Here is a 54,607-nt window from a genome sequence, read left to right on the forward strand (position 1 = left end):
AGAGGATTTTACATGGATCAACTGGACAGAGCCGTGAGGCAGTTTTGAATCCCAAAGGAAATCTCTGCAAAAGATTTCCTTTGGGATTGAAGAATGCGGGATTGGGTACGGAAGCGGAACGGAGCAGAAGGGAAAGGGAACGTCATGTTTTGCGGAACAGTTCGTCTTTTTTGAGCGTGTCCATGAACAGGAGCGCATCAGGAACGACGATGCTGCCGCCGCTCCAAGCGGGTCGATGTTTCGGACTGAAATCCAAGATATCGAGCTTCGGGCCACAAACCGGTGTGCGGTATCTCTTCGAGGCTTTTGAAAAACCACCGTGGCTGTGGTACTCACCTCCTGCCGAGTAGTACTCACTGCGCGGCACGTCGAGTAGATATTCTTCGAGGGCGTAAGGATAAACGCGTGTACCTTGATGCGGGCGATCCACAACCGGCGCAAGTCGCGCTTGCGGTTGCGGCGGTCGCGGAAGGCATACTGCCCGGCGTGCATCCAGGCTTCGTGGGATTTCTTCCACAGAAGCTTGCGCGAGCCGTAGTAGCCAGCGTTGGCCTTCAATAATTTCTTGCGACGGCGGCGAGTCACAAACCCGCCCTTTACACGAGCCATTGTTTCTCCTTTGCGTTCCCCTGCCGCCCGCGAGATTGCATTCGCGCGTTCACGCGGCAGACGATTGCGACAGCGTCCCAGACTTCCGAAGTTTTGGAAACTTCGGAAGTCTGAGTCTCTTACGACGATGGGTTAAGTTTGTGGCGGCGCAGATAGGGCGCGAGCCGCTTGACGCGCTTGATGATGCTGGGGGCTTTCACTTCAATGGTCTCGGCCAGCAGGGCTTTGGTGCGCTTGGATGTGTTCCGGCGCAAGTGGCCCTTGCCGCCTTTCGTCCGCATCAGTTTGCCGGAGCCGGTCATCTTGAAACGTTTGGCCGTGGCCCGGTGGGTCTTCAACTTGTATTTGCCTTTTGGCGCTTTGCGGGGCATTGATTTCTCCTTACTTCATTTCATGAGACCTGTGAGGTCCGCTTCGCGAAACATCACTGGTCGTGAATTTTGCAGGGCGATATTAGACTTCCGCCTCGTCATCATCGTCGTCCGGGTCTGGCGGCGTAGGGCCGACAGGTTCGGGCGGTCGTTCCTTTTCCGGCTTGCCCGGCTTTTCACCCGGTTTGGCCGCCGGCTTTTTACCCGGGGCCAAAATCATGAGCATCGTCCGGCCTTCCATGTCGGGCGCAACTTCCACCACAGCCACGTCGGCCAACTCGGTGGCTACCTCACGCAACTCCTCGCGCGCAATTTGCGGGTAGGTGATCTCACGCCCGCGGAAGCGGATGCGCACTTTCACCTTCATCCCCTCCATCAGCCAGCGCCGGGCGTCGCGCACTTTGAAGGAACGGTGGTGATCGGTCGTCTTGGGGCGCAATCGAATTTCCTTGACCTCGATGGTCTTCTGCGCCTTCTTGGCTTCCTTTTCCTTCTTGGCCTTTTCGTACAGGAACTTGCCGTAGTCGAGAATACGGCAAACCGGCGGACTGGCATTGGGGCTGACTTCGACCAGGTCTTTCTCAGCCTCGCGGGCGACCCGGAGCGCCTCTTGCACGGTAATGACACCCAGGTTTTCGCCGTTCGGCCCAATGACCCGGAGTTCGGGGACGCCGCGGATACCTTCGGTGATACGATAGTCTGATGCGCTGATATGGCCTTCCTTTTTCTAAGCCGTGAGTGAATACAAAAAGATAGCCGCCCCGAATTGCCGGACGGCTGATTACTGGCGGGCAGATGATAACATGACTTGCTGGAAATCGTCAAACACGACAGACACCAAGTGTCTCGCCCTCTCCGCCTCGCTCCGGGTCGCCCGCGAGGACGCGGGCTATGAGCTTATTTCCGATAAGGTCTATTAAACATCCTCGCTGCCGCGCCGGGTGTCGTACAGGCGCTCCAGGTCGAGGCGCAACCGGCGAGCCAGCGTCTCACGCTGGGCGTCAGGAACCGGGAAGTGTTTAAGCAAATCGGCGGCGACCCCGGCCACGTCCGAGCGCGAACGGTTGTTGTTGATCAAAGCGTCCATCTTGCGCCCGGCCAGCTTGAGGTAGTTCTGCGTCCACTTGAGGCTCTCTTTATTCGTCGGCTTGCCGCGGCCGGGCACAATGGTTTTGGCCGGGAACCTCGCCTTGCGGAGTTCATTCAGACTCTCCAGCCACTGGCCGATATCGGCGTTGCCGAGATGCAGGTGCGTCTCGGTCACTACCGCGTCGCCGGTGAAGACGACGCCTGCTTTGGGAATCATTACCCACACCGCGCCCGGCGCCGAGCCGGGCATGTGGCGCAAGACAATTTCGTGATCGCCCTTGAGCAAAACCAGCTCGTGGGAAAAGGTGATCTGCGGCGGCAGGACGCGTACCCCGGCAAACTCCCGGGCCATTTCAAAATCCATCACCGCGTCCGGCATGTTGCCCTTGAGAATTTCGGGATATAGCCGCAGGCGTTCGCCGGTGAAATGGTGGGCGATGACGGGCGCATCGAACCACTGATTGCCCAGCACCCGGTCGCGATGATGATCAGTGTTGATCACGTACAAGATGGGTTTAGACGAAAGCTGACTCAATTTCGTCCGCCACTTCTGGGCGTCCGCCGGGTGGCTGGGAGTGTCCACGCAAATGAGGCCCTGCCTGGTGACGATGACGCCGACGGTGACGCCGGGAAACGACGAGTCGACGTAGATGTTGGAGGGAAGTTTGTGCATGAGAGTAAAACGTCAAACGTGGACCGTCAAACGTAAAGGTTACGTTTGACGTTTGTCGTTCGCGCTCTTTTCGCGGGTTGTGCCTTACCTTTTGAACAATTCACTTTCTGCTTGCCTGAGCGCGCTTTCAATTTGCGCCGCGTCGGCGCTTACGCCGCCGCCCTGGGCCAGTTTGGCATTTCCGCCGCCGCGCCCGCCAAACATCGCCAGCGCCGTTTTGAGGGCGGCGTTCATGTCGCCCGGCGCATCCTCGGCACGGGCAAACACCAAATGCGCCTTCGCGCCCGCCGTGCCCAGCAAGGCCACCGTGCCCGGCAGAGCGGCCAATTGCACCGCCAGACCGCGAACCTCGTTGGGATCGCGATCGGCCCACGCCTGGCGGATCACTCGCCGGCCGTTCAGCGCCGGGGAGGCCGCCGCCAGTCCGTCTGCTTCGCGCGCCAACAGAGTCTCTCGCGCCGCTTTCAGTTCTTTGTGATATGACTGCGCCTCAGCCCGGAGTTTGGCGACCGACTGAGTCACTTCGCTAATGCCGCAGGTGAAGTCGGCGGCCAGTTGATTGACGAGGGTGTTCTTGAGACGGTAGTCGGCCAGGGCGCGCGCGCCGCACCGGAACTCAACTCGCGTCGCCTTCTTCTCGCGCTCGACCTTCAGAATTTTGATCAGCCCCACTTCGCCAGTGTGGGCCACGTGCGTGCCGCCGCAGGCGTTGGTGTCAAACTCGCCGATGGCCACCACCCGCAACGGCCCGTCAACGTCCGGCGTTTTGCGGAGCGGGAGACTCGCCAATTCGTCGGGCGCTGGGAACCAGGCCCGCACCGGCAGGTTGGCCGTCACGGCCTCGTTGGCAATCGTCTCAGCCGCCTCCAGCGCCGGGGCCGAAAGTTTTTCGGCGTTCAAATCAATCGTCACCGATTCCAGGCCGAGATGAAAGCTCACGGTTTCGGCGTTCGCGGCGCGCAGAAAAGCCTGCGAGAGAATGTGCTGGCCGGTATGCTGTTGCATGTGGTCGAAGCGGCGAGGCCAGTCAATCTCGCCCGTCACCTCGTCGCCCTCAACCGGTTGACTCAGCCAGTGGAGAACGGCTTTGTCGGACTCCCGGATTGCCACGTCCACGACGGGTGACCCGTGGAGGCGGCCCGTGTCGAAGGGTTGGCCGCCGGAGGCCGGGTAGAACAGGGTTCTATCAAGAACGAGGGCAGGGCGATCTTCAAAAGTCAATCGCTCCAGCACATGCGCGGTGAATTGCCGGGCGTAGGAGTCGGAATAATAGAGGCGATCAGTCATTTACTCTTTTACCGGCAGGGTGAAGCTGAAGACCGCGCCCTGCACCGGGGCGGCGTCTACCCAAATTTTGCCCTGGTGGGCCTCGACCGCCAGTTTGCAAAAAGCCAGCCCCAGGCCAATGCCTTTGACCGAGCCGGAGCGTTGCAGGCGGGTGAACTTGTCGAAGATGCGGGAGTGTTCGGCTTCGGGGATACCCAGGCCGGTGTCGGCGATGCTGACGACAATATGGCCGCCATCCACGCGGGCGGCGGCGGTGATGGTTCCTTCGCCGGGCATGTACTTCACGGCGTTCTCCAGCAGGTTAATGATCACCCGCCGGATCATATCGGCGTCCACGCTCGCGGTAGGCAAACGCAGGGGCAGGTCGAAGCGCAGGGTGATGCCCTTGCCTTCGGCCAGCGGGTGAACGTGCTCGGCAGATTCGAGAATGAGGGCCGAGATGGAAATGTCGGTCTTGTGCAAAGTGGCCTGCCCGGACTCGAGGCGGCGAAGGTCGAGCAGAGAGTCCACCAGGCGCGAGAGGTGCTGGCTGGAGCGAACGGCTATGCCCAGAATGGACTGATGCGCGTCGTCGCCTTTGGGGAACGACGATTGAAGCAGGGTGAGGCTGGAGATGACGTTGCCCAGCGGCGAGCGCAGGTCGTGGAAGATCATCGAGATCAGGTCTTCGCGCATTTCTTCCATATGCAGGCGCTCGGAAATGTCGCGCTCGATCCATTGGATGAACTCGTCGTCGCCGGTGGAAATGCGCTTGGCATGAACTTCCACCGGGATGTCGTGCCCGCCTCTGGTGGTCACGTGATTCTCAAAAGCCATCTCAATGCCGCGCGCCAGTTCCGAAAATTTCTTCTCGTTCAACGGCCCCAGGCCCAAAGTGTGAATCTGGTGAATGGACATGCCCATCATTTCGGCGCGGGTGTAGCCGAGGGTGATGGCCGCCTTGTGATTCACGTCGGTGATTGTGCCTTTGAGGTCGGTGATGATGATCGGGTCGAAGCTGTCTTCAAAGAGGCCCGCGTAGCGTTCTTTGACCGTTTCGGTGAAGGTGAATTGCTGGGCGTGAGCGATGGCGTTGCCGGCCAGGCTGGCGATGCCGGTGAGCAAAGGCAGGGTGTTGCGGTCGAAGGTTCCCGGCGCCGGGTTGAGACCTTCGACAATGCCGATGGTATAGCCTTCAAACTTGATCGGGGCGCACAGCACGGCGCGGGTGTTGAAGCCGGTTTGCTGATCGATCTGCGAATAGAAGCGCGGGTCGCCATGCGCTTCAGGCACAATGATGGGCTGGCCGGTTTGAGCCACCCAGCCGGCGATGCCCTGCCCCAGCTTGAGTCTCAGCCCCACCATTTTTGCCGCCGAGGCCCCCGCCGCCACCTGAAAAACCAGCTCCTGATTCTCCATGTCCGTCAGCGCAATTGAGGCGGCTTCCAGACTCAGCAGGCGCACCGTTTCCTGCAGGAGCAACTGCAACAGCTTGTCGGGGTCGAGGGTGGAGCTAAGAACTTGAGCCACTTCCACCAGGCTTCGCAGGTTTTGCGTCTGGCGGCGGCTTTCGCGAAGCAGGCGAGCGTTTTCCACCGCCACCGCCGCCTGCTCGGCAATGGCCCGGATGAGGTGCTGGTGGTCGTCGGTGAAATAGTTGGGCTGAGGGTGAACCAGGGTGAGGACACCCAGCACGCGACCGACAAAAATGAGCGGCGCGGCCAGGGCCGATTTGGAGATTGTGACTTCCGGGTTTCCGGCGGGCTGCCAGCGTGTGTCGAGGGCGGTGTCTGGCAACACGACCACCTGGCGCTGGCGCATGGCCCAGCCGGCCAGGCCCCGTTCGAGTTGGGGGCCAAGCTGGGCTTCGGTGTCGGGAACGAGCGCCCCGTCAATGATCAGGGCGGCGTCGTAAACGACGCCCTCGTCGGAGACCAGAATGAGACTGCCGTTTTCGGCGTTGAGGCTTTCAGAGGTTAAGCGCAGAATGCGCTCGATCAGCTCACGCAAATCAAGCCGGCTGCTCAACTCGCGGCTAATGTGGTAGAGCAGTTCAAGATGACTGCTCTTAATCTGCGTTTTTGTGGAAATCATTTAAAAGACGGCGCTTCTCCAGCAAACCCAGGCCAGTAGCTTGGAGGCGGATTATAGCACCCCGTTACTTTTTTGCCGCCAGTCCCTTTCTACCACTCAATCTGTTCCTGCTTTGCCCAGGCAATCAGCGTCTCGTCGGTCAGGGCCAACAGGGTTTCGGCCTGCCGGGCGCGCTCGGCAAACTGCCCGCCGCTGGCCTTGCCGGTGGCCTGTCTGAACTTCAACCACGGCTCCGGCGTCTCCTTCAGGTCGCGGACGCTGGCCGCCATCGTATGCTCCATCAGCCATAAGGTGTTGAGGGCATGACCTTCGGCGATGAGGGCGCGAAAGCCGCGTTCGTAATAGCCGCGCTTGAGCGGCTGAATAGCCGGGCCGGCGGCCCCGCGCTGGTTGGCCGCCTTGTACAGAGCCAGCCAGTCGGCCAAAAATGATTCGATCTGATTTGGATCGAGATCGGCAACTCCAAGCGCGGCCAGGAATTGAGAATAGAGTTCGGGATTCAAACGGCGGGCCGCCGCCTCGAACCGGACCATCAACTTCCGCCCGCCCACGGCCTCCGGTTGACCCGTCAACAAAATGGGCGACAGGGCGGCCAGATAAAGCGCCTGATGAAAGTTGAGCAAATCGTTAATCGCCACATCGGCTGGCGAACTGTCTTCAAGGAACGGTGTCAGACTGGCAAAGGATTGGAGGGCGGCGTTGTGGGCCGAGCGAGCGCGGGCATAAATGTGATCAGGCCGGTTGTAGGGCGCGCGAATAGCGGCTTGCAAAAGATCAAAATAGTGGCGCGGGTCGTGTAGAGGCAGGGCATCGTTGAGCGCCGGCGCGAGGAGGTGGTGTGTGCGCGCGGCCTTGCGATCGGCAAAATCGGCGGTTCGAGCGTAGGCGGCGTCAATGAAAACAAACTCCGAAAGCCGGACGGTTTCAGTCGGCGGGTCGGGGATAAAGTCGTCAATCAGCAAAATGTCGAGGTCAACCGCGTCGCCCAGCGCCGGTTCGCCGCGCGCCACCGAGCCGGTGAGCAGGACGGCTTTGAGCGAAGGCCGTTCGGCGGCCTTGCGGGTTGCGTAGTCGCGGGCCAGACGGAGGAGTGTTTGCTGTTCGAGCATGTGGGCAGATTATACAGGCATGTTAGAATGAATCCCGATGCTGATCACCAGTCTGCAAAACCCCAAAGTCAAACACGCCCTCAAATTGCGCGAGCGCCGCCAGCGCAAGCGCGACGGGTTGATGCTGATTGAAGGCTATGACGAGCTGAGGCTGGCGTTGGCCAGCAATGTCCGTTTGCAAACCTTGTTCTTCTGCCCGGCTTTTTTTGGCGCGGTGGAGGAAGCCGCTCTTTTGGACCCGGCCCGACAAACCGAGGCCGAGATGCTTGAAGTGAGCCGGGACGTTTTCGAGAAGATGGCTTATCGCGAGAACCCGGACGGTTGGCTGGGCGTTGCGCCCGCCGCGAACAACACACTGGCCGACTTGAGCCTGAGCGCCAACCCGTTGCTGGTGGTGGCTGAAGCGGTGGAGAAGCCTGGCAACCTGGGCGCTATTTTGCGCTCGGCAGATGCGGCGGGCGTGGAGGCTGTGATTCTTTGCGATCCGACAGTTGACATCGGAAACCCGAATGTCATCCGGTCGAGCCGGGGAACGGTCTTTAGTGTGCCGGTTGTTGAGGTGACCAGCGCCGAAGCCCTGGCCTGGCTGGGCGAACGTGGAATCAAAGTGGTGGCCGCCACCCCGGAGGCGGCTTCACCGTTTACCGAAGTGGACTTCACCGGGCCAATTGCCATCGTCGTCGGAACGGAGCGCGAGGGTCTGAGTCCAATCTGGCGAGAGCAGGTGGCGGTGAAAGCTCACATTCCAATGCTGGGCAAAGTCAACTCTTTGAATGTGGCAACAGCGACAACGTTGTTCATTTATGAAGTTCTTCGTCAACGGAAGTTTGTGTAAAAACTTTTCCCATGTCTCTCCCGAATCAATATTATTCGTATTCGTAGTAGGGGCTTGGGATATGTGGAGAGACTTGGAGCGGCCTCAAAACAACCCTAGATTTCGGGTCGCGCGCCAGCTCAAACCCACCCCTGCCGCTTTCTTGCCAATAATTTTTCCCCAGGCTTGCTGTGGATAAATTGGGATAACCTGGGAAAGCGAATTTGGCAGACAGAGAACCCCGCCAGATGCATCCACTTATGGCATAAAGAGGTATATATATCCGATATTTGGGGGTACTGCTTTTTTTTCAAAATATAGTTGGCTGAAGTTGTCCCCAAAAGGGGGTGCTTATCCACAGTTTCCCGCCACTTATCCACAGAACCCGGAAATTTATGACAACTTGTTTGCTAAAACAGAGCCAATTTAACAAAAAAACAGGCTGGTCTTCTGTGGAAAACCCTGCCTGTTGCTTCCTGGCCAGACACCAAATGTCTTTAGACCATCACGCCATGATCCGAATATAGCTGTTCACGAATGGAGAGGAATTGGCGGCGGATGCTGTCGTCGGTTTCGATGAGGTTGCTGATTTTGTCGCAACCGTGAATGATGGTGGTGTGGTCGCGCCCGCCCAGAATTTGCCCGATCTCAGGCAAAGAGGCGTCGGTCTCTTCGCGGACAAGGTACATCGCCATCTGCCGGGGAACCATGACTTCTTTGCTCCGGTCGCGGCCAATCAAATCCTCCACGCTCACAGTGTAGAAACTGGCTACGGTGTTCAATATTTGCTCCGAGGTGAGGGTGTGGCGGCGCGGGAGCAAATCGGCGATGGCCTGAGCGGCAGTTTCCACGTTGAGCGGCTGGCCGAGCACGTCGGCGTAAGCGCACACCCGGTTGAGCGCGCCCTCCAACTCGCGAATGTTGCTCTGAACGCGGCGGGCGATGATCTCCAGAACGTCGTGCGGCACCGGGCGGCGCATCAGTTCGGCCTTGGCTTTGAGGATGGCCGTCCGGGTTTCAAAGTCCGGCGGCTGGATGTCGGCAGTAAGGCCCCATTCGAAGCGCGAGCGCAGGCGATCTTCCAGCGTCACCAGCGACTTGGGCGGCCGGTCGGACGAGATCACCACCTGCTTGCTCTGGCCGTGCAGAGCGTTGAAGGTATGGAAGAATTCTTCCTGGGTCGCTTCCTTGCCGGCGATAAATTGAATGTCGTCAATCAACAGCACGTCAATCGTCCGGTACTTGTCGCGGAACGATTCGGTCACGTGTGAGCGGATGGAATTGATGAGGTCGTTGGTGAACTGCTCGGCCGACACATACAACACGCTCAGGCCGCGGCCCACGCAAGAGTTGCCGACTGCTTGAAGCAGGTGGGTCTTACCCAGCCCCACGCCGCCGTACAAGAAGAGAGGGTTGTAAGCGCGAGCCGGATTCTCGGCGGCGGCCAGCGCCGCCGCGTGCGCCAGCCGGTTGCTTGGCCCGACGACGAACGAGTTGAAGATGTACTTGGGATTCAGATTGTGCGACGGCGTGTGATTGTTATTAGAAGAAGTGGATGTTTCCATTTTAACTTTAACGGGGATGGCCGGGGCAACCGCCTCGGGCGCAGGAGGCGGCATCACCGGTTCGGCCTCCGCCGGCTCGTTATTCCAGACCACGAAGCGAATCTCAACAGCCCGGCCGGCGATCCCGGTCAACGTCCGCTTGATCGTAGACATCAACCGGTTATCGAGCCAGTCTTTGGCATAAGCATTTTCGACGCCGACGATAAACGTGCCGTCTTCATGCGAAAGCAAAGACGTGTCGCGCAACCAAGTGTCAAATGTTGATTTGGTGAGTTGCAGTTGCAGTTCGCCGAGCGTGGCTTGCCAAACTTGATCGGGTCGCATAATCCTCTTCCCCCTCTTGCGACAACCTGGCGAGAGCGCGGGACAAAAAGCCAGCCGCGTCCTGGCTGGCCGTGCTCTCAAAATCCGGTTGTGATGTGTGCAAAGAAGGTTATTGTTGTTAGAAGGTTGGACGTGAGAGATGTCCAGTTCGATCTTGTCGATCTAAGTTCTTCTCAACAGCACTAGCATTCTAACAAGAAAGCGAAACTCTTACAATACCAAAACCCGGTCTCTGTGTAAAAAGATTCGATGTTTTAAGGATGCTTAACCTTAACCTCAACACCAACCTCTGGCCGCACCGCTTCGATGATCGCCTGTCTGAGCCTGGCATTGGCTAACGATGAATTTGCCCAAGATGTGCCAGTTCGACATGAGGTCAGGCCTGTATATGGGACTGCGTTGTGATAAACGATGCTTCCTCTACGCGAACTTTAAAACGGCGGAAGAGAAAAGAATCTTCTTCAGTATCATTCGAAGGGCGAGTCACAAGGCTTCAAAATAAAACAGCAAATTTTGTTGACAGCCTGTGGATAAGTCTAAGGTTTTCTGTGGATAAGCCGGGTAAAATGTGGATAACATCTGGGGATAACGGTATGAAAAACCGGCCTGAAGTTGGGGATAACGAGTGGATAAAAAATGATCTCTCGCGTTGACCTGCACGCGCATTCAACCGCCTCCGACGGGCGATTGTCTCCGACCGAAGTTGCGCGGTTGGCCGCCTCTCGCGGGGTGCGTTTGCTGGCCCTCACCGATCACGACACCACCGCCGGTTGCGCTGAAGCGCAGAGGCAAGCGCAGGCGTCGGGCATCCGACTGATTGCCGGAGTCGAAATCAACACTGACTCTGAGTTGGGTGAAGCGCATTTGCTCGGCTACTTCGCCGGTCTCGATCATTCCGAGTTGCAGGCCGCCCTGACCAGGATTCAGATCGAGCGCGCGAAACGCGCCCAGGCTATTGTCGAAAAGCTCAACACGCTTGGCGTGGCGATCACAATGGAACAAGTTCAAGCCCAGGCGAACCACACCGTCATTGGTCGTCCGCACATCGCGCGGGCGTTGGTTGCCGGCGGCTGGGTCGGCAGTCCGTCGGCGGCGTTTGAGCTTTACATTGGCCAGGGGCGGCGTGCTTACATCCCGCGCTATGTCTTTTCGCCGCAGGAGGCGATTGGCCTGATTCGCAACGCCGGTGGCGTGGCCGCGCTGGCTCACCCGGTTCGTTCCGGCAATGAGCAACACATTTCCCAATTAGTTGAGTTTGGCCTCAACGCGCTTGAAGTTTACTACTTCGATCACGCGCCGGACGATGTGGCCCGCTTGCGAGAACTGGCGAAACGCCATGGCTTGCTTGTCACCGGCGGCTCGGATTTTCACGATCTGCCCAAAGGAGGCGGCGATGGCCGACGCGGGCTTGGCTCGGTTTGGGTTCCTGAGGAAGACGGGGAACGTTTGTGGGAGAGGGTCAACGGATTGAACTGATTGAACAGATTTCCAATCCGATAAATCCGTTCAATCCGTTGACGAGACTTTCGGCAAATCCAACAACAACACTTCCAGCGCCAGCCTGGCATTTGCATTTCGGGTCATCATCGCCAGAGTCCGTTGAATGGCCTCGACGGCTTTGGCGGCAGAGTCCAGGCCAGTTTTTTGCGCGGCGCGGCGGAGCGACTCCATTTGGTCAATGTTGATCGGCTGCGTCGTCGCCTCAGAAGCGACGAGCAGAACATCACGCCACCAGCCCAGCCACAGTTCGAGCGTCTCGCGCAAGGCTTCGCGGTCGCGGGCCAGGCCGTCGGCGTACGCAAAGCGCGCCGCCCGCGAAGCTGAAAGCAGAGTCCGCAGTTCGTTCAAGCGCCCTTCGCGCCGTTCCAGCGCTTCGTCGTCGTTCGCCGCCTTCACCGCCCAGCCCAGCCGCCCGCCGGCCAGGTGCGCCAACAACTCCGCTTTTTCACTGGAGACGCTCCATCGTTCGATCAACGCACTTTGAATAACAATCGTCGGCAGTGGGCGCAGGTGGATCGGTTCGCAACGTGAGATGATGGTGGGCAGGAGCGCCTCGGTCTGGTCGGTAGTGAGGATGAGAATGGCCTCGCCGGGCGGCTCCTCCAGCGTTTTGAGGAAAGCGTTGGCGGCCTCTTCGTTGGCCGTCTCAAAGTTGGTGACCAGGGCAATGCGGCGCGTTGCTTCCACCGGCTTGAGCGAGAGGGTCTTAATCAATTCGCGGATTCGATCAATCGTGATCTTCTCGGTCTTGATGATCTTGCCGCTCACGACCGGCGCGACGCCGATCACGTCCGGGTGAGTGCCGTGCGCTACCAGCTTGCAAGCGCGACATTCGCCGCACGGCGCGTTCGCCTGCCGGCACAACAACGCTTGAACGAAGGCCGTCGCCAGCGCCCGCTTGCCCACCCCGGCCGGCCCGGCGATGAGATAGGCGTGGCGCAGTCGTCCGGTGACAATGTCACGCGCCAGCGACGTGACCGCCCACTCGTGGCCTACAAGACCCCAATTATTTACGGTCATACCTGCAATAATCCGTTCAATCCGTTGACCCTTCCACCTTATTTTGCATCAATGACAATCGCGCGATCCGCCGCCCGTCCAGGGCTTCGACCTTGAGGCGGACGCTGTCGGCGTCTACAGTGTCGCCGACGTTCGCCAGGCGGCCCAGCCGCCCCAGCACAAACCCGGCGATGGTGTCGTAGTTCTCATCCTTCAACTTCAAATTGAAGTGGTCGTTGAAATCCTCGATCAGCATCAGACCATCCACCAGCGCCGTGCCGTCGGGCAGGCGTTGCACTTCGGGCATGGACTTGTCGAACGAATCGCTCACCTCGCCCACGATGCGCGAGATCAGATCGTCCAGCGTCACCAGCCCGGCCGTGCCGCCGTACTCGTCAAGCACAATCGCCAGATGTTGCTTCTTCATCCGGAACTGTTGGAGCAAGGCGTCGAGGCGGATGGTGTCGGGCACAAACAGCGCTTCACGCATCAGGCCCCGGAGGGCGGCCGCCCGCCGTTCGTCGTGCTGGACTCGCACCAAATCCTTCACGTGAGCAATGCCGACGATGTGATCAATGTCGCCCTCGAACACCGGGATTTTGGACAGGGGATGTTTGATCGCCAGATGAATCAGGGCCTCGAGCGGCTCGTCGGCCTCTACAGCCACCATCTCGGTGCGGGGAACCATCACCTCCCTCGCCGTCGACTCGCCAAAGTCGAACACGGCGTGAATCATCTCGCGTTCGGTGTCCTGCAACACGCCGCTTTCTTCCGAAGCCTCCACCAGCATCTTCAACTCCTGCACCGAATGCACCAATGGGTGGCCGCCGGCGCTCACCCCGATGAGCCGGAGCAGAAAGTTTCCGGTCCCGTTCAACGCCCAGATCGCGGGTTTGAAAACAAGCAGGGCCAACAGGGTAGGCTGAGCCACAAACAGCGAAGTCTTTTCGGGGTTTTGCAGGGCCATGGACTTGGGCATGAGTTCGCCGACGACGACGTGCAAAAAAGTGATGGCGGCAAAGGCGATGGCCGCCGAGATCGAATGGCTGGCCAGGCCCACCCAGGCCTCGGGCAACAAATCCAACACCGGCTCGATGAAGTGAGTAAGCGCCGGTTCACCCACCCAGCCCAGTCCCAGGCTGGCAATGGTGATGCCAAGCTGGGTGGCGGCGATGAAACGATCCGGGTCTTCCAGCGCCTTCTTCACAAAGCGGGCGCCGAGGTTGCCTTGTTGCAGAAGTTCGTCCACGCGGGTGCGGCGCACGCTCACCAGGGCAAACTCGGCGGCCACAAAGAAACCGTTGGCGAACACCAGCACCACCACACCGAGCAGGCGGAGAATGTCAAGTGTGGTTTCAGGATTCATCAGTGTGTCGCTGCTGGTTGGACGTTGTAGGTTCAACGTCTTTCCAAATGACGGCGGCCCCGTAGCCCACCACCGAGTCGTAGTCATGAGTCACATCGCCTGAGGTGGCGTGTTTGAGGACGCGGGCGTTCGTCGCCCCAAGTTCGCGCGCCGCCCACAGCGTGGCGGCGATGGCTCCGTGCCCGCAGGCAAAGCCGCGCCCGGCCGCTTCGGCCTTGAGCACACCATCCGGGTCAAAAGCCTCAATCTGCCTCAGCATCTCGGCGTCGAGTTGCCGAGCGACGGCTTGCGAGTAGAAGTGCGAGAGATCGGAGCTGCCGACGATGAAGGCCCGGCGGCCCGCCGACTTGAGCACGTTGGCCAGCGCCAGGCCGAGCGCGTGCGTCACGCGCCGCGTTTGATCACGAAGCATGATGGGCACGAGCGCAAAGCCTTTGGGCAGGGCGCGTTGTAGAAACGGCAGTTCAATTTCAATCGCATGTTCGCGGTCGCGTTTGATGGCGACGAGCGTTTCCGATTCCGGCGAGTGAAGCGCCGCCGCCAGCTCAGCCCGCAACCGGTCAACGGCTTCGCGATCCACCGGCGTCTCGCCGAGCGGCGTAGCGTAAGCGTCGTGGCCGCTGGTGAGCAGGGGCGCATCGTCGTGAAAGTGGCTGGGGCATAGAATGATGATCAACTCCAGATCGCGGCCCTGGATGATTTTGAAGGCATGGGCGGCTACCGCTCCAGAATAACGGTGACCGGCGTGCGGGGCCACCACTGCCACCGGGCCGCCCGGCACGGTTGGGGCGACGGCCTCTTGCAAATAACCATCCACAGTTGCCGAAAGTTGAGCCGGGTTGCCGGGATACCACTGGCCGGCGATGGGTGAAGGGCGAACGTCGAACATGTCTGCTCCCTTAAAATTAGAATAGACTTGGGCCAACGTAGAGCGATTTGCCAAATCGCTCTACAATTTGCTCACGACTCGGCAAACTGCCTCGTCGGTTTCTGGGGAAATGCGTAAGCCCAATTAGATTCTAGCACGGAGGGGCAAACTATTTTTTCAGGGCGGCGGTCACGGCAGTGACCGCGCCGAGGGCCAACGACACGGCAAACACGGCCAACCAATGCTGAAGGCCAAAACGGTTCCGGTCGGCGATGACGGGTTGACCGGTGGAGTCGGCTTCGACGCCGAAGATGGGGCCGATGAGCCAGGCGAGCGTTGCCCCGCCCAGCAGGCCGCCGACGTGTCCCCAGTTATCAATGCCCGGCGAGAGGCCAATGACCAGATTGATCCCGGCCAGAGTGAGAATCTCCAGCAACCGGCGGCGGCCCATGTCGCCAAAGGCCTGGCGGTGACGAAACAAATAGATCAACAACGAGCCGACCAGGCCAAAGATTGCGCCCGAAGCGCCGACCGAGGGTTGCGGGCTGAGGGCGAAGCTCAACACCGCCCCGCTCACGCCGGAGAGCAGGTAGATGAAAAAGAAGCGACGGTAACCAAAGACGGCTTCCACCTGCGGGCCGAAGATGTAGAGGGCGTACGAGTTGAACGCGAGGTGAACGAGATTCGCATGAAGGAACATGGGCGTGATCAGCCGCCACCATTCGCCGGCCACGATGAACTCGTTGATCTTTGCGCCGAAGAAGAACCAGGCCTCTGCGTTCGTAACCGTTTGCAACAGGAAGACGACGATGTTGATGGCGAGGAAGACGAACGTGAACCGGGGCCGGACGGTGGGGATGGGCAGGTAGCGGGGCCGGGACGCGTCGTTTGGGCCGGAGGGCGGCGGCGCGCCGTTCACAGCGTCACCACGCGGGGTTTGACGCGATTATGTTCGGCCTCAATGATGGCCAGAATGGAGTCAACGGCGGCGTCGAGGTGGAATTCCGGGTTGATGACGCAATAGTCAAAGTCGGCAATGCGTTTCATTTCGCGGCGGGCGGTGGCAATACGCAGTTTGAGGCCTTCGGGCGTCTCGGTCTTGCGGGCCGTCAGGCGTTGCACCAGTTCTTCTTCCGACTCGGTGGTGACAAAGATGAGGAGCGCGTCGGGGCACAGTTTGCGAATGGTGGCCGCGCCCTGCACGTCAATCCGCAAAATCACGTCGTGGCCGCTTTCCAGCGCCTCGCGCACCTGTTGTTTGGGAATTCCTTTGTAGTCATTGTAGACGATGGCATGTTCCAGTAGTTCGTTTTGCTCGATCATCTCGGCGAACTGATCGTTGGAATAAAAGAAATAATCCACCCCGTTTTTCTCGCCGGGTCGGGGAGCGCGGGTGGTGGCCGTCACCACAAAGTGCATGGGCACACCGCGCTCGCGCATGCGCTGGAGCACCGTGTCTTTGCCCACGCCCGACGGGCCGGAGATGACGATGAGGAGAGGTTGGCGCTGACGTTGGAAGAGAAATTCACTCATGGCAGTATTATAGCAAACCGAAGTTGCAGAGCAGTGTGCTAAAATTTGGCAAACGTCAAACGTGAAGCGCAACTCATCGTCGCTCAATGTCGTTTGACGTTTGACGCTTCACGTTTGGGAGGTAGCTATGCCAGTCTACGAATACCGTTGTCAATCCTGCCAGCAAAAAGTTGGCATTCGCCTGTCGTACGCCGAGTACGACACGGCCAAACCCAAGTGTCCGCTGTGCGGCAGTGCGGACCTCAAGCGCGTTATCGGGCGGGTGCGCATTGCCAAATCCGAAGAGGCCCGCATGGAATCCATGGCCGACCCCTCCAACTTCGGCGACGTGGACGAGAACGATCCCAAATCGGTGGCCCGCTTTATGCGCAAGATGGGATCCGAGGCGGGTGAAGAGCTTGGTCCGGAGTTTGGCGAAGTGGTGGATCGGTTGGAGTCTGGCGAGTCGCCCGATTCCATTGAACAGTCCATGCCCGACATGGGCGGGGCGATGCCCGGCATGCCGGACTTGGGAGATGGGTGATGTCTCGTAATTCAATCATCGTCGTTTCCATTGTTGGCCTGTTGCTTTGCTGTTGTATCGTCGCCCTTTGTGTGGGCGGCTTTCTTGTCTTCCAGGTTGTTTCAGTGCAGGGCACGCTCTTCGCCCAGATCGCGACCGAGATTGCCGTCACGCCGCTTTCAATCAGCACGCCTACCCCGGCGCCCGTCATCGTCACCACGCCCGTGCCCACGCCTTTGCCCGGCGCGCAGGACACGTTGCAAACGCTGGAAGAAGAACTTGCGCCGGAGAACAACTTGCGCGAGTTGACGACGCGACTGCTTGGCGTTCAAGACATCCCCGAAACGGTGAGCGACACGCCTGCCGACCACGCGCTCGGAACCGAACTGGTCTTCAACGCCTCCAACGCCGACACCCACGACAATTTCACCGTCACCGCCGAGCTGGTTTACAAGACCGACAACGTTTATTTCTTTGTCCAAAAGGGCGTGGACGTGGATCAGGGCGCGGTGGAAAAGATGGTGGACAATTTTCAGAACGAGACTTATCCCACCGACCGCGAATTTTTTGGCAGTGAGTGGAATCCCGGGGTTGACGGCGACCCGCGCCTCTACATCCTTTTCGCGCGCGGCCTCGGTGCGACCACCGGCGGCTATTACACCTCTTACGACGAATACTCGCGGCTGGCCCGCGAAGAGTCCAACGAAAAGGAAATGTTCTATATCAACGCCGACGGCACCTTCCCCGGCGACCCGTATCTCGACAGCGCCCTGGCCCACGAGTTCCAGCACATGATCCACTGGTATCACGATCACAACGAAGAGTCGTGGATCAACGAAGGCTCGTCGGTGCTGGCCGAATTTCTCAACGGCTACGGCTCCACCGGCGTCGAGTTCGCCTACGTCAACAACCCCGACTTACAGTTGAACACCTGGACGGAAGGCACGGCAGGCGAGAACACCGCTCACTACGGGGCCGGGTTTCTGTTCATGGCATACTTCCTCGACCGCTTTGGCGAAGAAGCCACTCAGGCGCTGGTGGCCGACCCGGCCAACGGCCTGCGTTCGGTGGAGGATGTGCTGACCGAGCAGAACCTCAGCGATCCGCTCACCGGCGGGCCGATCACAATGGTAGACGTGTTTGCCGACTGGGTCATCGCCAACTACCTGGGCGACCCCGACGTGGCCGATGGCCGTTACGAATACAACAACTACCCGGACTCGCCCACCATCAGCGCCCCCACCGATTCGTTTTTCAGTTGCCCCGTCGCCAACACTTCGGCCACCGTGCGCCAGTTCGGCGCGGACTACTACGAGATCAATTGCGACGGCCAGATCACCCTCAACTTCACCGGCTCGCAACAGGTGAGTGTTGTGCCCTCGGAGCCGCACAGCGGGCGCTACGCTTTTTGGGGAGGCCGCACCGACCAGAGCGACACGACCCTCACCCGCGAGTTCGACCTCACCGGCCTGACCAGCGCCACGCTCAACTACTGGGCTTTGTGGACGATTGAAGAGGATTTTGATTACGCCTACGTGCTGGCTTCAGCCGACAACGGCGAGACTTGGGAGATGCTCGAAACGCCGGGCGGCACCGACGCCGACCCGAACCTGAGCAACTTTGGCTGGGGTTACACCGACAACTCGGGCGGGGGCGAGACTCCGGTTTGGGTGGAAGAGACGGTTGACCTGTCGAAATACGCCGGGAAGAAGATCACCATCCGCTTTGAGTACGTCACCGATCCCAACACCAACCGCGCCGGTTTCATGGTGGACGACGTCTCGATCCCGGAACTGAACTACAGCGCCGACTTTGAAACCGACGACGGCGGCTGGGACGGCGCGGGCTTTGTGCGCATTGACAACATTCTGCCGCAGAATTTCGTGGTGCAGGTCATCAAGCAGAGCGGGGACAGTTCTGAGACAACGGTGGAGCGCCTGGCGCTGGATGCGGCCAACAGTGGCTCGCTCACTCTCAACCTTGGCAAAGGCGAAAAGGCGGTGCTGGTGGTGTCGGGCGCGACCCAGTTCACGACCGAAGTGGCGAGCTATCAGTTTGAGATCAAATGACTCAACCCAAACGTTTTTGAGCATCTGTATCGTCCTTGACCGCAAGATGCTGGCCGACCTGGCCGCGCGCGACGCCAACGCCTTTGCCAAAGTGGTGCAGGCGGCGAAGGGGTCAACGGATTGAACTGATTGAACGGCTGGATATAAAGGATGTCTGCTCACCTGCGTTGATACTGAAAATCGATATAGTTCGACATCGCAATCCGGGTATTTGTCGATGGAACATACAGGGAAATTTGAAATTGCGCGTCATGTTTGCCTTTAGCCAAATGCAGTTCGTTGTAAGGCATAAATAATCGGAAGTCACTAAAGGCTGTGCTCACATAATTAGGCACGAATTCTTCACCGACAGCGACTTGACCATCGCCAGCTCGGTATGAATTGTTACTGTCATACAACTTCTGACCCGAACGAAAACGAAAGTAGGCGGCCGCGCGACAAATTGCATCTTTCAAATTACGCACATTAAACTTGATGTGAATGGTCATGCCTTTTTTCTGACCTGAGTGGACATTGTGTTCTACCCAAACTTGTTCAACCTCTCCCTGTGGCTTTGAAGTGCGAACGCTGGAGGTGGCAGGCGGGGGCAACAACAGCCGAGTCGGTGGCGGGTTGAGTAGTCTATCGGTCTGGATATAAATGCCTATGAAAGCTTCTCCGAGAGGGCGAAACACCGGTCGGTATCCGATCACGACGAGAACTTTATCGAGATTGTCGAACAAAGGCCACATTGGCTGAAGATACCGAGACAGCGCAGGATCATGCTCGTGCTTACTTATTGCCTTTTTCGTTCTTTCGAGATTTTTTATGATGGCTCGCGTGGGTTCCTTGTAGTCAAGGAGTGAGATGCCGACTCTTTCAGCATGCTCAATATACTTTTCCCACATTGAGCTCAATCGGGTAAGATCTCGTGCCACTTTGTCTAACGGCTCGTCCGAAGCCTCTTCTAATAGAATCTCACTCTTTTCTTGCAGTGTGTACATCCACCTTAGAAACTGGTTTGCGTCCTTAGCATTTGGAGGCATAATATTCCTATCCATCAACTAGACGGATCATCCTTTTACCTGCCAAGTATAAACCGCACCGGCTAAAGCGCAACCACAAAAGGCCGCCGGCCTCAAGGGAATCCGTCACGAGCGCGCGGTTGCCAGCTTGAGTTTCAGCAAGACCCAGGGCGCAAGAAAAATCACGCTCCACACCAGCAAGGCGTATCTCCCGAAACGGAAGATTAGCCGGATCGCTTCCGGCTCGCGCGGGGCGAGGGCGCGCAGGCCAAACCATAGTGTTCCACCGATGAGGCCGCCGGCGATCAACCGGACGACCCGCGCCCGCAGTGGCCCGCCGGACTGGAATCGCGCCCAGCGCGAGGCCATGGCCAGGCCGATGCCCAGCCCGAAGAATGCTCCAGCGTCAACGGTGATCGAGTCCAGCCGCCGCGCCCCGGCGGCGAAACTGGCCCACGAGTCAGGGTCGGGGATTCCGGCGACGGCCCAACGCAGGAGAAGGCTCATCACGATGATGCCCGCCGCCACCGCAGTGACGGCCATCACCTGCCCCCGGAATCCGATCCCCCAGAGCCACCGAGTCGCTCTCGGTTCGATCCGCAGGAAGGCGAACAGGAACAGGCCGCCGAATATCCAGCCGCCCACTACGTCGGTGATGAAATGCACGCCGAGATACACACGCGAGAGGGAGATGAGGAAGACGATGAGGCCGGCGGCGGCCCAGCCCCATTTCTTTTGCAAGGCGCTGGCGAGGAAGAACCAGACGCCCGTCGCATTCTGAGCGTGGCCGGACGGCAGGCCGTAGTCGGCGCTGGAGTGAAAGGGTTGCACCCGCGAGTCGATCCAGTAAGGGCGCGGCGCGTGGAAGGCGATCTTGAGCGCCCAGTTGAAGGAGTCGTTGAGGAGCAGAACCAGCGCCAGCCGCGCGCCCGTGTTTGCGTCGAGGCCGAGGTAGAGGATGGGAATCAGGACGATGAAAAATTCCTCGAAGCCGAGTTGCGAAAGCCAGTCCATCGGCGTCCTCAAAAACGCCAATCGTTGAAAGGCAACGATGAACGGGATTTGAAGTTGAAGCAGGGCGTCCATCAGGAGCGCGACTCGGCCAGGTTGACTTTTAGAAACAGCCAGGGCGCGAGGAAGACCACCCACCAGGTGGCAAGCGTGTAGCGAACAAAACGAAAGAAGAGCGCAACCGCTTCCGGCTCTTGAGGGAAGATCGCTTTTAGTCCGGCCCAGAAGATCAACACGCCGATGAGGCCGATGACGAAGCGGGTGGCGCGTTTGCCCAACGGCCCGCCGGCGTTGAACTTCGCCCAGCGGTTCGTCATCGCCAGCCCGACGCCCACGCCAAAGATTGACCCGGCGCCGGTGAAGAGTCCGTCCAGCGCTCTGGCTCCGGCGGCGAAGGAAGCCCAACTGACAGGATCGGGCGATGAGGCGACGAAACCCCGCACGACCAGGCCGATGACGATGACCAAAGCCGCCACTCCAGTGGCGGCGACCACTTGTCCTCCCAGCCCGATCTTGTTGAGCCACTGAGTCGCTTTCGGCTCCAACCAGAAGAACGCCGCCAAGAACAATCCACCCACCAGCCAGCCGCCGATCACGTCCACCGGAAAGTGCACGCCGAGGTAGAGGCGCGAGAATGAGATGAGGGCAATGACGACGAGGGCGGCGACCCAGGCCCACTGTTTTTTGATTGCGCCGGCGAGGAAGAACCAGACGCCGGTTGCATTCTGGGCGTGGCCGGAGGGCAGGCCGTAGCTGCCTTCGGCGGCGAGCGCCTGCACGCGCGCGTCGAACCAGTACGGGCGCGGCAAGTGGAAGGCGAGCTTGAGCATCCAGTTGAGCGAAGCGCTGGACAGAAGCACCAGCGCCAGCCGCGCGCCCAGGCCGGCGTCAATGCCGAGATAGATGAGCGGAAAGAGAATCAGAAAGAACTCTTCACTACCGAAGAAGCTGAAGAGGGCCATTGGCGCTTTGAGCGCGGCGAGTTGTTGCAGGGTGAGGATGAAGGGGATTTGGGATTGAAGGAAGGCGTCCATGTTATTGATGACAAAGCGATTGCATGTAGACCTGGTGTCTTTGTGGCTTCGTGCTGAAATTAGGCCACATGCTTATTAATGAAGGCGGCGGCGCGCTCGAAGAGAATGTGCCGCTCCAAATCTTCGGTGACGATGTGGCCGCTCTGTTCGAGCCAGAGCATCTCTTTGTCCTTCGAGCCAATGTGTTCGTAGATGTAAGGCAGGTTATGAGGCAGAATGAAAGTGTCGCCTTTGGAATGAATAAGCAGGGCCGGGGCGGCCACGCGCGGCAAAGCCTCGTCGGTGACGCGCAAGTAATTTGCGAATTGCTTGAGGGCCGTCGTCGTCCACGCCGCGTAACTTACGTGCTCGACGAGCCTCGCCAGTTCGGCGGGGTCGGCTGGCTCCTTTTTGATGTAAGGCTGAAAAAGCGCGATCAAGTTGGCGAAGTTCATGCGCCAGTCGGTTTGAACCTTGAGCGGCGTGCTCATGGTGACAATGCCCGCCACCTGCTCTGGGTATTGCGCCGCCAGATTGATGGCCGTCATGCCGCCCATCGAAAGCCCCAGCACAAACACCTGTTTACACTGATCGCGCAACAACTTCAAGCCGTCCACCGCCGAGCCAAGCCAGTCGCGCCAGTGCAGACGGCGCAAATCGTCGGGCGTGGTTCCGTGCCCGGCCAGCCGCGCCCCCAGCACGGTGTGCCCTTGCCCGGCCAGATATTCGCCAAGCCGGAACACCTCGCGCGGCGCGCCGGTGAATCCGTGAAGAAGTAAACATCCGATTGGCCCGCCGCGAAAGAAAAACGGCTCGCCGCCGGGCATGTAAGAAAATTTGTGGTTTTGAGTCATTGATACATGTTGCGTATTGCGTAGTCCGTATTCCGTATCGTGTTACGCAATACGCGCTACGCAATACTTTCAATCCAATCTCGTAAACTCTCGCGGCAACGTCGTCATCGTCTCCGCGCCGGTCTCGGTGATCACCATGTCGTCTTCAATCCGCGCCCCGCTCTTGCCGGGGATGTAAACGCCCGGCTCGACGGTGAAGGTCATGCCCGGCTCCAGTTGCATCGTCTCGCTCTCTTTCATGTCCGGCTCCTCATGGCCTTCGAGGCCCAGGCCGTGGCCGGTGCGATGGGTGAAGTATTGACCAAAGCCGGCTTCGACGATGACGGCCCGCGCCGCGCGATCCACGGCCTGGCCGGTGGTTTTCGGTTTGGCCGCCTCGGCCCGTCCGGCTTCGTTCGCCAGTCTCACCGCCTCGTAAGCCCGGCGCAGTTCTTCGCTCACTTCGCCAATCGCGAAAGTTCGAGTGAGATCGGAGAAGTAGCCGTCGGCTGACGCGCCCCAGTCAATCGTAATCAAATCGCCGGGCCGCACCTTGCGGTCGGTGATGAAGGCGTGAGGCAGTGAGCCGTTCTCGCCCGAGGCGATGATCGGCTGAAACGGCAGTTCGCCCGACCCGGCCCGCAGAGTCTGCACCATCAACTCGGCGGCGATCTCACGCTCGCTCACCCCGGCTTTGACGAAGGGCAAGGTTGTCTTGAGAGCGCGTTGGGCGATGTCAATCGCCTTCTTCATTGCCGCCAGTTCGCCAGCGTCCTTTCGCATTCGCAGTTGGGCGATGAGCGGCTCGGCCATTTCGTATTTGATCCCGCTTGCGAACTCGTCGAAGTAGTGCGTTTCGAGCACGCGCATCCGCCGCCCTTCAACGCCCAGCAAAGCGCCCTTCAGCTTGAGAGCGGCGCACGCCTGTTGAAACGCTCCCGCCGGGCCGCGCTCGTCGGTGTAAGTAAACTTCTGCATCGGGAACGGGGCGTGGTCGGGCTTGTCGGCTTCGAGCGCGGGCAGGATGATGGCCGGTGTCTGGCCGGGAGCGAAGATGGCGACAGTAGGCCGTTCGCTCAAATGAAATTGCAGGCCAGTGAAATAGATCATGTTCGGGCCGGGGACGAGGGCAACGGCGGCCAGCCCTTGTGAGGCGGCGTGGGATTGAAGTTTTTGGATTCGGGCGAGGGTCATGGAGTCTCCGTGAAATGACAAACGTCAAGCGACAATGACGTTTCACGTTTGTCGTTTGACGATTATACTATCCTCATGCGACTACAAGACAAAGTGGCTCTTATCACCGGTGGCACGTCCGGCATTGGCGAAGCGACGGCGCGGCTGTTTGCCGCCGAGGGCGCAAGGGTGGCTTTCACCGGACGGCGCGTCGAACTCGGCCTCAATCTCCAACCCCTAATCTCCAATTCTCATTTCATCGTTGCCGATCATCGCAAGCTGGAAGACTGTGAACGCTCGGTGGCCGAAACGATGGCGGCCTTCGGGCGGATTGATATTCTGTTCAACAACGCCGGCATCGTGCCCGGCGGCACGGCGGAAGAAACGTCTGAGGAAGTTTGGGCCGAGACAATGTCTCTGAACGTCACCGGCGTCTGGCGAATGAGCAAGCTGGCCGTCCCGATCATGCGGGCGCAGGGCGGCGGCGTCATCGTCAACAACGCCTCAGACTGGGGGCTGGTGGGCGGGCCGAAGGCGGCGGCCTACGCCACCTCGAAGGGCGCGGTGGTGCAGTTGACGCGCTCGATGGCGCTTGATTATGCGCGCGAGAACATTCGCATCAACGCCGTCTGCCCCGGTGACACGTTTGTGGCGCGTTGGACAGAGAAGGACTACTTCCGCAATGCCGGCAACATGGAAGAGGCACTGGCCGAGATGGGCGACGACCTGCCGATGGGCCGGGTGGGCCAGGCTGACGAGATCGCCCGCGCCGTGCTCTTCCTTGCTTCTGATGATTCTAGTTTTATGACCGGCGTGGCCCTGCCGGTGGATGGCGGGAATACGGCGCAGTGAGGACAACGGATTTGGCGAATTGATCGGATTCTGATCCGCTAAATTCCACACATCCGTTGTTCTTGACTATTGACACATCTGTTCTACAATCATCCTCGATGGACACCGAGACCAAGTTCCAACTCGTCTCATCGGAGATGCAATTTGAACCGGCAGAAGAAACGCCTCTGACCGGCAATCCCGGATCGCAAATCCAAAATCCGCAATCGAAAGGCCCCTGCGGCGTCTCCCCCGCCGACTGGCAGAAACTCACTCGCGGCCAAAAGGTCTTCGCCCCCATTCACATGGCGGCCATGCCCGGCGGCCAACGCCTGCCCATGCTCAAGACCATGCTCACCACGGCCTGCGAGCGCGACTGCTTCTATTGCCCGTTCCGCGCCGGTCGTTCGTCAATGCGCCGCGCCACCCTCAAGCCCGACGAGATGGCGAAGACCTACGCCGAACTTAATCGTGGCGGCGTGGCTCAGGGCATCTTTCTCAGTTCCGGCATCATCAAAGGCGGCGTCAGCACGCAGGACAAGCTGATTGACACGATTGAGATTCTGCGGCGCAAGCACAATTATGGCGGCTACGTTCATCTCAAGATCATGCCCGGCGCGGAAAAGGATCAGGTCTTTCGAGCCATGCAGTTGGCTGACCGCATCTCGGTGAACCTCGAAGCGCCCAACGAGAAGCGCCTGCCCGCTCTGGCCCCGCCCAAAATTTTCTTCGACGAACTGCTCCAGCGTTTGCAATGGGCAAACGAAATACGCAATACGCAACACGCCTCGCTCGGCTGGAAAGGCCGCTGGCCCTCCCTCGTCACCCAGTTCGTCGTCGGCGCGGCGGGCGAGTCCGATCTGGAAATTCTTTCGACCACCGCTTACCTTACCAAACAGTTGCGCCTCGCCCGCGCCTACTACTCGGCCTTCCACCCGGTGCGCGACACGCCGCTCGAAAACACGCCGCCCGAAGACCCCTGGCGCGAGCACCGCCTCTATCAATCTTCGTTCCTGCTTCGCGATTACGGTTTTGATCTCGAAGACATGCCCTTCACCCAGACCGGCAACCTGCCGCTGGATGTTGACCCCAAGCTGGCCTGGGCCAGCCAGCATTTGGCCGACTCGCCGGTGGAAGTGAATCGCGCCGACCGCCGTTCTCTCCTCCGCATCCCCGGCATCGGCCCCAAAACCGCCGACTCGATCCTCGCCGCCCGCCGCCGGGGCGCACTCCGCGATTTGCGCGACCTCAAAGCCATCGGCGCTCTCGCTAATCGCGCCGCACCGTTTGTGTTGTTGGATGGCAAGAGGCCGGCGTTGCAGATGAGTTTGTTTTAGAGAAGCCACTCAGCCGGGAAGGAACGAATTCGTTATATCCTTGAATTCGTTGTAGTGTGGAACGAGCCTGAGCAGTTGCGTTGAGGTGGGGCGCTCTAATCCGCCCACAACCCCTGGTTCTAAGTTGCCCTTGATTCTGCCGGGGCGCTTCCCCTACAGAACCAAAGGTAGTGTTTTGAACAACGCTGCCCAGCGGATTAGAGAACTCAACCCGGCCTCAACCTTAGCTTTCAAAGCAGTTTGCCCCCTCCAACATTTCGAGTATGATCACTTCATGCCCCACCTCCTCACCCCGCGCATCCTCCACGACCTGCCGCTCGACCAGCCGGACGACGTGGCCGAGTTCAACTTCCACGAATACACCAACACCTTCGCCCGCCTGATTGCCGACCCGGCCACGCGCACGCCGCTGGTCATTGGCGTGAGCGGCAAGTGGGGCAGTGGCAAGACGACGCTCCTGCGTACCTTGCAAGCCAAGCTGGACGAGACTCAGGCCCTCAAAGAAAATCTGTCGAAGCTCTCGTTTGCCAACGACGACGACGAGAACAAAAACTTCCGCCGATGCCGCACGGTCTGGTTCAACGCCTGGAAATACGCCGACGAGGACGAACTGCTGGTGGCGCTGGTGCGCGTGATCGTGCAGACCATGTCGGAAGATAGTATCGTCTCTCAAGTTTTGAGCAAATTGAACGACCCGGCCTATCCTCGCCGCGACGTGGTCGCCACCGTGCTCAGTTGGTTCGCCATCAAACTGCCCGGCGATGTCGAAGTTGGCCTGAACACCGGCACGCCCAAAGAAACGCCCTTCGCTCAAAAGACGGCCCTGCTCGATTTGTTCATGGAAACGTTCGATCACTTGTTGGCGGTTTGGGTGAGCGGCAACCTGTTCGAGAAAAAGATTGACCCGAAGCGCAGTGTGGTAGCCGTGTTCATTGACGACCTTGACCGTTGCCTGCCCGACAAAGCGGTGCAGGTGCTGGAAGCCATCAAGCTCTTCCTCGACCGGCCCGGCGTGGCCTTTGTGCTGGCCGCCGACGAAGACGCAGTGCAGGCCGCGATTGAAGCGCACTATCAAACACAGAAGATAACCGGTCAGCGCGCCGCCGACTATCTCGAAAAGATTTTTCAGGTTCGCTTCGGCTTGCCGCCGCTTTCTTCCTCGCAGGCCGCCGGTTATCTTGCCACGAACCTGGGCAAGCTGGACGATCAACTTACGCAGAACCTGGACTTGATCATTGCCGGGGCTGAAGCCAACCCCAGACTGCTCAAAACCTTCGTCAACGACCTCAACGTCAACTGGGCAATCCTGCAAAACGCCGGGCTGGCCGAGGGCACTTCGCAAGCCGACTTTATGCGCTGGCTGGCCCTCAACCGGGTCAGCCCGGCCTTTGGCCTGAAAGTCCGCGAATTGCACAAGGACTCGCGGCTCGACTTCATTCGCGACGCGGCCAAGTGGGTGGACGACCGGAGCCACAAGACCGGCGAGTTTAGCGAGTGGGAAGGCTACGAGCACCGCCGCCTGCGCGACGTGCTAAAACGGATTGCGTTTTCGGCAACCGTGACGCCGGATGTTTTGGATCGGTTTATCTTCTGGGGCGCGCCAGTTGTACAAACACTAGTGGAAAAGGAGGGAGCAATCTCGGCTGGGGTCGGGTTGAGCGGCGAAGTGTCAGTGACTCGCGCCGAGGCCGAAGTGAGACGCACTGTAGAACTTGCCCGCATTGCCGCCGACCCCTCCCTGCCCGATTATTGGATTCCAATTCCCGCCGGCAAATTTGTGATGGGTAGCCGAGACGACAACAAACAGGCGCGAGATGACGAGCGCCCACAGCACACAGTTGAGATTCCTTATACTTATCGCATCGCCCGCTATCCAGTCACCAACGCCGAGTTTGCCGAGTTTGTTCAAGCGGCAGGTTACAAATCCGATGCAGTGAAAGCCGACTTGCCCGATCATCCCGTCGTCAACGTCTCCTGGCGCGACGCGCAGGCTTACTGCAAATGGTTGACTGAGAAGCTTCGCGCTGAGGGAATAATGGGCGCAAAAGAGATTGCCCGCTTGCCGACCGAGGCCGAGTGGGAGAAAGCGGCACGTGGTGAATATGGCAAGGAGTGGCCGTGGGGCGACGAGTGGGATGCAAGCAAATGCAACTCCCGCGAAGGCGGGCCGGGAACGACAACACCCGTTGGAAAGTATTCCCCTCAAGGCGACAGCCCTTACGGCGTGGCCGACATGGCTGGCAATGTGTGGGAGTGGTGCCAATCGAAATATGCACCGTATCCTTACAAGGTAGACGATGGCCGAGAAGATTTAGCTGGCGACGAACGCCGGGTGTTGCGGGGCGGTTCCTTCTTCGGCTACGTTGGGGGCGCCCGCTGTGCTTTCCGCTACGGGCACTACCCGTACAGCAGGTTCAGGAACCACGGTTTTCGGGTGGCGGCGTCCCCGTTCCAACTCTGAACTCTGGCTACTCTGAACTCTGGGGACTCTGGGCCGCTGGTCTCTGAGGGGGTGGGGTCTGGGGCGGGGGTGTCCCCCGCCCCAGCGGTGAAGATGATTTGAAGTAGTAAGGAGTGGGTAGCTGGCCCCTACCCCGGCCCTCCCCCGCTGGAACTGCACCAGCAGGGGAGGGAGTTGACTCCCCTCCCCTGTCCCGCGTGATGTTCGCGGGACGGGGGAGGGGCTGGGGGTGGGGGCAGTACGCGGTAAATCAACTATGCCCAATCAACCTCCCAAACGCATGCGCGCCCCTCGTGTGATCCAGGAACGCGCCCGGCAACTGCGCCGCGAAATGACGCCCGCCGAAAAGAAATTGTGGGCGCGGCTCCGTTTCGACCAGCTTGACGGCTTTCAGTTCCGGCGGCAACACGCCGTCGGCAACTTCATCCTCGATTTCTTCTGCGCGAAGGCCAAGCTGGTGGTGGAGTTGGATGGCGACTCACATGCCGATCAGGTTGAGTATGACGAAGAGCGAACGAAGTGGTTGAACGAGCAGAAGCACTACCGAGTCATCCGGTTTACAAATCGTGAAGTGAATGAGAATATTGAGGCAGTGGTGGAAAAGATAAGAGAAGAGTTGAAGGGGTAAGGCAACAGCCCCCACCCCGGCCCTCCCCCGCTGGAAGAACGCCAGCAGGGGAGGGAGCGGACTCCCCTCCCCTGCGACGTGTTCCTCGTCGCGGGGGAGGGGCTGGGGGTGGGGGCCGAGTCGCGGAGACCAACAGTTATGATCGCCCTCATCGGCGGCAACGAATTTAGAGAGAACTGTCGCGAGATGGATCGAGCGCTCTTAGCTCGACTCGGCACGAGCGCGCGGGTGCTGGTGATTCCAACAGCCGCCGCCAACGAGTCGCCGCGGCAGGCGGCCAACAACGGCGTGGCCCACCTCAAACGGCTGGGCGCGAAAGCCGAGCCGCTCTACGTCATTCAGCGCGACCACGCCCAAGCGGACGAGATGGTTGCCGCTATTCGAGAGGCGAAGGGCGTGTACTTCAGCGGCGGCGACCCCGTGCATCTGTTGGAAACTCTGCGCGGCACGAAAGTGTGGCGGGCCGTCGTCGAGTTGAGCGAGCGCGGCGGACTGGTGGCCGGGTCGAGCGCGGGGGCGATGGTGATGGGCGGCCAGATGTGGACGCCGGGGGCGGGAGCCGGTTGGCGCGAGGGGTTGGGCCTGGTTCCAGGGCTGGCCGTCATTCCCCACCATGCCACCGTAGCAACCCGCTGGAACGCGGCCAAAATGCGAGAGTCGCTCGCCCCCGAAGTCACGCTGGTCGGCATTGACGAAGCGACGGCGGTCTTGTTCCCCGATCATTTGGTGCTGGGCGAAGGTGAAGTGACGGTCTACACGTCCGAGCCGAAAACTTATGCCTCAGGAAAGTTAGTTGCGGAGAAGTTGGATTGATGCGAATCTCTAATCCGCCCCTTGACCGGATTCTTTCATTGCCTTTGGTCAACACCGTGTAAAGAACCCCCAACTACCTAACCACCCAACAATCCACTTCCTACCACCTCCGCCGCTTTTTGGCTATACTTAACCGCATGACAGCACTCGACCCGGCGCGTGAAAACGCGGATCTCAAAGCTCAAGTTGCCCTGCTGGCCCGCCTGGTCGAAGTCAGCGTGACTCTTAGTTCGACTCTGGATCAGCAACAACTCATCACCTACATCATCAGCGCCGCCGCCGAACTCCTCAACTCCGAGACGGCTTCCATTCTGCTCTACGACTCCAAACTCAACGAATTGCGCTTCGCCGCCGCCACCGGCACCGACCCCAAAGAGCTGGCCAAGATTCCGGTGCCGCTCGACGGCAGTATCGCCGGCTCGATCTTCCGCGAGAACAGGCCGGTGATCATCAACGACGTGAGCAAAGACACCCGCCACTTCCGGCAAGTGGGCGACAAAGTTAACTTTCAATCGAAGTCGCTGGTGGGCGTGCCGATGCGGATCAAGGATCGGGTGACGGGCGTGCTGGAGGCCCTGAACAAGAAAGACGGCCGGACCTTCACCGAAGCCGACTCGCGAGTGCTGGCCATTCTCGCCTCCCAGGCCGCCGTCGCCATTGAAAATGCGCGGCTGATTGACGCTCTGCAAAAAGCCTACAACGATCTCGGCAAGCTCGACAAGATGAAGGGCGACTTCATCGCCATCGCCTCACACGAACTGCGGACGCCGCTCGGCGTGATTCTGGGCTACGCCACGTTTTTGCGCGAAGAGGCCAAAGGTGAAGCGGGCGAGTACGCCAAAGCCGTGCTCGACTCGGCCATTCACATGCGCAAGCTCATCGAAGACATGACCAACCTGCGCTTCCTCGAAGTGGGGCAAATGTCGCTCCGCCGCGAGCCGGTGGACATGCGCCGCTTGATGACCGAAGCCCGCAACGAAATGCTCTCCCTGGCCGACGCCAAGAATCAAACCATCCTCGTCCAGAACGGGCAAGGGCCGCTCATCGTCCACGCCGATCGCTCCAAGCTGGCGGCGGTGATGTCCAACCTGCTCACCAACGCCATCCGTTACACACAGGAAGGCGGAAAGATCGAAATGAGCGGGTTCATGAAAGGCAACGAAGCCTGGGTGGCGGTCAAGGACAACGGGCGCGGCATTCCCAAGCGCGATCTGGAAAATATCTTTCAAGGCTTCTTTCAGGTGGAAGACCACATGGTTCGCAAGAGCGGCGGCATGGGCCTGGGTCTGTCCATCGTGCGCGGCACGGTGAAACTGCACGGCGGGCGGGTGTGGGCCGAGAGCGAAGGTGAAGGCAAGGGCGCCACGTTTATTTTCACCCTGCCCATGGCCGGACACACCGGCATTCTGCCTCAGCCGTCGAACATCTTCGAGCAAACGTAAGGGCGTATTTCAAGTCGGCGGCAAAGGTTTGTATTAGACCGACGCGGTACGCTAGGCGAAAACCGCGTCGGTCTCCTTGCAACCTACGTCGCCCGGTGCGCCAGATCGAACGCCTCGTCCCCGCCCAGCGCGCCGCCCAACGGGCGCGACTTGTGAGCCAGCACTCTCCCGTTCGCAAAAAAAGGAAAACTAAATGACAGCTCGTCCCCGGCCTGCTTGCCAGGCATGGGCATGAGCCGCGCCGTGAGCGGCTTGTTCAGGCGCAGGGCCAGCGCGGCCACGTCGAGCAAAATGGGGGCCAGCTCGGCGGGCGAAATATCGCCGGGCAGGGGAACCGTATCCAGCCCCGTGCCACACACGGCGGAATACAACAGCAAGTCGGAAACCCCCATCAACCCCTCGGCGCTTCTTGCCGCCAGCACGTTGTCCTCCAGCACCGGCAGGAACAAACCGGAGAACCCGATCCGCTGAAACCGGGCGCGTTGCAAAGCGTCGGTGATGAAAGCCGCCGCCGCCAGCGTGCCGGATGCGCCCGCCGCGCCCACGCCCAAAGCCTCTATCGCCGTTCCAATGGATTTATCGGACGACGGAAACGGAGCCGGCGAAAAATCAATCCCCGCAAACCGCACACTCTTCGCCCCGCCGATCTTCTTGGCGACGCTGTGGATTCGCCGGGCCTGATCCTCGATGGACTCGATCAGGCGCGAACGCGCCTCGGCCAGCGACTTGACTCCGGTGAAAGCCGTCACTGCTAAATCAGCCGACTCGGTCGCAATCCCGAACGAAGCCGGGCCGCCCTCGTGGTAGCCCGACGGCATGAACGGGATGCCCGGCTCCACGTTGGCCAGGGCGGCAAAACGCAAGTTGCCCAAACCGTCCGGGCTGATTGCCGCGCAACGGTGAATGATCTTCGCCGCCAGTTGAATGGCTTGCAGGCTGATGCCGCTGAGCGGCGAGGCAATTACGCCGGCCACGAAAATATTCTGGGTGGCGGCGATCACGTCGGGGATCATGTCGTAGTAGGCCGCCGGGTCGGAGGGGCGAGCCACCCCGAGCGAGGCGTAGTCAATGCTGTGGACGAAACAGATCGCCTCCAGGTCTTGCGCGTACTTCACCGCCTCGCCGATTGACGTTTTGCCGAAAGTGCGCCAGAGCGGCGGCAGGGCCAGCCGGGTGGTCTGCACATTGAAGCCGGCCGCCTCGAAGGCCTGGCGGGCCTCACCCAAAAACCGCCCGGCGTAAGCAATGCGGCTCTCGTCGAGCGGAAAATCGGAATCGGTGAAGTAGGTGATGGAGCGGATGTTCATGGGCTTAGAGATTGGAGATTAGAGAATTGGAGATTGGACGCCTTCCAATCTCCAATTCTCTAAGTCTCTATTTCAAATGCCTCTTCAATAACCTCAATTGCCTCTGATAAGCCGTCAGCTTGTTCTTCAGCTTCAAAAAGCCGTGCCCCTCGTCCGGGAAGATGATGGTCTCGTGGATTTTGCCCAGCCGCTTGAGTTCGGCCTCGGCCTTTTCGGTTTCGGCGGCGGGGCAACGCGGGTCGTGCGCCCCGGCCAGCATTTGCACCGGGGCGTTGATGCGGTGCAGAAAGAACATGGGCGAGGCTTCGCGGAATCGATCTTCGTCAATCTCCGGGTCGCCCATGTTTTGCAAGTCCCAGTAGCGCAAGTCTTCGCGCTCGCTGGCAAACTCGGTGAACCAGTCGAGGAAGGGCACGACGGCTGAACCGGCGGCAAAACGGTCGGGATAACGAGTCAGGCCGGCCATCGTCATGTAACCGCCGTAGCTCGCACCGGTGATGGCGATCTGTTCTGGGTCGGCCAGCCCTTTGCGGATCAAAAAGTCGGCCCCGGCCACGATGTCGGCGATGTCGGCCCGGCCCAGCACAAAGCGATTGGCGGTTTGGAATTCTTTGCCGTAGCCGGTGCTTCCGCGATAGTTGGGGCAGAGCACGGCCCAGCCCTCGGCCAGCCAGGTTTGGATGAGCGGCGACCAGACGATCATGCTCTGCCACGAGGGGCCGCCGTGAATGTAGAGAATGGCCGGGCGGCGTTTGGCCCTGCCTTTCGGTTGAAACAACAGGCCGGGAATCGTCAGGCCGTCGGGCGCTTTCCAGCGGACGGGTTGGGGCAGAATAAAGTCGCCAGGTTTCACCTCGGCGGGAGCGGAGTGGGTGAGTTGAGTCCACCGGCCCGATTTGAGAGACAGTTTCCACAGGTCGCCGGGTCGGCGCGAGTTGTGAAAGACGCAAACGATGGAGTCGCCACTCGCTTCGCTCAGCGTGAATTGAGGATCACTGTGATAGCCGGATTCGATGGCGAACTTTTTGCGGCGGCCCGACTCGATCTGGACGACGTTCAGCGACACGTCGCCGTCGCGGTTGACAGTGTAAACAATGGCGCCGCCATCCGGCGACCAGGCCGGGTTCTCTTCATCCCATTTTTCCGTCGCCACCCAGTCAATCTCACCCGACTCCAATTCCCACACGCCGATGTCGGCATTGCCGTTCGGCCAGCCCACGAAGGCCAGGCGTTTGCCGTCGGGCGACCAGCACGGCGTGGCGGCGTCAAGGGGGCCGGACTTGTCGGCCAGCGCGCGAAGTTCGCCGCCGCGCGCGGGAACAATAAAAATGTTGCTATCCTGCCCCTGAGTATGCGCGGTGAGGGCGATATGTTCGCCGTCGGGCGACCAGGCCACGTCGGTGTCTGAGTAGGGATGATTGACGACGCGGGCGAGTTGGCCGGTTGCCACCTCAAGCGTGTGAACGGCAAAGCGCCCGCCGCGATTGCTGATCAGGGCAATGTGCCTGCCGTCGGGCGACCACGAGAATTTGTCGTAGAGCGCGTCGGGCGTGTCGGGCATGGCGTTGCGTGTCTCACCCGTCGCCAGGTCGTAAATGTGAATGTCGAAGTTTTCGTCGCCTTCGTGATCCTGCAAGTAGGCGAGCCGAGACCCGTCCGGCGAGAAGCGTGGAGCGGTCTTGCTCTCCCAGCCGCCGGTGATCTTCTTTGGCCTCTTCTGGCCCGCCTGAGAACCGGCAAGCGAGACGAGCCAGATTTCCCACGAGCCGGTCTTGTTCCAGTTGACGGCGGCGTGCTGGCCGTCGGGTGAGACACTGAGGCCGCCGCCCCACGAATAGACGTTTGGGATGCGGAGGAGTTTGGTGAGGGAGTGTTTTTTGGGCATAGTTGGAAGTTAGAGGTTGGAAGTTGGAGGTTGGATGTCGTTTCTTTGCCGCACTGCTTCAAACAAGATCACGCTTCCGGCAACCGCCGCATTGAGCGACTCGGTTTCGCCGGGCATGGGAATGAAAACGGACTCCGCCGCGCAGGCGCGGGCGGCTTCGCTGGGGCCGTCGGCTTCACTGCTGATAATGAAGGCCGAGGGTTGAGTCCAGTCGGCTTGGTCATAAGAAATTTGAGATTTGAGATTGGAGATTGGAGATCGAGCTTCGGCCATACGAACCTGTAGCCCTTTCACCTTCTCGCCGATTTTATCCCAAGTGAGCGACTCGATTGGCAGGCGAAAATGCGCGCCCATTCCAGCGCGGACGACTTTGGGATTGAAAGCGTCCACCGTGCCGGGCGCGAGCAAGGCGGCGTCCACGCCGGCGGCGGCGGCGCTTCGCAAAAGTGTGCCGAGGTTGCCGGGGTCGGAGAGGCGGTCGCAAATAACCAATAACCAATTACCAGCTTTTAGTAATTGGTTATTGGTTATTGGTAAAACTGCCAGCACGCTTTGCGGATGCTCCGTGTCCGAGCAGGCTTTTATCACTTCGGGCGACACTTCGACGAGGGTCGCGCCGCGCCGGCGCAGTTGGCCGAGCACGGCCCGGGCGCGGTCGTCGAGATCGTTGGTGTGAAGGGCAAAGTCAACGGGCGCGTTTGCCCTCAACGCCTCTTCCACCAGACGCGCGCCCTCAACCACAAACTGGCCTTCCTTTTCACGGGCCTTGCGCTGGCTTTGCAGGGCGCGGACGAGTTTAACGCGGTCGTTGGCAAGGCTGGTGAGCATCGAGATTTTTGGATTTGCGATTTTGGATTGCGAATTGAAAACGGATACCTGAGGATTGTAGCATGGGCAAGCCGGAAAAAGCCAAAAATTGCCCGTTGACAAGGGTTCTAATAGAGGTGTATATTTTAGAACACAAGTTCTATGACCCAACAAGTGACTTCTGACTACCTGAATTTTCAGGCCGACCGCATCGAGCGGGTGCTGGCCTCTCACCGCGTGCCGGTTCGGGTGCACGGCGGCCTGGTTTCGTCGCGCTGGATGCGCTTTCTGGTAGCCGTCGCCCCGGGCGCGAAGATCAGCGTCGTGCGTAACCTGAGCGAGGAGATCGCCCTGGCCCTCGGCGCGGACAACGTCCGCATCTCTCGCGAGGGGAGCAACCTGGCGGTAGAAGTGCCCCGCCCGGACTCCGAGCCGGTCTTCCTGATGACTCTGCTTCGAAGCCTGCCGCCCATGCCGCCGCACACGGCCTGCCTCGGTATGGCCGACGATGGCCGCCCTCTCCTTCTCCGCCTGCCCTCGCCCGACGTAACCCACGTGCTAGTGGCCGGGATGACCGGCTCTGGTAAGACGGAATTGATCCGGGCCATGGCCCTCAGCCTGGCGATTGGCAACCGGCAGTCGCAGTTGCAGTTCGCCCTCATTGATCCCAAGTCGCGCGGCCTTGCCCCGCTGGCGGGCCTGCCGCACCTGATGGCCCCACCCGCCTCCGACGCCGTCTCGGCGATGGCCCTGCTCGACCGCCTCAACGAGGAAATGGATCGCCGCGATCTCGAAGGCGTTTCCCAGCCGCGCATCGTCGTCATCATTGACGAAGTGGTGGATTTGCTAATGTCGGGCAATAAGTTGATCGAGGCGGCCATCACCCGGCTGGCCCAGCGCGGGCGTGAGGCCGGCATCCACCTCATCCTCGGCGCGCAGAAACCCTCCTCAACCGCGCTCGGCTCGCACATCAAAGCCAACCTGCCGGTGCGACTGGTGGGGCGCGTGGGTAGTGTCGAAGATGCGCGAGTGGCGGCCGGCGTCTCGGCCACCGGCGCAGAAAAACTCGGCGGGCGCGGCGACTTCATCGCCGTGGCCGGCGGGCAGATCACCCGTTTTCAATCGGCTTACGTCCCGGCTCGCGAATGGCACAACCTGCCCAACATTCTGCGCGACGGGCGGAGATAACCATGAAGACTTTCACCTTCAAGATGATCATCACGTTGTCTCTGCTGGCTTTTGCGATCACACTGGCAATCGTGATCGGCCAGCGGATGTCGTCGGAGGCGATGGCAGTGCTCATGGGCGTGGTGGCCGGGGTAGCCGCGAGCATCCCCACCAGCCTGATCGTGGTCTGGATCGCCGCCAAGTTTATGCTCAAGCCAAACGAACCGGCTCCGGTTGAGCCGCCGCGCGTGGTGGTGATGCAACAACCCGCGCCGGCGCCCCAATCGGCTCCGGCTTATGGTTATCCCACGCCCCAGCCCGGATACGGTTGGGGCGGCGGCCCCGCTTACCCGGCAGTGGCGGCGCCCCCGATGCCGCGCCGGTTCACGGTGATCGGCGGCGCGGGCAACCTTGAAGAGTCGTCTTTGCAAAGTCTGGAGGTCGAATGATCAGCGCCGAAGTCATCAACATGACGGCCAAAGAACATGGCTACTTCCCCAAATCGTTTTTGTGGCGCGGTCGGCGTCATGCCGTGAAAGCGGTGGAGCAATGCTGGACGGTGTCGCGCCGCGACTGGCTGAGGCGCGTGGAGCGCCATTGCTTTCGCGTGCGCACCAACGAGGCGACGTTTGTGGTGTATCATGATCTGGCCCGCAACACCTGGTATCTGGAACGGGCGATGAAGTGATCACCTGCGCTCTTGAACAAATCGAACTGACGCCCGCCACCCGTCTCTGAAAAGAGGCCGGGTCGGCGGGCGGCATTTTTATTCGTTGCCCTCAAAAGTTCCGCGACATGCCGGACGACTGGGTTCCCTGGCAAGTCATTGCCGGCAACAGCTCCGAGCATTATCACGATCACAGCCGGACCCTGCGCGCCTGGCTGGATAAAACAAAATCTGCCTGACGGAGACTTCTGCGATGACCGATCTACCTCAAAACCTCATTGACGATTTTGTGGGCAACGCCCACGGCAACTTTGCCCGGGTGAAGGAATTGCTGGAACAACACCCAAACCTGCTCAACGCCAACGCCTCCTGGAACGAACACGCCATTGAGGCCGCCTCTCAGGTGGGGAGCGTGGAGATCATCCATTACCTTTTGGCGGCTGGCGCACCCACCGGCATTTGCACCGAAGCAGTGCTCGGCCATCTCGACAACGTCAAAGCCTATCTCGACTCGGATCCAACTCAAGCCAACGCCAAAGGCGCGCACGGCATCACGGTGCTCTATCACGCCATCATCCGCGCCAACAAAGAGATCGCTGAACTGCTTCTGGCGCGCGGCGCGGACGTGAACGCCGGCGCGGGCGGCAGTCCGCCCATTCACGGCGCAGTCATGTTCAACCAGCCGGAAATGGTCGAGTGGTTGCTGGCGAAGGGGGCGGATGTCAACAGCAAAAACTACGAAGGCAAGACTCCGCTCAAAGCCGCCGCCGACGGCGGCAAGGCGGCCATCGCTGACTTGCTTCGCAAACACGGCGGCGCTGAATAGGAACTGATGAACAGTGAGACTCTTCCAACGGATTGCTTTCAGCAAAACGGAAAAGCGGATGAGGCGCGTCGCCATCCGCTTTTCCGTTTAAATGAATCCGTTGAAAAGACCTTATCGGAAATAAGCTCATAGCCCGCGTCCTCGCGGGCGGCCAACCGCGTCCCACCGGGATGCTTCGCGAAGGACGCGGTTGGGGAGCGTCATATTGTTATTCCCGACAAGGTCTAAAATTCATGCCGTCAACCCGGCAATAAACGTATCAATCGCCGTCGTGTCTTCGGCCCCGCCGGACTTGAGCGTGAGGTCGAGATCGAGCAGGCGGCGGTAGATCGTCTCAAGTTTTGAAAGAGTGAAGTTGCGAGCCTGCTTCACCAGTTTCTCTGCCGGATAAGGTTTCTGATTGAGAGTCTGCATCACCAGCGTGGTGTTGCCGCCGTTGTCTAAAATCTCCCGCACCAGCAACAACAACCGGAACTGCCGGACGATCATGCCGAAGATGGCGAACTGATCCTGGCTGGGCATGTTCAACAGGGTGTGATACTTGTTGATCGCCAACTGCGCGTTGCGCGTCCCCAGCGCGTCCACCAGGTCCCAAATCTCGGCTTCGCCCGCCGCCGGGGTGAGTTGCTCCACGTCGGCCTTTTCCACCGGGCGCGCCCAGTTCACGTAAGCCAGCAGTTTCTCAATTTCATGAGCCAGCATGCGCGGCTCGTCGCCAACCGCCGTCGCCAGCGCCTCGGCTCCGGCGGGCGAAAATTCGCCGCCGCCCGCTTTGGCCCGGCGAATGATCCACTGCATCATTTGTGGCCCCTGCGGCACGTCGAACTTTTTGATTTCAACGCCCGGCGCTTTCTCTGCCGCTTTGAGAATGCGGCTTCGCTCATTGACGGCTTTGGGTTCGACCAGCGCCAGCGCAGTGGACGGCATCAGTTCGGGGAAATAAGCAATGAGGCCGTCCACAAAATTTTGTGAGGATGCGCCAGCACCAGCCGCCTCTTCTGCGGAGTGGCCCGCGTCATCCGTCGTCTTGCCCGTCAGACGGGTCAGCAGGCCGCGAACGATGATGAGCCTTTTTTCGGTGAGGAAGGGCATGGTGTCGCACGCCCCGCGCAGTTCGGCCAGGGTGATCGTTTTGCCGTCGAGTTCGGCGATGTTGAGCGAGGCCAGCGACGGATCGCCCATCTCGGCCTTTAGCTCAGTCACGCGCCCGGCAATGGCGAAGTCGTCGTCGCCGTGAAGGATGGCTAGTTGCGGGAGGGGCATGAAGAGACGATGGACAATGGACGATAGACGATGGACAAACCGAAGTCGTCCGTCGTCTTTCGTCGTCAGCCGCGTGTTTCGATGCGGTGCATGACGGCGGGCGAAGTGCTCACCTTCTTCACCGACGCAATTTCCATCTCGCCCATCACACCGTTTGTGGTGATCTCGGCTTGCAGGCGCAGGCCGACGGGCTGGGCAAAGACGATGGCGGCCGTGGCGAAAGCCAGGGTGAGCGGCAGGCGCTCCAGCTTGTCGCGCCACGTTCGCGCCCCGATCAACGACACAAAGGCGGCCAACCCGGCGAAGGTTCCGGCGGTGACAAAGTTTGTGCCGCAGTTGGGATGAATCGCCAGATCATGCTCCCCGCCTTTCATCCGTTTCAAAGCTTCGTGGGCGGCGGCTTCCACTTCGTCGGTGGGCAGGTCGCCCAGGAGCCAGAAGCCGTTAGCGTCCGAGTAGCCGGCCATGCTCCGGCGCTTGCGGGCGGTGAGGACGTGAATGGTGGCGTGCTCCAGGCCGTGGTTGCGGCGGACGCGGGCGATGGGTTGGAGGGTGAGGAGGGAGTTCATGGGATTGGAGATTAGAGAATTGGAGATTCTCAATTGCGCATTGAGAATTGTGAATTGTGCATTTCAATCAGGAGCAGTCTATCCAAACCAGCCAAATCCTTGTGAACTTCCACTCGCGCTGAGGGGAAGTAGTGGCAGGCCAGGGATGCCGCCGCTTTGCCTTGTGTGGCCGCAGTTTCAGCCAGCAGTGCGCCTCCGGGCAGGAGATGATCGCCTGCGGTTGCCAGCAAACGCTCGATCACGCGCAAACCGTCCGGGCCGCCGTCGAGGGCCAGAGCCGGCTCGTGCCTGGCGACGGGCAAGGTCTCAAGTTCGGCGGTTGGGATGTAGGGCAGGTTGGCGCAAATCAGGTTCACCTTATCCACGCCCTCCAGCAGATCGCCGTGAATGAATTGTACCCGGTTGGCGACGCCGTGCGCAACAGCATTTGCCCGCGCCACATCCAGCGCGGCGGCAGAAATGTCAGTGGCGACGATGTGAGCATGAGGAAGCTTGACGGCGAGCGTTACGGCGATGATGCCGCTTCCCGTTCCCACGTCAACGACAGTGAACAGTGAACCGTCACCAGTGCCCTGTTCTCGCTCACTGTTCACTGCCCACTGTTCACTGATCACTATTGCTTTTTCTACAAGCAACTCAGTCTCAGGTCGTGGAATGAGAACGTCGGGCGTGATTTTGAAGTTGAGGCCGAAGAACTCCCACTGGCCGAGCAGGTAAGGCAGAGGTACGCCATGTTCAGCCTGCTCAACAAGCTTGGCGAAGCGTTCGCCTTGTTCGGGCGTCAGTTCGGCTTCGGGGTGGGCCAGCACCCACTCGCGGCTCTGGCCGAGAGTGTGGGCGAGGAGGAGGGCGGCTTCGCGATGAGGCAGTGGGTTGATGAACATTGAGAGTGCGGCGCGGACGCTCGTCACACCCCCGCCTCCGCCAATTTCTCCGCCTGCTCCCGCGTCGCCAGTTCGTCAATGAACGTGTCAATGTCGCCGTCCATCACCGATGGCAGGTTGAAGGACGAGACGCCGATTCGGTGATCGGTGACCCGGCCCTGCGGGAAGTTGTAGGTGCGGATCTTCTCGCTCCGGTCGCCGCTACCCACCTGGCTCTTGCGCTCGGCAGAGGCCGCCGTCTGCCGCTTTTCCATTTCGGCTTCGTAGAGCCGCGCCCGCAAAATGCTCATCGCCCGCAATCGGTTCTGAGTTTGCGAGCGCTCGTCTTCGCAGGTGACGACGAGGCCGGTGGGGATGTGAGTGAGGCGCACTGCGGTCGCGTTCTTTTGTACGTTCTGACCGCCCGCGCTGGAGGCGCGGTAGGTGTCAATCTTCACGTCCTTCTCCGGCACGTCAATTTCCACTTCGTCCACCTCGGCCAGCACGGCCACGGTGGCGGTGGAAGTGTGAATCCGGCCCGACGACTCGGTGACGGGGACCCGTTGAACCCGGTGCACACCCGACTCGAACTTGAGCCGCGAGTACGCACCCTTGCCGCTCACTTCAAAAATCACCTCTTTGAAACCGCCGATTCCGCTCTCGTTCGACGACATCAAGGACGCCTTCCAGCCGCGCCCTTCGGCGTAACGAGTGTACATGCGGTAAAGCTCGGCGGCAAACAACCCGGCCTCGTCGCCGCCCGCCCCGGCCCGAATTTCGACAATCACGCTCTTCTGGTCGCGCGGGTCGCGCGGCAAGAGCAGTTCTTTCAGTTGCCCTTCGAGTTCAGCCTGTTTCTTTTCTAGATCGGGGATTTCGGCCTCGGCTAGTTCTCTCATTTCTTCGTTGTCGAGCAAGGCGCGGGCGTCGGCCAGGTTCTTGAGCACGTCCTTGTACTCGCGGAACTTGGTCACAATCTCTTCCAGCGACGACCGCTCTTTGGCGAACTCGGCGACTTTGGCGTAGTTGTCCAACTGAGCCGGGTCGGACATCAGGCGGTTCAGTTCTTCGTAGCGGGTTTCGATTCCGGTGAGTTTATCGAGCATGGCGGTCACATAAAAAATCCCACAGCGGGTGGGAGGGTGAAACGATTATAACACTGAAGGAATAGGAGGAATGGATTTATCGAAGGTGACGGGAAATAGGAGTAAGGTTGTTGTATTTTTCCTTTATTAGCATACAATCGTGTCAACAACCGGGGAACTCAGAACGCCAGTGCCTGCCTTCGCCAATCGGGTATATAATGTCACCACATTTGTAGTCACAACGGAGTCTGAGATGCAAAAAACATTGCGCGCGAATACGATTGGAGTGCGTGAACTGCGCCTGAGCGCTAGCAAGATTCTGCGCCGCGTGCGCGAGAAAGGCGAAGCGATTGACATCACTTATCGCGGGCAGGTGATCGCCCGTATCATTCCCGCCGCTCCGACCAAACCTGATCCGCAAGTGCTCGGGGCGATCTGGGCTGATCTGGATCGGGTGGCCGAGGAGATCGGCCAGCGCTGGCCCGCCGGGTTAAGCGCCGCCGAGGCGGTGAGCGTGGAGCGGCGCTGATGAGGGCGGCGGTGGTTGACGCCAGCGTGTGGGTCAGCCGGTTGGTGCCGGTGGATGTTCATCATGCGGCCAGCCGCGCCTGGCTGGAGACTCAGGCCGCGAGCGGCGGGCAATTTGTTGCGCCGACGCTGGTATTGAGTGAAATTGCCGGCGCAGTGTCGCGGCGCACGGGCAACTCCCGATCCGCCCATGATGCCGTTGCCATTATCACCCGTCTTCCAACGCTGCGATTCGTGTCTGTGGACAGCAATTTGGCGCAAACGGCGGCGCGGTTAGCCGCCGACCACGCCTTGCGCGGCGCGGACTCGGTTTATGTGGCGCTGGCGCTTGAACTGGGTCTGCCATTGATCACTTTGGATCAAGAACAACTTGCGCGAACAGGCGGCATCATCACTGCGTCTAAACCGTAGTTCAAATTCAAGGACATTTCGTGACTACTCAGGCCAAGAAATCGGGATGCGGATAAACACGGATACAACCAAAAAAGGATCGGCGAAAATCTACGTTCTGATTTTTTTGCTCTGAAAGAAGGCTGTTATGGCCGAGGAAACACAACCTGATACCACTCCCCCCGCTGGATCCGTCCAAGAGGGCGGCGTCTCCATCGGCGAGAATGCGCAGATCACCGTCGGCAGTGGCGACGTGACCGGCGGCGACAAGATCACGGCCGGCGGCCACGTCATCCAGGCCGCCGCCGGGGCCACAGTCATCATCGGCGCGCCAGCGGCGGCCCCCGACGCCGTCGGCGAAGGTCTGGCCGCCCTGCACGAATTGATGGAGCGCTCCTCCGACGTGCGCAATGCCGTCATCGCCTTCGGCACCGACTTCACGGCGGCGCGCGATCAGGTGGATATGCTGGGCGACTACAAAGACCTGCACGACCTCCTGCACCGCTTGCAATTTCACTGCTACAGTGGCATCACTCAAGCCGCCGCCCGTTTCCCCGACGACGAGATGGCCCTCGACAATCTCACCGACTACCTGCTCACCCTCGAAGGCATCGTCGCCGAACTGCGCCAGGTGGCCGAGCGCCCGTCCGCGCCCAAGCAAGATGTGCAGTGGATTGAAGAAGTGGCGCTGGCTCGCGCCGACCTCAGCACGGCCATCGAGAAGCTGGACGCCAAACAACTCAAGCAAGTGACCTGGCGGTTGAACCGCCTCCTGTCCGTTCAGCCGTCGCGGATCAACACCCTTTTGAATCAAGCCGCGCGCGCCATGCGCCTGCCGGCCCTCGTCCAAACCCTTTCGCAGGTAAGCGAGAATCTGGCCTCGCTCGACCTCGACGCTGAAAAAGTCGGCCAATTTAAAACCGGCGTCGAGGCCCTGAGCAACCTCGACCACGCCTTGATTGCGCTCGTGGACGAACACGATCATTGGCAGGATATTGACGTCGAACTGCGGCGGCTCGAAGCTGCCATTGAACAAGACCTGGAAGAACTTGAAATGTCGTGGCCCGACTTGAAGACCAAAGCCACCCCCTTGTACGACGGCCTCACCGACGAATGGGCCGTCGCCATCAAAAAAGAAGGCGATGGCTTGGATGAAACCCTGGCCGCCAACAATCCAGTCAAAGTCAAACGCACCTTCCGCAGTTATCGCCGCCGGGCCGGGGATCGTTTTTATCGCGTGGACGTTGACTTGAAAACCTTGTGCGGCGAACTTCGCAAGATCGGCGCGCCGCTGGCCTCTGTGCTGGGGATGATCGAATGAACAACACCCAAACTCCAACCACCGACGACGTTCGCTTCCCATCGCTGGATGCGATGCGCGCCGCCTATCGCAACCTGCTCAAGCGCCAGCGCGATAAGGCCAAAACATCCGACCTGCGGGCTGAGGCCGAGGCCTTCATCTTGAAGGGGCGGGCCACCGGCGCTCTACTCGCCGAAGATAACGACCGTCAGGCGGCCCAGGGCTTCCTCGACTACTGGAGCACCCGCCTCTACCGCCCCGGCTACGAGCCGCCCGATGCCACCCTGGCCGAGTTCGACTCCAATCTCGCCCCCGAACTGGACGATGCCCTCTGCCCTTATGTGGGCCTGGAGGCGTTCGGTGAAACGAATAAGGGCGTGTTCTTTGGGCGGACGCGTTTGGTAAAAGACCTTGTAGCCAGGCTGAAGAAATCTCCTCTGCTGGTCGTGTTAGGCCCCTCGGGCAGTGGCAAGTCGTCGCTGGTGCAGGCCGGGTTGATTCCGGCCCTCAAGAGCGGCGCGCTTCCCGATAGCGCCGGTTGGCACTACTTCCCGCCCATCGTGCCCGGCTCGAACCCGCTCGCGAATTTGTCCGAGTTGACTCGCCCGTCCAATACCGACTCGGCAGAGTGGGCGGGCGAGCAGGTCAAGTTAACTCTCGAACGACCGGGCCACCTGACTCAATTGATTGCCAGCCACTTCACCGGCGGCGTCGTCATCGTGGTGAATCGGTTTGAAGAGGCCTTCACCCTCTGCGCCGACGATGGGCTGAGGCAAACCTTTGTGGACAGCCTGGTGAGCTTGACGAATGCCGGGCAGGTCGTCATCCTCACCATGCGCACCGACTTTGAAGCGCAGGTGGCGCGCCTGCCCGACTTCCAAAAGCTTTTCGAACAAGCGGCGGTGCGGGTGGGGCCGCTCAACGCCGGCGAACTGCGTGAGGCGATTGAAGCGCCGGCGGCGATGATCGGTCTGAAGTTCGAAGAAGGCGTGGTGGATGATTTGCTCAACGACCTTCTGGGCGAACCGGCGGCCCTGCCGCTCTTGCAGTTTACCCTGCTCAAGCTGTGGGAGCGCCGCGATCACAATCAGATCACGTGGGAGGCCTACCGCAAGCTGGGCGGAGGCCGCCAGGCTCTGGCAAACACCGCCGACGAGTTATACAACAACCTGACTCCCGAAGAGCAGGCCACGGCCAAGCGCATGTTGCTCAAAATGGTCAAGCCGGGCGAAGGCGCGGAAATGACCAGCAACCGTGTGCGGCGCGGCAGCCTCTACCACAAAGACGAAGCCAATGACCGGGTTGACGGCGTGCTGGACAAATTGATTCGCGCTCATCTGGTACGTATGACTCCCGGCGAGTCCGGGAGCGAGGCGCAGGTGGAAATAGCGCACGAGGCGCTGTTGCGCAACTGGCCGCGCCTGGTGGATTGGCTGGACGAGGAACGCATCACTCTACGCCAGCGCCACCGGCTGACCGCCGCCGCCGAACAATGGCTGAGGTTGAGCAAAGACCCCAGCGCATTGCGGCGCGGCGCTCTGCTGGCCGAAGCTTTGCAGTATGACGATTTGAATCTGCTGGAGGCCGAGTTCGTCAAAGCCAGCCGGGATGCGGAAGAAGCCGCCGAGCGTCACAAGGAAGCCATCCGCCAGCGTGAACTGGACGACGCCCGGCGCATCGCCGAAGTGGAAAAGCAGAGAGCCGAGGAGCAGGAACAGGCCGCACGCCGTTTGCGGCTGGGCAACCGGATCATCACCGCCGTGGGCGTGGTGGCCGTTATCCTGGCCATCGCCGCCGCTTTTTTTGGTAATCAGGCCAACATTGCGGCGGGCGGCAACGCCACGCTCGCCGCGATGAACGCGGCCAATGCCGGCACGGCTCAGGCCGCCAGCACCCAAGCTGTCGCGCAACAGGGAATCGCTGAGGCCGCCAGCACCCAAGCCGTCGCCCAAAAGGGCACTGCCGAGGCCGCCAGCACTCAAGCGGTTGCCCAGCAAGCCACTGCCGAATCCGAGCGTGACCGCGCCGATAAGAATTCTCAGCTTGCCCTCTCACGCCAGTTGGCTCTGCAAGCGTTGGACTTGGCCGGCCAGCAACCCGGCCTGGCGCTGTTGTTGAGCGTGGAGGCCAACCGGCTGACCGATACAGATGATGTGAAGAACGCACTGCTGGGCGTGTTCAAGACCAATCCGACTCTGCTCGGCTATTTTTACGGCCACACCGACCCGGTCACCGGCGTGGCCCTCAGCGCTGACAGCACGGTGTTGGCATCGGGCGATGAGACGGGCACGATCATTTTGTGGGATGTTGCCACCGGCCAACAAACGAGCCAACTCACCGGGCACACTGGCGGCATCACCGGCCTCGACTTCAGCGCCGACGGCAAGCAACTCGCTTCAAGCAGTCTCGACGGCACAGCGCGATTGTGGGATGTGGCAAGCCGCGCGGAGCTTGCGCGGCCTGACTATGGAGACGCGCCTTTCGAGTTCACCGAAGTTTTAGGCGTGGCTTTCAGAGCCAATAACCGGACTCTACGTATCATCGGTTGCGCCAGACCAGCGGGGACATCTGCCGCATGCAACAACCTCTACGTGTGGCAGTGGGACATTGTCACCGGCCAACGCACCGGCGGCCTGTTGTTATACAATGGCGAAATTCTGCCTGGCCTTACCTTCCGCGCCGACGAGAAAATGGTGGCCTATAGCCGTCAGAACAAAATCATTCTGGCAAACGTCACTGTCGGGCCGCTGGAACAGATCGAACCTCGCCTCGACGATCACACAGACGAAATCACCGGCCTCGCCTTCGGCCTGGATGGCCAGTTACTGGCCTCCAGCAGTTTGGATAACACCGTCCGCCTGTGGGACGTGAACCGGCGAAAACAAATCGGCCTGCCGCTCGTTGGGCATAGAGGCGCGGTGCGAAGTGTGGCCTTCAGCGCCGGCGATACCTTCGTCTCTGGCGGCGACGATAACGCCGTCATCCTGTGGAGCGCCCCGACAATACAACCTAACGAGGATGTGAGCGACGCGAATAACTTTGCGCTGTTGAACGCGCGCGCCTGCCAGACTGCCGGCCGCAACCTGACCCAGGCCGAGTGGGCGCAATACCTGCCCGGCACGCTCTATCGCAAAACCTGCGAGCAGTGGGCTGAGGGGGAATGAGAGCCACGGAGTCCGCGTCCTCGCGGGCGGCCAACCGCGTCCCACAGGGATGCTTCGCGAAGGACGCGGTTGGGGAGCGTCAAATCGGCCAAAACTCGATTTATCAAACAGGCTCTAACGGCAAGGTAAAACGGATCGTCGTGCCCTGGCCCGGCGCGCTCTCGGCGACGATTTCCCCGCCATGAGCCGCCACTAAATTTTTGGCAATCGCCAACCCCAACCCCGTCCCGCGCGACTCGACGGACTTGTAGAAGCGATCAAAAATGTGGGGCAAGTCGTCGGGGGCGATGCCCGAGCCGGTGTCGCCAACAGAGACGGCGACACCGTTTTCGGTGGTGGCTGCCGTCACTTGCACCCTGCCGCCGCGCGGCGTGTAACGCAGGCCATTCGCGATCAAGTTCGAGAGCACTTCCCGAATCCGGACCGGATCAATTTCCAGCAGTGGCAAGTCCGCCATCAAGAGGCTCAGTTCAATATTCGCCGCGTCAGCCTGGGTTTGAAAAGAGGCGACGGCTTCGCCAAGAAGCACATCCAGATCAGTTTGCTCGCGCTGGAGTTTGAGCATGCCGCTCTCGGCCAGCGCCAGCGTTCGCAGGTCGTCTATCAGGCGCGAGATGACGCGAGTCTCTTCGAGGACGGGCGAGAGGTGGGCCTCGTCCGCCGGGTAGACTCCGTCGAGCAGGGCCTCGAGGTTGCCTTGCACCACAGTCAGCGGCGTGCGCAGTTCGTGAGTCACGTCGGCCAGCAGGTTGCGGCGCTGGGCTTCGTTCTTCTCCAGTCGCTCGGTCATAGCGTTGAAAGCGCGAGTCAGGGCGCGCACCTCACGCGGCCCGCGCTCGGCGACGCGGGCGGTGTAGTCGCCGGCTTCCACCCGGCCGGCCGCTTCCATCAGATCGTCCACCGGCAAAGCGGTGCGCCTCAGCGACCGTCCGATCAACGTAAACGCCATGACGACGATCACAAAACTGCTGAAGCCGAGGAAGGGCACTGCGCCGCGCGGGATGTGAAAGCGTTCGGCGCCGACAAACGCCAGCCAGAATGCCAGCGAACAGCCGCCGACGGTGAACATAGACAGGAGCGCAAACAGGCCACCCAGCCGCCAGAAGAATCGCCCGCGCATGTTTCGCCAGACACGCAGGCCCGGCGGCCCCATCGGCGGCCAGGGTTCGTCGTTGGGCCACCAGGGCGGGCGGCGGCGGGGGAAGCGGCGGAAGTGCATTGGCAAGTTGACGACGGACGGCAGACGATGGACGATAACCCTTCCGTCGTCCATCGTCTGCCGTCGTTCGTCTAAGTATCGGCGAACTTGTAGCCCACACCATAGACCGTCAGCACGTAACGCGGCTGGCGCGGGTTCGGTTCGATCTTGCGGCGGATGTTTTTGATGTGGGTGTCTATGGCGCGCTCGTAAGATTCAAAGGCCACGCCGCGCACGGCGTCGAGCAGTTGGGCGCGGGTGAAGATGCGGCCCGGCTGGGCGGCCAGCGCCGCCAGCAATTGAAACTCGGTGGTCGTCAAGTCAACAGGTTGATCTTTGAGCGTCAACCTCATGCGAGGCATGTCTAGCGTCAGGTCGGCGGCGCGGATGATCTCAGCGGTAGTTGTCCCGGCGGCTTCAGCCCGGCGCAACACAGCCCGGACGCGGGCAACGAGTTCTTTGGGGCTGAAGGGTTTGGTGATGTAGTCGTCGGCGCCGAGTTCGAGGCCCACCAGCTTGTCGCTTTCCTCGCCGCGCGCGGTGAGCATGATGATGGGCACTTGCGAATCTTTGCGTAAGGTTCGAGTCACATCGAGGCCATCCATTTTGGGCAAGCCGAGATCGAGGACGACGAGATCGGGTTTGGCCGAGCGGGCGGCGGCGAGGGCGGTTTGGCCGTCGTGGGCGGTGACGACGCCAAACCCGGCGTGCTCCAGATAATCGCGCGCAAGCTGGGTGATCTTGGATTCGTCGTCAACCACGAGGATCGTTTTCATTGGGCAACGCTATTTAACCGCAAAGACGCCAAGAGCGCAAAGGCAAAAACTTTGCCACGAATTACACGAACTTTACGAATTGAGATTCCTTATTCGTGTAATTCGTGAAATTCGTGGCTGGACTTTCTCGCGTTCAGAGCCTCTCAGCTTTGCGGCGGCTCTTGCGGCGGTGTGGGCTGTTCACCGTGCGCCCGCTTGTGCCACTCTTCAAACATCGGCGGCGCGCCCTTGTTCCACGGGCCGTGCCCGCCGTGATGTCCACCCCAGCCCCAGGGTCTGCGCCAACCGAAGAGTCCGCGCAGGAGGCTGAAGAAGAGGAAGAAGAAGATTAGCGGGAAGAGGCATTGGAGGAAACCAAAGCCAAAGCCGAACGGCCCAAAGCCAAACGGGCGATGGTGAAAGCCGTAATAGGGATAGGCGAATGCAGGCGCGCCTCCCTCAGGCGCAAAGCCCTCGCCGCCCGGCAGAACCAGCTTGCCGCTATCGGCCAACCCCTGAGCCACGCCAGCCCGGTAGGCTGTCGCGCCGATGGCCACTGCGCCCGCCAGCAAGAGGAGCGCCAGCAAGACACCGAAAATAATTCTCCTGTTCATGTTTTCTCCTTGTTGAAATTTGTGATGACGGGAGTATCGGGCAGAATTGTGGATCAATTATGAAGCGAGCATGGAGAGGTTGAGGAAAAAAGGCGGCCAGGTTTGACGCATCAACCGCGTTGGAGTATCCTGTCTTCACCCATGAACGATTCAACCATCACTCAAATGGACGACGTAACCCTGCTGGCCGCCCTGCGCCGGGGCGACGAATCGGCCTTTGCGACTCTGGTCGAGCGCCATCATGCCTCACTGGTGCGGCTGGCGATGATGTACGTGCCCGACCAGGCCGCCGCCGAGGACGTGGCCCAGGAAACGTGGCTGGGCTTGTTGAAAGGGTTGGATCGATTCGAGGGGCGGTCGTCGCTCAAGACCTGGCTGTTCACCGTCCTCACCAACCGGGCCAAGACTCGGGGGCTACGCGAGAGCCGCTCGACGCCATTTTCGGCCCTGGCTAAGAGTGAACTTGACACCGACGAACCGTCGGTGGCCTCCGAACGATTCCTGCCGCCCGACCACTCGCAGTGGCCGGACGAGTGGGGAACGTATGTCTCAGCCTGGGATGAGATACCCGAGGAAAAATTTCTGACAGGGGAGACGATGGACGTTATTCGGCAGGCAATTGCCGCCCTGCCTCCCGCCCAGCGCGAGGTGATCACCCGGCGCGACATTGAAGGCTGGCCGGCGCAAGAAGTTTGTAATATTTTGGCGATCACTGAGACCAATCAACGGGTTTTGCTACATCGCGCGCGCTCCAAAGTGCGGCAGGCGCTGGAGCAATATTTGAATGAAGGACTGTGATGGCTGAAGAGATAACCTGCAAAGAGCTGGTGGAACTTGTCACCGACTATCTGGAAGAGGCTTTGCCTACGGAGCAACGGGCGCGCTTTGAAGCTCATCTTTCCCGGTGTGAGGGCTGTCAAAGCTATTTCGCGCAAATGCGGCGAACCATTTTGCTTCTGGGCCGCCTGACAGAAGATACCGTGCCGCCAGCCGCAAAAGCTGAGTTGTTGACATTGTTCCGCAACTGGAAGGAAAGCGGAGAGAGTGATCCACCGGCCCCGGCAGAGTAGCCGGGGTTTTGTTTACAAGCTCGGCGTCTTCATCCAGGCCGCCGAGTTGTGAAAGTTGACCAGCGCGCCGCCAGGCGGGTTGATCGAGTCACAGGCGACCCGTTCCTCCTCGCCCAACGTCATTTCCAACACCGGCAACAAGTCCTGCAACTGCTCCATCGTTCGCGGCCCCACCACCGGCGAGGTGACGCCCGGCTGATCTTTGCACCAGGACAACGCCAGTTGGCCGGGTGTCTTCCCAAACTGTTTCGCAATTTTGGCAAATTTTTCCCCGGCCTCGATGCCGAGTGGCGTGACGCGGTCGGCGTAGACACTGCCCGGCTGTTGCCCGGCCCGCGAATCGGCAGGCACAGAGCTTGCCGATGAATAGCGCCCGGCCAGCACGCCCTGCGCCAGCGGCGCCCAGGGCAGGAGCGCCAGGTTGTAGCGCAGAGCCAGCGGCACAAGTTCATTCTCTATTCGACGATCCAACAAATTGTAGGGCGGCTGTTCGCTCACGTAACGGGCGAAACCGAATCGCTCACTCACCGCCAGCGCCTCCATCACCCTCCAGGCCGGGTGGGTGGAGCAACCGATGTAGCGCACCTTGCCGGCCCGCACCAAGTCGGTCAGCGCGCCCAGCGTCTCGTCCACCGGAATCTCCAGGCTGGGCCGGTGAACCTGATAGAGATCAATGTGATTGACGTTCAAGCGACGCAGAGAGTCCTCACAAGCCTTGAGGAGATGTAAGCGCGAGTTACCGCTGTCGTTTGGGCCGTCACCCATTTTGAAATGAACTTTGGTCGCCAGAAAAACCTTGTCGCGCCGGTCGGCGATGGCCTTGCCCACAATGACTTCGCTGGCTCCGGCGTGATACATATTGGCCGTATCCACAAAATTGATGCCGGCGTCGAGGGCGGCATGAATGATGCGAATCGAGTCGGCTTCAGCGGTGGGGCCGCCGAAGTTTAACGCGCCCAGGCACAACGGCGAAACTTTGACTCCGGTTCGGCCAAAGAGGCGGTAGTTCATGAGTTGACTCCTTTGGTGTTTGTTTTGCTTTCCCCGTCCGGCTGTGTCATAATCGCCTCAGCTTAGGTGTAGGGCGAATTGGCAATTCGCCCTACAGACTCCTGGCAATCAACGATTTGGAGAAATGAATGTCACCAACCAACCGCGGCGCGGCCACAACCGGCGACGCTCTCATTGAAGAACCTGATAATACCCTGCTTGAAATAACGGCGGAACAATTGCCGCCACGCCTGCGCGAAGCCGCCGCCCGCGCCGGCTGGACGGCGCTGATGCCGGTGCAAGCCAAAGCCATCCCTTACCTTTTGGCCGGGCGGAACATGATGATTCAATCGCGCACCGGTAGCGGCAAGACCGGCGCGTTTATCCTGCCCATCCTGGATCGAATTGACCCGAGGCGCAATGAATGTCAAGCGCTGGTGCTGGTTCCCACCCGCGAGTTGGCCCGGCAGGTGGCCCAAGAGGCCGAGATGTTGTGCGGCGACTCGGGCGCGCGCACGGCGGCGGTCTATGGCGGCGTGCGCTACGGCCCGCAAATTGAAGCCTTGAAGCAGGGCGCGCATCTTGTCGTCGGCACGCCGGGGCGCGTGCTCGATCACTTGCTCCGCCGCACCCTGTCGCTGGAGCACTTGAAGATTCTGATCTTCGACGAAGCCGACCGCATGTTGTCTATGGGCTTCTACCCGGACATGAAGCAGGTGCAACGCTACCTGCCCTCGCGTCCGGTCAACGCCTGCATGTTCTCGGCCACCTTCCCGCCGCACGTCATCGGCCTGGCCCGCGAATTTCTGCGCCACCCCGAAACCCTCAGCCTCAGCCGCGATCACGTCCACGTCACCGACACCGAGCACGTTTATTACACCGCGCCCGGCATGGACAAAGATCGGGCCTTGATTCGCATCATCGAGATTGAAAACCCGGACTCGGCCATCATCTTCTGCAATACCAAGACCAAAGTCCACTACGTCACCGTCGTCCTGCAACGCTTTGGCTACGACGCCGACGAGTTGAGTTCCGACCTGGCTCAGGGCGCTCGCGACAAAGTGATGGAGCGCGTGCGGCAGGGAACTCTGCGCTTCCTCGTCGCCACCGACGTAGCCGCGCGCGGGCTGGACATCCCCGAACTCTCGCACGTCATTCAATACGAGCCGCCCGAAGACCTCGAAGCCTACATTCATCGCGCCGGGCGCACCGGGCGGGCCGGGGCCAGCGGCGTCGCCATCTCGCTCGTGGCCGGGGTGGAAAAATTTGAACTGGATCGTATTGCTAAACGATTCGGCATTGATCTGCAAGAGCGGCCTCTGCCCACCGACGAGGACGTGGAAGCCATCGTCTCTCAACGCCTGACGGCCTTGCTCGAAGCCCGCCTGCGCGACCGCGACAAATTGCAAACCGAGCGCAGTCAGCGGTTTGTGCCACTGGCCCGAAGCCTGGCCGAGAATGAAGATGAGACCGATCTGATCGCTATGCTGTTGGACGACAATTACCAACAGACTCTGCACGCCCCGCCGCCTCACCCTTCCGGGGAAGCCGCCCCGGCGCCCGGAAGCCGGGAGCCAAAATCCGGCGGGCGGCGCAACCGGAGTTCCCGCTCCCGCCGACGATGATTTAGGTAGGGGCGTTCAATCGGGCGATTCGTGAATCGCCCCTACCGCCGTTTCTGCTTTACGCAAACGGTAGCCAATCATCCCCAACGCCGCCAGCCCGCCCAGCACCAACCCCAAAACGATCAATGCGCTGACCGCGACCAACAGGCCGGGCACAATTTGTTGCATCACGTCCACGCCCGGCGTGAGCAGAGGCAAACTGCCAAACGAAACGGCCACCACCGCGCCATTCCACAGGCCGTGAATGGCGACGGCGGCCAGATACGAAACAAGAAGCCGCCACGGTTTTCGTGTCGCCGCCAACTGGCCCCAACCCCACCCCACCAAACCGGCGGTCAACCCGTGCATGATCATGGTGCCCATGCGAGCCGTCACCAGCGCCAGCCAGCCCTCGCGAGTCGCGCCCAGGTTGGCCAGACTCTCCACCACGGCAAAGCCGAGGCCGCCCAGCACGCCGCCGAGAAAAGCCGCCATCGGCGTGGGCCGACGCCGCAACATCAAGATCACGCCCAGCGGCTTGATCAACTCTTCGAGGGCTGGGAGCAGACCGGCGGCCACCACCAGGGTGGAGACGATTACCCAGGGCTTGAGAACAAACTCGCTCAGCCGTTCAAGGTCGCCCGTAAGTTGGACGGCGCGAAAGAGGCCGAGCAACTGATCGAATTCATCGGGAGCGACGACGGATAGCAGGCTCAGCCCGGCCACGGCCAGCAGGCCGATGAGGATCACTTCGGCGGCGAAGGCAATGACAATAGCCAGCCACGCGCCGCTAATAAAATGTCCCCAGGCCCGCAACCGGCTGAACCCGGCCCAGCCGCCCGCCGTGAGCGCCAACAGAAATGCCGCCGCGCCGAGCACGGCAAAATATTGGGCCAGCCCGATCAGCACGTCGGGCGCGAGATTGAGACTCAACGAAGCCTGCCCGCAAGCCAACGAAGCTACGACCAGCAAGCCGCCAACCATCAGCCAGCGCAAGTTGGCTTGCCATATAAAAGAAGCGCGGCCGCGCAAAGCCTGCGCCGCCTCCCAAACGAGTGGCCCGCCCAGCAAGCCCAAACCAAAAATTGTCACGACGGCCACCAGATCGAGTCCCTGGCGATTCGGAGTCAGACTCAAAGCCAGCGCAACCAAAGCGGCCAGACCGACTCCGCCCACGAGGCCGCTCAACCCCAGCACCAGCGCCAGCACCTCCCAGGCTGTAGTTTTCGGTTTGGCCGCCTCCAGCGGGGCAACAGTG

Annotated in this window: 52 protein-coding genes; 22 read left to right on the forward strand and 30 right to left on the reverse strand. The window is 60.4% G+C overall.

Annotated elements, in window-relative coordinates; genetic code table 11:
• From rplT to HYZ49_19405, 7 genes are all read right to left on the reverse strand, one after another.
• Positions 1–609 (reverse strand): 50S ribosomal protein L20 (gene rplT, locus HYZ49_19375; GenBank protein MBI3244446.1); only part of this gene is annotated, 609 nt, incomplete at its 3' end.
• 119 nt (positions 610–728) lie between these two features.
• Positions 729–980 carry a 50S ribosomal protein L35 gene (locus HYZ49_19380; protein ID MBI3244447.1) on the reverse strand — a complete coding sequence of 84 codons (252 nt, stop codon included), beginning with the start codon at positions 978–980 and terminating at the stop codon, positions 729–731.
• An 82-nt stretch (positions 981–1,062) separates the two neighbouring features.
• Positions 1,063–1,692 carry a translation initiation factor IF-3 gene (locus tag HYZ49_19385; protein ID MBI3244448.1) on the reverse strand — a complete coding sequence of 210 codons (630 nt, stop codon included), beginning with the start codon at positions 1,690–1,692 and terminating at the stop codon, positions 1,063–1,065.
• 204 nt (positions 1,693–1,896) lie between these two features.
• Entirely contained in the window at positions 1,897–2,742 is an 846-nt protein-coding gene (locus tag HYZ49_19390) for an MBL fold metallo-hydrolase (protein MBI3244449.1), read from the reverse strand.
• 84 nt (positions 2,743–2,826) lie between these two features.
• Positions 2,827–4,029: an alanyl-tRNA editing protein gene (locus HYZ49_19395; GenBank protein MBI3244450.1), complete on the reverse strand. Its 1,203-nt coding sequence runs from the start codon at positions 4,027–4,029 to the stop codon at positions 2,827–2,829.
• Positions 4,030–6,102: a GAF domain-containing protein gene (locus HYZ49_19400; GenBank protein MBI3244451.1), complete on the reverse strand. Its 2,073-nt coding sequence runs from the start codon at positions 6,100–6,102 to the stop codon at positions 4,030–4,032.
• A gap of 89 nt (positions 6,103–6,191) precedes the next feature.
• On the reverse strand, positions 6,192–7,211 hold the full coding sequence (locus HYZ49_19405; GenBank protein ID MBI3244452.1) for a hypothetical protein: 1,020 nt from the start codon (positions 7,209–7,211) through the stop codon (positions 6,192–6,194).
• Positions 7,212–7,248: 37 nt separating this feature from the next.
• Here HYZ49_19405 and HYZ49_19410 point away from each other — a divergent pair, with 37 nt between their 5' ends.
• Positions 7,249–8,046, forward strand: coding sequence for an RNA methyltransferase (locus HYZ49_19410; GenBank protein ID MBI3244453.1), 798 nt, complete (start codon positions 7,249–7,251; stop codon positions 8,044–8,046).
• Positions 8,047–8,522: 476 nt separating this feature from the next.
• Here HYZ49_19410 and dnaA read toward each other — a convergent pair whose 3' ends face one another.
• The gene (gene dnaA, locus HYZ49_19415) at positions 8,523–9,914 is read right to left on the reverse strand and encodes a chromosomal replication initiator protein DnaA (GenBank protein MBI3244454.1); all 1,392 of its coding nucleotides are present in this window, start codon (positions 9,912–9,914) and stop codon (positions 8,523–8,525) included.
• Between the two features lie 636 nt (positions 9,915–10,550).
• Between dnaA and HYZ49_19420 the strand changes: the two genes are divergently transcribed.
• Complete coding sequence (locus tag HYZ49_19420; protein ID MBI3244455.1) at positions 10,551–11,390, forward strand: PHP domain-containing protein; 840 nt, start codon at positions 10,551–10,553, stop codon at positions 11,388–11,390.
• A gap of 30 nt (positions 11,391–11,420) precedes the next feature.
• Here HYZ49_19420 and holB read toward each other — a convergent pair whose 3' ends face one another.
• The 5 genes from holB to HYZ49_19445 form a co-directional block, all read right to left on the reverse strand.
• The gene (gene holB, locus HYZ49_19425; protein ID MBI3244456.1) at positions 11,421–12,434 is read right to left on the reverse strand and encodes a DNA polymerase III subunit delta'; all 1,014 of its coding nucleotides are present in this window, start codon (positions 12,432–12,434) and stop codon (positions 11,421–11,423) included.
• Between the two features lie 16 nt (positions 12,435–12,450).
• Positions 12,451–13,779: an HlyC/CorC family transporter gene (locus HYZ49_19430; GenBank protein ID MBI3244457.1), complete on the reverse strand. Its 1,329-nt coding sequence runs from the start codon at positions 13,777–13,779 to the stop codon at positions 12,451–12,453.
• A complete protein-coding gene (amrB, locus tag HYZ49_19435; GenBank protein ID MBI3244458.1) occupies positions 13,769–14,668 on the reverse strand; it encodes an AmmeMemoRadiSam system protein B in 900 nt (299 codons plus the stop codon). The genes HYZ49_19430 and amrB overlap by 11 nt, the downstream gene beginning before the upstream one ends.
• A gap of 148 nt (positions 14,669–14,816) precedes the next feature.
• Positions 14,817–15,566, reverse strand: a complete 750-nt coding sequence (locus tag HYZ49_19440; GenBank protein ID MBI3244459.1) for a rhomboid family intramembrane serine protease — start codon at positions 15,564–15,566, stop codon at positions 14,817–14,819.
• A complete protein-coding gene (locus HYZ49_19445) occupies positions 15,563–16,180 on the reverse strand; it encodes a guanylate kinase (protein MBI3244460.1) in 618 nt (205 codons plus the stop codon). Before HYZ49_19445 ends, HYZ49_19440 begins: the two co-directional genes overlap by 4 nt.
• 127 nt (positions 16,181–16,307) lie before the next feature.
• Here HYZ49_19445 and HYZ49_19450 point away from each other — a divergent pair, with 127 nt between their 5' ends.
• The 3 genes from HYZ49_19450 to HYZ49_19460 are packed head-to-tail and all read left to right on the forward strand — an operon-like array spanning position 16,308 to position 18,875.
• The gene (locus tag HYZ49_19450; protein ID MBI3244461.1) at positions 16,308–16,703 is read left to right on the forward strand and encodes a zinc ribbon domain-containing protein; all 396 of its coding nucleotides are present in this window, start codon (positions 16,308–16,310) and stop codon (positions 16,701–16,703) included.
• Positions 16,703–18,751, forward strand: a complete 2,049-nt coding sequence (locus tag HYZ49_19455; GenBank protein ID MBI3244462.1) for an immune inhibitor A — start codon at positions 16,703–16,705, stop codon at positions 18,749–18,751. Before HYZ49_19450 ends, HYZ49_19455 begins: the two co-directional genes overlap by 1 nt.
• The gene (locus tag HYZ49_19460; GenBank protein ID MBI3244463.1) at positions 18,738–18,875 is read left to right on the forward strand and encodes a hypothetical protein; all 138 of its coding nucleotides are present in this window, start codon (positions 18,738–18,740) and stop codon (positions 18,873–18,875) included. The genes HYZ49_19455 and HYZ49_19460 overlap by 14 nt, the downstream gene beginning before the upstream one ends.
• A 34-nt stretch (positions 18,876–18,909) precedes the next feature.
• Here the strand turns inward: HYZ49_19460 and HYZ49_19465 are convergent, their stop codons facing one another.
• From HYZ49_19465 to HYZ49_19485, 5 genes are all read right to left on the reverse strand, one after another.
• Positions 18,910–19,776: a hypothetical protein gene (locus HYZ49_19465; protein ID MBI3244464.1), complete on the reverse strand. Its 867-nt coding sequence runs from the start codon at positions 19,774–19,776 to the stop codon at positions 18,910–18,912.
• A gap of 105 nt (positions 19,777–19,881) precedes the next feature.
• Entirely contained in the window at positions 19,882–20,841 is a 960-nt protein-coding gene (locus HYZ49_19470) for a phosphatase PAP2 family protein (protein MBI3244465.1), read from the reverse strand.
• Entirely contained in the window at positions 20,841–21,800 is a 960-nt protein-coding gene (locus HYZ49_19475; protein MBI3244466.1) for a phosphatase PAP2 family protein, read from the reverse strand. Before HYZ49_19475 ends, HYZ49_19470 begins: the two co-directional genes overlap by 1 nt.
• A 59-nt stretch (positions 21,801–21,859) precedes the next feature.
• Positions 21,860–22,633 carry an alpha/beta fold hydrolase gene (locus HYZ49_19480; GenBank protein MBI3244467.1) on the reverse strand — a complete coding sequence of 258 codons (774 nt, stop codon included), beginning with the start codon at positions 22,631–22,633 and terminating at the stop codon, positions 21,860–21,862.
• Between the two features lie 69 nt (positions 22,634–22,702).
• Positions 22,703–23,806 (reverse strand): aminopeptidase P family protein, encoded by a 1,104-nt coding sequence (locus tag HYZ49_19485; protein MBI3244468.1) that lies wholly within the window; start codon positions 23,804–23,806, stop codon positions 22,703–22,705.
• 75 nt (positions 23,807–23,881) lie between these two features.
• Between HYZ49_19485 and HYZ49_19490 the strand changes: the two genes are divergently transcribed.
• The 6 genes from HYZ49_19490 to HYZ49_19515 all read left to right on the forward strand — a co-directional run bounded on the left by HYZ49_19490 (position 23,882) and on the right by HYZ49_19515 (position 31,297).
• Positions 23,882–24,637, forward strand: a complete 756-nt coding sequence (locus tag HYZ49_19490) for a glucose 1-dehydrogenase (protein MBI3244469.1) — start codon at positions 23,882–23,884, stop codon at positions 24,635–24,637.
• A gap of 98 nt (positions 24,638–24,735) precedes the next feature.
• The gene (locus tag HYZ49_19495; GenBank protein MBI3244470.1) at positions 24,736–25,953 is read left to right on the forward strand and encodes a radical SAM protein; all 1,218 of its coding nucleotides are present in this window, start codon (positions 24,736–24,738) and stop codon (positions 25,951–25,953) included.
• 274 nt (positions 25,954–26,227) lie between these two features.
• Positions 26,228–28,414, forward strand: a complete 2,187-nt coding sequence (locus HYZ49_19500; protein ID MBI3244471.1) for an SUMF1/EgtB/PvdO family nonheme iron enzyme — start codon at positions 26,228–26,230, stop codon at positions 28,412–28,414.
• A 280-nt stretch (positions 28,415–28,694) separates the two neighbouring features.
• Positions 28,695–29,042: an endonuclease domain-containing protein gene (locus tag HYZ49_19505; protein MBI3244472.1), complete on the forward strand. Its 348-nt coding sequence runs from the start codon at positions 28,695–28,697 to the stop codon at positions 29,040–29,042.
• A gap of 138 nt (positions 29,043–29,180) precedes the next feature.
• Complete coding sequence (locus HYZ49_19510) at positions 29,181–29,855, forward strand: Type 1 glutamine amidotransferase-like domain-containing protein (protein ID MBI3244473.1); 675 nt, start codon at positions 29,181–29,183, stop codon at positions 29,853–29,855.
• 137 nt (positions 29,856–29,992) lie between these two features.
• Complete coding sequence (locus HYZ49_19515) at positions 29,993–31,297, forward strand: GAF domain-containing protein (protein MBI3244474.1); 1,305 nt, start codon at positions 29,993–29,995, stop codon at positions 31,295–31,297.
• Between the two features lie 83 nt (positions 31,298–31,380).
• Here HYZ49_19515 and HYZ49_19520 read toward each other — a convergent pair whose 3' ends face one another.
• From HYZ49_19520 to HYZ49_19530, 3 genes are all read right to left on the reverse strand, one after another.
• Positions 31,381–32,604 (reverse strand): DUF711 family protein, encoded by a 1,224-nt coding sequence (locus tag HYZ49_19520; GenBank protein ID MBI3244475.1) that lies wholly within the window; start codon positions 32,602–32,604, stop codon positions 31,381–31,383.
• Positions 32,605–32,671: 67 nt separating this feature from the next.
• Positions 32,672–34,489, reverse strand: coding sequence for a S9 family peptidase (locus HYZ49_19525; protein MBI3244476.1), 1,818 nt, complete (start codon positions 34,487–34,489; stop codon positions 32,672–32,674).
• Positions 34,490–34,498: 9 nt separating this feature from the next.
• Entirely contained in the window at positions 34,499–35,317 is an 819-nt protein-coding gene (locus HYZ49_19530) for an RNA methyltransferase (GenBank protein MBI3244477.1), read from the reverse strand.
• A gap of 141 nt (positions 35,318–35,458) precedes the next feature.
• On the opposite strand from HYZ49_19530, the gene HYZ49_19535 reads away from it, so the two are divergent.
• The 4 genes from HYZ49_19535 to HYZ49_19550 all read left to right on the forward strand — a co-directional run bounded on the left by HYZ49_19535 (position 35,459) and on the right by HYZ49_19550 (position 37,956).
• Complete coding sequence (locus HYZ49_19535) at positions 35,459–36,484, forward strand: DNA translocase FtsK (GenBank protein MBI3244478.1); 1,026 nt, start codon at positions 35,459–35,461, stop codon at positions 36,482–36,484.
• 2 nt (positions 36,485–36,486) lie between these two features.
• The gene (locus HYZ49_19540; protein MBI3244479.1) at positions 36,487–36,912 is read left to right on the forward strand and encodes a hypothetical protein; all 426 of its coding nucleotides are present in this window, start codon (positions 36,487–36,489) and stop codon (positions 36,910–36,912) included.
• The gene (locus tag HYZ49_19545; GenBank protein MBI3244480.1) at positions 36,909–37,151 is read left to right on the forward strand and encodes a hypothetical protein; all 243 of its coding nucleotides are present in this window, start codon (positions 36,909–36,911) and stop codon (positions 37,149–37,151) included. The genes HYZ49_19540 and HYZ49_19545 overlap by 4 nt, the downstream gene beginning before the upstream one ends.
• A 232-nt stretch (positions 37,152–37,383) precedes the next feature.
• Positions 37,384–37,956: an ankyrin repeat domain-containing protein gene (locus HYZ49_19550; GenBank protein MBI3244481.1), complete on the forward strand. Its 573-nt coding sequence runs from the start codon at positions 37,384–37,386 to the stop codon at positions 37,954–37,956.
• A gap of 231 nt (positions 37,957–38,187) precedes the next feature.
• On the opposite strand, the gene holA is transcribed toward HYZ49_19550, so the two are convergent.
• The 4 genes from holA to prfA form a co-directional block, all read right to left on the reverse strand.
• The gene (gene holA / locus HYZ49_19555) at positions 38,188–39,219 is read right to left on the reverse strand and encodes a DNA polymerase III subunit delta (GenBank protein MBI3244482.1); all 1,032 of its coding nucleotides are present in this window, start codon (positions 39,217–39,219) and stop codon (positions 38,188–38,190) included.
• Between the two features lie 65 nt (positions 39,220–39,284).
• Positions 39,285–39,788, reverse strand: a complete 504-nt coding sequence (locus tag HYZ49_19560) for a hypothetical protein (GenBank protein MBI3244483.1) — start codon at positions 39,786–39,788, stop codon at positions 39,285–39,287.
• 29 nt (positions 39,789–39,817) lie between these two features.
• Positions 39,818–40,699 (reverse strand): peptide chain release factor N(5)-glutamine methyltransferase, encoded by an 882-nt coding sequence (gene prmC / locus HYZ49_19565; protein MBI3244484.1) that lies wholly within the window; start codon positions 40,697–40,699, stop codon positions 39,818–39,820.
• Complete coding sequence (gene prfA, locus HYZ49_19570) at positions 40,696–41,757, reverse strand: peptide chain release factor 1 (protein ID MBI3244485.1); 1,062 nt, start codon at positions 41,755–41,757, stop codon at positions 40,696–40,698. The genes prmC and prfA overlap by 4 nt, the downstream gene beginning before the upstream one ends.
• A 232-nt stretch (positions 41,758–41,989) precedes the next feature.
• Here prfA and HYZ49_19575 point away from each other — a divergent pair, with 232 nt between their 5' ends.
• From HYZ49_19575 to HYZ49_19590, 4 genes are all read left to right on the forward strand, one after another.
• Complete coding sequence (locus tag HYZ49_19575) at positions 41,990–42,265, forward strand: type II toxin-antitoxin system prevent-host-death family antitoxin (GenBank protein ID MBI3244486.1); 276 nt, start codon at positions 41,990–41,992, stop codon at positions 42,263–42,265.
• Positions 42,265–42,675 (forward strand): type II toxin-antitoxin system VapC family toxin, encoded by a 411-nt coding sequence (locus HYZ49_19580; protein ID MBI3244487.1) that lies wholly within the window; start codon positions 42,265–42,267, stop codon positions 42,673–42,675. Before HYZ49_19575 ends, HYZ49_19580 begins: the two co-directional genes overlap by 1 nt.
• A 127-nt stretch (positions 42,676–42,802) precedes the next feature.
• Complete coding sequence (locus HYZ49_19585; GenBank protein ID MBI3244488.1) at positions 42,803–43,975, forward strand: hypothetical protein; 1,173 nt, start codon at positions 42,803–42,805, stop codon at positions 43,973–43,975.
• Positions 43,972–47,118 (forward strand): hypothetical protein, encoded by a 3,147-nt coding sequence (locus HYZ49_19590; GenBank protein MBI3244489.1) that lies wholly within the window; start codon positions 43,972–43,974, stop codon positions 47,116–47,118. Before HYZ49_19585 ends, HYZ49_19590 begins: the two co-directional genes overlap by 4 nt.
• A gap of 103 nt (positions 47,119–47,221) precedes the next feature.
• On the opposite strand, the gene HYZ49_19595 is transcribed toward HYZ49_19590, so the two are convergent.
• The 3 genes from HYZ49_19595 to HYZ49_19605 form a co-directional block, all read right to left on the reverse strand.
• Positions 47,222–48,391 carry a HAMP domain-containing histidine kinase gene (locus HYZ49_19595; GenBank protein MBI3244490.1) on the reverse strand — a complete coding sequence of 390 codons (1,170 nt, stop codon included), beginning with the start codon at positions 48,389–48,391 and terminating at the stop codon, positions 47,222–47,224.
• A 17-nt stretch (positions 48,392–48,408) separates the two neighbouring features.
• Positions 48,409–49,092, reverse strand: coding sequence for a response regulator transcription factor (locus HYZ49_19600; GenBank protein ID MBI3244491.1), 684 nt, complete (start codon positions 49,090–49,092; stop codon positions 48,409–48,411).
• A 143-nt stretch (positions 49,093–49,235) separates the two neighbouring features.
• A complete protein-coding gene (locus HYZ49_19605; GenBank protein ID MBI3244492.1) occupies positions 49,236–49,685 on the reverse strand; it encodes a hypothetical protein in 450 nt (149 codons plus the stop codon).
• 141 nt (positions 49,686–49,826) lie between these two features.
• Here HYZ49_19605 and HYZ49_19610 point away from each other — a divergent pair, with 141 nt between their 5' ends.
• Together HYZ49_19610 and HYZ49_19615 are read left to right on the forward strand one after the other, a co-directional pair.
• Complete coding sequence (locus tag HYZ49_19610; protein ID MBI3244493.1) at positions 49,827–50,483, forward strand: sigma-70 family RNA polymerase sigma factor; 657 nt, start codon at positions 49,827–49,829, stop codon at positions 50,481–50,483.
• Positions 50,483–50,755, forward strand: coding sequence for a zf-HC2 domain-containing protein (locus HYZ49_19615; GenBank protein ID MBI3244494.1), 273 nt, complete (start codon positions 50,483–50,485; stop codon positions 50,753–50,755). The genes HYZ49_19610 and HYZ49_19615 overlap by 1 nt, the downstream gene beginning before the upstream one ends.
• Positions 50,756–50,767: 12 nt before the next feature.
• Here the strand turns inward: HYZ49_19615 and HYZ49_19620 are convergent, their stop codons facing one another.
• Positions 50,768–51,766: an aldo/keto reductase gene (locus HYZ49_19620; GenBank protein MBI3244495.1), complete on the reverse strand. Its 999-nt coding sequence runs from the start codon at positions 51,764–51,766 to the stop codon at positions 50,768–50,770.
• Between the two features lie 128 nt (positions 51,767–51,894).
• On the opposite strand from HYZ49_19620, the gene HYZ49_19625 reads away from it, so the two are divergent.
• A complete protein-coding gene (locus HYZ49_19625; GenBank protein MBI3244496.1) occupies positions 51,895–53,370 on the forward strand; it encodes a DEAD/DEAH box helicase in 1,476 nt (491 codons plus the stop codon).
• 15 nt (positions 53,371–53,385) lie between these two features.
• On the opposite strand, the gene HYZ49_19630 is transcribed toward HYZ49_19625, so the two are convergent.
• Positions 53,386–54,607: PrsW family intramembrane metalloprotease (locus tag HYZ49_19630; GenBank protein MBI3244497.1), on the reverse strand; the 1,222-nt coding region annotated here is incomplete at its 5' end.

Source organism: Chloroflexota bacterium, from assembly GCA_016197225.1.
GTDB lineage: Bacteria > Chloroflexota > Anaerolineae > Anaerolineales > VGOW01 > VGOW01.

Coding starts and splice junctions, on each gene's coding strand:
- HYZ49_19395 (MBI3244450.1), bottom strand. CDS start 4,029: ATGACTGATCGCCTCTATTATTCCGACTCCTACGCCCGGCAATTCACC.
- HYZ49_19410 (MBI3244453.1), top strand. CDS start 7,249: ATGCTGATCACCAGTCTGCAAAACCCCAAAGTCAAACACGCCCTCAAA.
- HYZ49_19480 (MBI3244467.1), bottom strand. CDS start 22,633: ATGACTCAAAACCACAAATTTTCTTACATGCCCGGCGGCGAGCCGTTT.
- HYZ49_19500 (MBI3244471.1), top strand. CDS start 26,228: ATGCCCCACCTCCTCACCCCGCGCATCCTCCACGACCTGCCGCTCGAC.
- HYZ49_19445 (MBI3244460.1), bottom strand. CDS start 16,180: ATGAGTGAATTTCTCTTCCAACGTCAGCGCCAACCTCTCCTCATCGTC.
- HYZ49_19580 (MBI3244487.1), top strand. CDS start 42,265: ATGAGGGCGGCGGTGGTTGACGCCAGCGTGTGGGTCAGCCGGTTGGTG.
- HYZ49_19600 (MBI3244491.1), bottom strand. CDS start 49,092: ATGAAAACGATCCTCGTGGTTGACGACGAATCCAAGATCACCCAGCTT.
- HYZ49_19545 (MBI3244480.1), top strand. CDS start 36,909: ATGATCAGCGCCGAAGTCATCAACATGACGGCCAAAGAACATGGCTAC.
- HYZ49_19520 (MBI3244475.1), bottom strand. CDS start 32,604: ATGAACATCCGCTCCATCACCTACTTCACCGATTCCGATTTTCCGCTC.
- HYZ49_19485 (MBI3244468.1), bottom strand. CDS start 23,806: ATGACCCTCGCCCGAATCCAAAAACTTCAATCCCACGCCGCCTCACAA.
- HYZ49_19455 (MBI3244462.1), top strand. CDS start 16,703: ATGTCTCGTAATTCAATCATCGTCGTTTCCATTGTTGGCCTGTTGCTT.
- HYZ49_19420 (MBI3244455.1), top strand. CDS start 10,551: ATGATCTCTCGCGTTGACCTGCACGCGCATTCAACCGCCTCCGACGGG.
- HYZ49_19590 (MBI3244489.1), top strand. CDS start 43,972: ATGAACAACACCCAAACTCCAACCACCGACGACGTTCGCTTCCCATCG.
- HYZ49_19505 (MBI3244472.1), top strand. CDS start 28,695: ATGCGCGCCCCTCGTGTGATCCAGGAACGCGCCCGGCAACTGCGCCGC.
- HYZ49_19625 (MBI3244496.1), top strand. CDS start 51,895: ATGTCACCAACCAACCGCGGCGCGGCCACAACCGGCGACGCTCTCATT.
- HYZ49_19430 (MBI3244457.1), bottom strand. CDS start 13,779: ATGAATCCTGAAACCACACTTGACATTCTCCGCCTGCTCGGTGTGGTG.
- HYZ49_19470 (MBI3244465.1), bottom strand. CDS start 20,841: ATGGACGCCCTGCTTCAACTTCAAATCCCGTTCATCGTTGCCTTTCAA.
- HYZ49_19390 (MBI3244449.1), bottom strand. CDS start 2,742: ATGCACAAACTTCCCTCCAACATCTACGTCGACTCGTCGTTTCCCGGC.
- HYZ49_19610 (MBI3244493.1), top strand. CDS start 49,827: ATGAACGATTCAACCATCACTCAAATGGACGACGTAACCCTGCTGGCC.
- prfA (MBI3244485.1), bottom strand. CDS start 41,757: ATGCTCGATAAACTCACCGGAATCGAAACCCGCTACGAAGAACTGAAC.
- HYZ49_19615 (MBI3244494.1), top strand. CDS start 50,483: ATGGCTGAAGAGATAACCTGCAAAGAGCTGGTGGAACTTGTCACCGAC.
- HYZ49_19380 (MBI3244447.1), bottom strand. CDS start 980: ATGCCCCGCAAAGCGCCAAAAGGCAAATACAAGTTGAAGACCCACCGG.
- HYZ49_19525 (MBI3244476.1), bottom strand. CDS start 34,489: ATGCCCAAAAAACACTCCCTCACCAAACTCCTCCGCATCCCAAACGTC.
- HYZ49_19490 (MBI3244469.1), top strand. CDS start 23,882: ATGCGACTACAAGACAAAGTGGCTCTTATCACCGGTGGCACGTCCGGC.
- HYZ49_19585 (MBI3244488.1), top strand. CDS start 42,803: ATGGCCGAGGAAACACAACCTGATACCACTCCCCCCGCTGGATCCGTC.
- dnaA (MBI3244454.1), bottom strand. CDS start 9,914: ATGCGACCCGATCAAGTTTGGCAAGCCACGCTCGGCGAACTGCAACTG.
- HYZ49_19475 (MBI3244466.1), bottom strand. CDS start 21,800: ATGGACGCCTTCCTTCAATCCCAAATCCCCTTCATCCTCACCCTGCAA.
- HYZ49_19465 (MBI3244464.1), bottom strand. CDS start 19,776: ATGCCTCCAAATGCTAAGGACGCAAACCAGTTTCTAAGGTGGATGTAC.
- HYZ49_19620 (MBI3244495.1), bottom strand. CDS start 51,766: ATGAACTACCGCCTCTTTGGCCGAACCGGAGTCAAAGTTTCGCCGTTG.
- HYZ49_19510 (MBI3244473.1), top strand. CDS start 29,181: ATGATCGCCCTCATCGGCGGCAACGAATTTAGAGAGAACTGTCGCGAG.
- HYZ49_19560 (MBI3244483.1), bottom strand. CDS start 39,788: ATGAACTCCCTCCTCACCCTCCAACCCATCGCCCGCGTCCGCCGCAAC.
- holA (MBI3244482.1), bottom strand. CDS start 39,219: ATGCCCCTCCCGCAACTAGCCATCCTTCACGGCGACGACGACTTCGCC.
- HYZ49_19405 (MBI3244452.1), bottom strand. CDS start 7,211: ATGCTCGAACAGCAAACACTCCTCCGTCTGGCCCGCGACTACGCAACC.
- HYZ49_19550 (MBI3244481.1), top strand. CDS start 37,384: ATGACCGATCTACCTCAAAACCTCATTGACGATTTTGTGGGCAACGCC.
- HYZ49_19605 (MBI3244492.1), bottom strand. CDS start 49,685: ATGAACAGGAGAATTATTTTCGGTGTCTTGCTGGCGCTCCTCTTGCTG.
- HYZ49_19515 (MBI3244474.1), top strand. CDS start 29,993: ATGACAGCACTCGACCCGGCGCGTGAAAACGCGGATCTCAAAGCTCAA.
- HYZ49_19575 (MBI3244486.1), top strand. CDS start 41,990: ATGCAAAAAACATTGCGCGCGAATACGATTGGAGTGCGTGAACTGCGC.
- HYZ49_19400 (MBI3244451.1), bottom strand. CDS start 6,102: ATGATTTCCACAAAAACGCAGATTAAGAGCAGTCATCTTGAACTGCTC.
- HYZ49_19450 (MBI3244461.1), top strand. CDS start 16,308: ATGCCAGTCTACGAATACCGTTGTCAATCCTGCCAGCAAAAAGTTGGC.
- HYZ49_19495 (MBI3244470.1), top strand. CDS start 24,736: ATGGACACCGAGACCAAGTTCCAACTCGTCTCATCGGAGATGCAATTT.
- HYZ49_19540 (MBI3244479.1), top strand. CDS start 36,487: ATGAAGACTTTCACCTTCAAGATGATCATCACGTTGTCTCTGCTGGCT.
- amrB (MBI3244458.1), bottom strand. CDS start 14,668: ATGTTCGACGTTCGCCCTTCACCCATCGCCGGCCAGTGGTATCCCGGC.
- HYZ49_19535 (MBI3244478.1), top strand. CDS start 35,459: ATGACCCAACAAGTGACTTCTGACTACCTGAATTTTCAGGCCGACCGC.
- HYZ49_19595 (MBI3244490.1), bottom strand. CDS start 48,391: ATGGACGACGGAAGGGTTATCGTCCATCGTCTGCCGTCCGTCGTCAAC.
- HYZ49_19530 (MBI3244477.1), bottom strand. CDS start 35,317: ATGCTCACCAGCCTTGCCAACGACCGCGTTAAACTCGTCCGCGCCCTG.
- holB (MBI3244456.1), bottom strand. CDS start 12,434: ATGACCGTAAATAATTGGGGTCTTGTAGGCCACGAGTGGGCGGTCACG.